This is a genomic window from Alteromonas sp. ABV4_515 (assembly GCF_056160345.1).
In genome coordinates this window covers 1-56,418 of the sequence record NZ_JBSWWZ010000010.1, presented here as the reverse complement: position 1 = coordinate 56,418, position 56,418 = coordinate 1, and the positions used below count along the sequence as shown (strand labels likewise).

The following is a 56,418-nucleotide window of genomic DNA, read 5'->3' as shown; positions in this document are numbered from 1 at the left end:
GCACAGCACGTTGTTTACCTGGTTCGGGTAATCTGAACGACCGGTGGCCATGATGAGGTCAGAACGCACTTCGTGGGCCAGTTCAGGTTTAATTTCCGGATCTGGGTTTGAACAGGCGAAGACGACCGGGTTTGGTGCCATCAGTTTTAAGGTTTCTGGTGGCAGAACATCCGGGCCAGAAACACCAACGAAAATATCGGCACCGTTCATCACATCATCAAGGGTACGTTTATCGGTGTTGTTGGCGAACAGCATTTTGTGTTCAGTCAGATCGTCGCGACGGGTGTGAATAACCCCTTTGCGGTCGAGCATATAAATGCGTTCACGCTGGGCACCACATTTAATAAGCAGTTCCATACAGGCTACGGCGGCAGCGCCGGCACCCATACACACAATCTTTGCATCTTCGATATTCTTACCCTGAATCTCCAGCGCATTCAGCATACCGGCGGCAGTTACGATAGCAGTACCGTGCTGGTCGTCGTGGAATACCGGGATTTTGCAGCGCTTGATCAGCTCCTGCTCAATCTCAAAACATTCTGGTGCTTTAATATCTTCCAGGTTAATACCACCGAAGGTATCGGCGATATTAGCTACCGTATTGATAAACTCTTCGGTGGTGCGGTGTTTTACTTCAATATCGATAGCGTCAAGGCCCGCGAACCGTTTGAACAGCAGCGCTTTACCTTCCATAACCGGCTTTGAAGCGAGTGGACCTAAATTGCCCAATCCCAGAATGGCAGTACCGTTACTAATAACAGCTACCATGTTGCCTTTCGCGGTATAGCGATAAGCGGCATCAGGATCTTCTGCAATTTCGCGGACTGGCTCGGCAACACCGGGGCTGTAAGCGAGAGCGAGATCATCAACACTGTCTGCCGGGGTAGACAGCTCTACTTTAATTTTACCTGGTGTAGGGTACTCGTGGTAATCCAGGGCGCGTTGTCTGAAATCTGACATGCTTTTATGTGTCCTTCTCAGGGTTATTCGTTACAAAGATACACCTGTCGTTCTGGCTAATTTGTTGTTTTTGTTATAACAGCCATATAAGACCAATGTAGCATATCGCCTTTCACAGTACATATCTGATCAGGACTAATCTCATGATTACTCTAGTGGTCAAACCGCCACGACACAAAACGGTATTATCAATGGTGACCATTTATCAAATTAATAAACAGTCCTTAACTTATATTTAAAAGCATATAAACAGCGTAGAAGCTGGTGTTTGTTTTTTGAACGTTAGTGAAGTGGGGGGCTAGAAGACAGCCTTAAAGGGATGAATATCGAAATGGAAATTATTGCAGGCACAAAAAAAGCGCCATAAAGGCGCTTTTTTCGCAATTCACTGCAGGGCTTATTTTTTGCCCAGTGCACCGAAACGCTTCTTGAAGCGGTCAACACGACCACCGGTGTCAACGTTACGTTGCTTACCAGTGTAGAACGGGTGACAGTTAGAACATACGTCCAGGTTCAGATCTTTACCTGCAGTAGAACGAACTTTGATAACATTACCGCAAGAACAAGTAGCAGTAATTTCTTCGTATGTAGGATGGATATCTTGTTTCATGGGTTACCTCAAATCTAAGGCCGTATCGCTATCCAGCCCGAAGCTGAACACCATACGCAACTATATTCAAATGCAAGGCACAACTGGCCTTGCCGTAAAGAGCGGCGCATATTAATGTATGGCGCCCGTTTGATCAAGAACGATAAGTGAAAAATGCGGAAAAAATAGGCGGATTATGCATTTTGTCGAGGTGGCGGTACCGGTACCGCTACGCCAAACTTTTACCTACAGCTGTGACACCCTGCCGGAACCCGGTTGCCGGGTGAGTATCTCCTTCGGGCCGAGAAATCTGGTGGGGGTGGTGACCGGCGAACTCACCGCGCCTGAAAATCCGGATAAAATAAAAGCCATTGATAAAGTTCTGGATGAAACGCCGGTACTCGACCGGGTGTTGCTTAAGCTTTGCCATTGGTTGTCGCAATATTATCTGCATCCCATCGGTGAAGTCATTCACACAGTGCTACCCGTGTTGCTACGAAAAGGCGAGTCGGCCAGTCCGGTAGACGAAATCTGGTGGCACGCCGCAGACAACGTGGATGAAAATCTGGCTGAACTTAAACGGGCGAAGCGACAGTATGCCTGTCTGGAAGCGCTGGTGGATGAACCCGTTCGTGAAGGCGACCTCAAGAATACTTTTCCCACCACTATTATTAATGCGCTGGAAGAAAAAGGCTTTATCAGCCAGGAGAGTAAGCCCCCGCCGCTGTGCCCGAAAATGTGGCTCGACTATTTTGAGGTGGCGAAGAAACCGCTACCTGATAAAGAGCAGGCGGTGGCTATTTCTGCCATTGTGCAGAGTCGTTCCCGGTTTGCACCTTATCTGCTGGAAGGCGTTACCGGCAGCGGTAAAACGGAAGTATACCTGCAGGCCATTGAAGACATTCTTGCCGAAGGGCGGCAGGTATTGATTCTGGTGCCCGAGATTGGCCTGACACCCCAAACGGTGTCCCGGTTTGCAAACCGCTTTGGTATCGACATTGGTATTTTGCATTCACAGCTTAATGATAAAGACCGGCTATCGGTGTGGCAGCGTGCCCGGGCTGGTGAGCTGGGTGTGATCATTGGCACTCGTTCAGCTATTTTCACGCCGATGAAATTTCCCGGCATGATCATCGTGGATGAAGAGCATGATGATTCTTACAAGCAACAGGATGGCCTGCGTTATCACGCCCGTGATCTGGCGGTGATGCGGGCACATTCGGAAAACATTCCGCTGGTATTAGGCACCGCCACGCCGTCACTGGAAACGCTGAATAACGCGCTATCGAAACGTTACGGCCATCTGCAGCTGACAAAGCGCGCGGGCGGCGCATCGAAAACCCATCAGCAGGTGCTGGATGTACGTGATCAGCGGCTGCAATTTGGAATTGCCGATGGGATGCTCAGCATTATGCGCCAGCATTTATCCATGGGTAATCAGGTGTTAGTGTTTGTGAACCGCCGTGGCTACGCGCCAGCGCTGATTTGTCATCACTGCGGACATTCTTATGATTGCCGTCGCTGCGAGCGGCCGTATACTGTGCATCGAGCCCATCAGCGCCTGCAGTGCCATCACTGTGATGCGACCCGGCCGATTCCACGCCAGTGTGAACACTGCGGATCAGACGAACTAATTACAGCCGGTGTGGGCACCGAGCAGATTGAAGATGGTCTTGCGAAGATGTTTCCTGACGTGAAGCAAATTCGTATCGACAGTGATTCTGTGCGCGGTAAAGACAAACTGCAGCGCTCGCTGGATGATATCAACGCGCAAAAATACCAACTGCTGATAGGCACTCAGATATTATCGAAAGGCCATCACTTTCCCCATGTAACGCTGGTGGTGATTTTAGATTGTGATGGTGCACTGTTCAGTGCTGACTTCCGTGCCAGCGAGAAACTGGCACAATTGGTAACGCAATTGGCAGGCCGAGCGGGCAGGGCGTCGAAGCCGGGAGAAATGTGGCTGCAAACCCACAACCCGGGGCACCCGCTATTACAGGATTTGGTACACAACGGTTATGCCCACTTTGCCCGTCAGGCGCTGGATGAGCGAAAACTCTCCTGGATGCCACCGTTTCAATCGCAAGCGGTGATTCGCTCAGAAGCCACTAATGGTGAGCTGGCCTGGGAATTTCTTGAGCAGGTTCGAACGCTACTGCAAAGTGAAGTGGTGCGGCTGAATGGTCCGCTTCCATGTTTAATAGAGAAACGGCAGGGACGGTATCGGTTTATGTTGGTTTTGCAATCGGCGCAGCGCAAGGCGATAAATGATTTGCTCAGGCGAGCGCTACCAAACATTACGTCGCTGCCCACGGCCAGCAAAGTGCGCTGGTCGCTAGATGTCGATCCATCAGACTTCAGTTAGCAGATGTTGCTTGAGTCTGACGACGAATTCATTAGACTGAGCGACTTCGGCTAAGATACCGACAGCAAAGTTAAGAAATAAAAGCTACACTGCCTTACCTGAACCATTGCTACGGAATGTACGCTTTCTGAATGAATAAAAGTAGCGATGGTCAGTTGTCTGAAATATAAATTTTTAACGGGATAGATGCCGGTTATGGCTCAACGTGATTATGTATCTCGTGGACGTGCGCCACAGAATAAAAACAAAAATAACAATAAGCGGAAGCCGCCAGCCCCAGAGCAGAACAGAACCAAGATCTGGATGCGCCTGGTAGTGGTGATTATTGCCATTCTTGCACTGATTTATTTTCTGTTTTCAATTAAAGATAACGTAGACGAAACGGCTGATTCGACCATGGAGCCGTTGCCGCAAATCGTGGAAGAAGACGAACTGCCGGAAGTGCCAAAAGAAGAGTGGGATTACATTAAGAGTTTGCCTGGCTACGAAGTGGAAGTAGAAGTTGCGGAACAGCAGAAATCGGACAAACTTTACCTGCTGCAATGTGGCTCTTTCCGTACCCGTTCTCAGGCCGAAGAAATGAAAGCGAAAATTGCCTTCCAGGGCCTGGAAGCGCAGGTTCGTGCAACCACTGGATCAAATGGCGAATGGTTCCGCGTGATCATGGGACCATTGCAGACCAAACGTGATGCAGAACGAGCCAAACACAGCCTCAGAAAAGTCAACATCACTACCTGCATGATCCTCACCTGGAACTTATAAGGAAGAGAACCTGCCGCTAACGGGGTTTCCGAAATTCTGGTACAGAACTCGCGGTAAACCCATCCATGGGCGCTCGGCAGCCGCTTCCCTGCGGCTGACGGTTCTGTACCAGAATTTCTACAACCCCTGCGCTCAAGGTTCTCCGCTTTTTCCGTGAGCCCTTGTGGCCGGGGCAGGCATTGTCGGCGAGAACTCGCCGTGAACCCGTCCCTGGGGGCTCGACAACCGCATCCATGCGGTTGACGGTTCTCGCCGACAACACCTTACCCCGTCCGCGGACTCACAACCGTGCTCGGCAGCAGCATCCCTGCTGCTGACGGTTTGGAATGGCTTTTCTTTCTTTGTCTGCGGGCCTGACTTTCGTTCGTCCGTGGACTCACAACCGTGCTCGGCACTACCTGCCCGGGCCAGAAGAGTTCACAACTCCTCACAGTTTCTCCCTTGAAAAAATAATGTCTTCCCCCACTTATCTCTTCATTGAAATTAATTTGCTGTGCGCGACGGCCAGCGACACCCGAAACATGGGGAAGTGTAGTGACTACTATTGTATCTGTAAGACGCGACAATCAGGTCGTAATTGCCGGAGACGGACAGGTTTCTCTGGGTAACACCGTAATGAAAGGTAACGCTAAAAAAGTGCGTCGCCTCTATCACAACAAAGTGCTGGCGGGATTTGCTGGTGGTACTGCCGATGCGTTTACATTATTCGAGCGTTTTGAATCCAAGCTGGAAATGCATCAGGGGCATCTTACCCGCGCCGCGGTAGAACTGGCCAAAGATTGGCGTACAGACCGGGCGTTGCGCAAACTGGAAGCGCTACTGGCAGTGGCCGATGAAACGGCTTCGTTCATCATTACCGGTAACGGTGATGTGGTGCAGCCAGAGAACGATTTAATTGCCATCGGTTCAGGCGGGAACTACGCGCAGGCAGCGGCCACGGCGCTGCTGGCAAATACCGATTTATCCGCGAAAGACATTGCTGAAAAGAGTCTGACCATCGCCGGCGATATCTGCGTATTTACTAATCACCACCAGACGGTTGAAGTACTGGATTATTAATATTCACAGGTTCGTACGCGACAATGCGCACGGGCCTGATTACCGCCACGGGGCGGCATAAGAAAGAGAAGGTTTATTATGTCTGAAATGACACCCAGAGAAATTGTTCACGAGCTCGACCGTCACATCATCGGTCAGCAGGATGCCAAGCGCGCTGTGTCTATTGCATTGCGTAACCGCTGGCGTCGTATGCAGCTGCCGGAAGAGCTGCGCGTAGAAGTTACGCCAAAAAACATTCTGATGATTGGTCCTACTGGTGTGGGTAAAACTGAAATTGCCCGCCGTTTGGCGAAGCTGGCGAACGCACCTTTTATCAAGGTGGAAGCGACCAAGTTCACCGAAGTCGGTTATGTGGGTAAAGAAGTGGAAACCATTATCCGAGACCTGACAGACATTGCCGTGAAGCTCACCAAAGAGCAGGAAATGACGAAGGTGAAATTCCGCGCCGAAGAAGCGGCGGAAGAGCGTATTCTTGATGCCTTGTTGCCACCACCAGAAGATCCATGGGGCAAGAAAGAACAGGTTGAAGATCGTGGTACCCGTCAGGCGTTCCGTAAAAAGCTGCGTGAGGGGAAACTCGACGATAAAGAAATCGAAATTGATGTGGCCCTGCCGCAAATGGGCGTAGAGATCATGGCGCCTCCTGGCATGGAAGACATGACCAACCAACTGCAGTCGATGTTCCAGAACCTGAACACTGACTCGCAGAAGAAAAAGAAAAAACTGAAAATTAAAGATGCGCTAAAAATGCTGATCGAAGAAGAAGCGGCGCGTCTGGTTAATCAGGAAGATTTGAAAGAAAAAGCGATCAATGCGGTTGAACAGCACGGTATCGTGTTTATCGACGAAATCGATAAGATTTGTAAGCGTGAAGGTAACAACTCTGCGGACGTATCCCGTGAAGGTGTACAGCGCGACCTGCTGCCACTGGTTGAAGGCTCTACCGTTTCTACCAAGCACGGCATGGTGAAAACTGACCATATGCTGTTTATTGCCTCTGGTGCATTCCAGATGAGCAAGCCTTCTGATCTGATTCCTGAATTGCAGGGGCGTTTGCCAATTCGTGTTGAGCTGTCAGCACTTAAAGTGGAAGACTTTAAGCGCATCCTTACCGAGCCAAAATCTGCACTGACTGAACAGTACCGTGCACTGATGGCCACTGAGGGTGTAACCATTGATTTTGTTGAGTCGGGTATTCAGCGTATCGCTGAAGCGGCATGGCAAGTAAACGAGAAGCTGGAAAACATTGGTGCACGCCGTTTGCACACCGTACTTGAGCGCCTGATGGAAGATATTTCTTTCGACGCGTCTGAGAAATCCGGTGAAACATTTGTTATCGATAAGGCCTATGTTGATTCGCATCTGGAATCGCTGGTGGATAACGAAGATCTGAGCCGCTTTATCTTGTAAGGCGTACGTTGTAAGGCATACGCTCATGAAAAAGGCAGCAGTGACTCACGTCCTGCTGCCTTTTTTGTTTTCAACACGCTATTCGCTAACCCGGAAAAAAGACCCTGTCCGCAACGGATAACGGACAGAGCCAACGGAGTTCATCCTCCGGGGGATGCATTCTTTTCACGAACAGTCGAAGAAAGCGGTGCCTGCGTAGCAGCGAGGCTATCAACAAGGTTTTGCCTGACTTCATACACATTCGTCATTTTCTCTCCGCGATGGGCGCGTACTTCTTCTGCGGTAAATGCGGTGTGGTTGTCGACTTTCACAATATCGTTGGCGATATAATTAAGCACATCTGCAAGTTCTCCATCGGTGAGTGGGGAGTTGGCTGCGCCTGGTACACTTATCCAGTAACGTCTTCCCGCTTCGGAATGCATAAATGCATTTCCATGTTCATGAAAATCCGGCGTTTGCGGTGGCATGCCTGAACCACTGGCTTTGTGGCATCCCTGACATTGCAGCATGTAATTGGTCTGCGCCCGGGTAAGGCCTTTGGCGCTGACCAATTGCAATGCGCCTGTAAGCAGGAGCAGGCCCAGCATCGAAAGTTTGGTTACATTCCCCATTGCTCATCCCTTTAATACTGTGGTTCAGTCGTCTAACTGCTGGCGAAGTGCATGGCTTGAAGGCAGTGATTTGTCTGCTATTTTCTTGCGCACTGCCGCCACGTCTTCAGCGCTAACTGGTGTTGCTTCTGCAAGTGGCGATTTTGCAATGCCCGTGAGAACGTAACTCAGAACGCCGGCAACTTCATCGTCACTCAGAGTAGGAGCAAACGCCTGCATAAATCCGGCGTAAGTCTGCCCCTGCGATTTAATTGGCCCGTTAAGCCCTTGTAGTACCACGCTGATGAGATATTCCTTTCCGCCTTCTTTTTCGAAAGTTGCGGGTACGTTAACCAGTGGCGGAAATGCGCCGGGTAGCCCTTCTCCAGTGGCAAGATGACAGGCAGCGCAGGTAGTAAATACGGTTTTGCCGTCTCTTCCTTCAGCAAGGCTGGCGGTAGTGTTTAATCCCATGGCTGCGCAGAGCGCAACCATGGCAATAGAGCGTAACTTACGCATCAACGGCCACCCCCAGTACCACGCCGGTAGAGCAGGTGTACACATTACTGCTGGTACCCAAGCACCAGTTTATGTCGTTGTTAGATTGCGGGCGGTAAACCGGTTTGTCGTTTTCGTTGCGGTTACACAAGCAGCGACCACAGCTGGTTTTACCGCAACAGTCGTTGTACGAAATAATGTAATCCTTACCGTCTGCAGGGTTGCGACAAGTGCCAATCCAGGTGATGGGCGACATTTCCGTGCCCGGCGGACAGCTCGATGCCGTGCCACCACAACAGGAACATAAAAATCCGTCGATGGCACAGTAACGCCAGTAATCACAACTGGTAGGATCGCCCGGGTCACCCTCCAGGCCAGATACCTGAGAACCTACACCCGGATAAGCGCCGGTCGATTCCGAAGCTCGGGCAACGGGCAATAAAGGAATGGCTGCAGCGCCCACCATCAGCTTGGAAAGGTTGGTGAGCAAGTGCCGACGAGACGTATTCTGCGCGACCTTGCGGGAGCCACGCTCCATGAGTTTATCGAGAAATTTCATTTGTGTGCTCCTTACGCGTAATTCTTCTGCATGTATTCCTGAAGACTCGCATAGCCAGTCTCTTTCACGTTAAACAGGCTTTCGATGTGCTCGCGAGAGTTCACGATGCCCATGGCCTGTAGCGTGCCTTTTTCATCAATCAGTACGGCATAGGGCAGTTTCGCCACGCCGAAACTTTTACCGACAATTTCAGAGTTAACGAAGTTGGATTGCTCTAATTTTTGCGCGGCAATGAAGGTGTCTATTTCTGATGATGCGCCGTCGGAAGCAAAGACCAGATCCACCCAGTTCTGTTCTTCTTTGGCGATTGATTTCGCAACACCAATGAGTGACTTACACATAGGGCAGGTAGGCGATACGAAAAACAGCAGCTGACATTTTTCTACTTGCGATTTTCCGCCTATGTGCAGTATTTGCTGGTTTTTCATATTGATGACGTCAAGCTCTGGGGCATTCTGTCCTACCTTGAGCTGTTTGTTGATAGACAGTGCCCCCGCGGGTGCAACACGCTCGTAAAGCACGCCAATCTGGCGAACCAGTGCAAACACCATTGTTGCCAGCACGATAACGGCAATCCATAAAATAACGTTTGAAGCGATGAGTAAATTAGTCATGACGTAACCTCAGGTTTTTCAGTAAAGCGTGGTTTTCCAGCAAGCCATCAATGCTGCTGTATGAAATAAAAAGTAACAGTGAAAAGGTGATGCCCATCAGCCATTCCGACAGTGTGCCGGTGCTGACTTGTTGGGTAAGGTGGAATACCGCCACCAGTGCCAGCAAAGCCAGATTGCGTATGACTAACACGGCGGGTTTTACGTTGGCTTCGCTGCCATTTAGCGAGCAGCCGCAGTCGGCAAGGGAGCGGCCGGTGAGCATGGCAAAGCTCAGGAACGTGGCGTAGGTAAGTAGCAGGCCGCTTAACATGAGCGTGGTTACTGCTGTTGCCTGCAAAGCGAAGGCAAGCACCGCCATGGCAATAACACTGAATTCAATGAAGGGTACGATGCCGGCGAGAGTCAACGCTAGGTTTCCCGGCAACAGCTCGTAACCCACCAGTGCCTGACGAAATTGTCCAGGAGCACGAAGTTTATGGTGAGCACTGGCAAGTACTAGAGAGAGCAGAAACCCCAGTACGCCAATGTGCAAAACCTGCAGAAGAGAACTCAGCATGGTTATCTCCCCTTGTGCAGCACGATGGGCATGGTGGAATCGCCCACCGAGATAAAGCGCTGGTATTTACCGTTGGTGTCGTAAACATCCAAACCCATTTCGGTGTTAGTCACCACCAGTAAAGGGTTATCGCCGCGGGTCAGCTCTATGGAGAACGCGTTTTTCTTCAGCTCGATGCGCTTTGTTCGTTTTTGTATGGTGGTGTCGTAAACCCAAATTTCCTCACCGCCGAATTTGTGACTGCCGTTGTAGCCGTTCTTGTGCATCACCACGTAGAGCAATTTACTGTCGTCTGAAGTGGCAAATTGCCAACCGCCAGGTCGCCAGTTTTCATGCGCTTCCTCTTCACTCACCAGCGACCAAACGGGCAGTAGCTTGGCATCAGGGGTGGTTAAATCCACCGGCTGCACTTTGCTTTGGTAAGAGAAGAAGTAGGCGGTATCACCGATGTACACGGGCTTATCGAACAGCGGGTCGTCATCCACGCTAAAAAACGGTGGAATGTCGGTGCGCTTGGTTTCTTTGCCGCTGTCGTCAAAGGCGATAGTTTTCATGCCGCCGTTGCCACACAGTGAAGCAAAGCCGTGATCGCCAGCCGGGTAAATCAGGTTACACCCTGCAACGCTAATCTCGTTCAACAGTTCACTGCTTTCGGTGTCCATAATGATGACCGATGCCGCCGGCGTGAACGCAAGAATCAACAGGTACTTGTCATCATTCACCAGTTTCAGCATGTATTTGCTGGCCACAATTTGCGCCCGGTTTTTATTGGGCAAAATCACCTCTTTTGTTTTCTTCAGCGTGGCCTTGTCGTAAATGGAAATAACATCTGTGCGGTCGCCGTTGGTACCTCTGGAATAGAAAGATTCAGCCACGTACAACAGCGGCTTCGCTTTCGATTCCACAAAGTTTGCCATCATCGACGCATCTACAAAGCCTTTGTATTCGCGGGTGTCGGCCGCCGCATCAATAATGACGACCTTGCCGGAAATCATGGCATTGAAATTTACGTCGTGAGCAAAAATCCATGAATCGGGATAGACCGACGGTAACGTTACTACCGAAGGGATTGGCTCTGGTTCAAGTTCTGCTATGGCGGGCAAACCAACGCATGCCATCAGTAACGCGGGTAATGCCTTTAGCATTTTTCTTTGCATGTTCTGTGCTCCCTGTTTTAAAGAGTGTATTAAGTGAAGTCGCGGGTTTATCAGAACCACGAGTATTTGAATGACACGCCCCACCATCTCGGCTTGCCGTAGTACTGTTCGGTGAGTCCGAACACATCCATACCGGAGAGATCGAAGGCTTGAACGATGTATTCCTCATCCCCCAGGTTGTCTACAAATGCACTTAGCTGCCAGGTATCGTCGGCTGAGGTATAGGTCACCGAGGCGTTGTATAAGGTGTAAGCGTCTTGCTGCACGGTTTCGGCATCAGACAAGGCAAACTTCACGTCGTCGCGAAACACGAAATCGGTTTGAAAGGCAAGGTATCCTGCATCCAATTCCATGGTGTAGCGAAGCAGACCGTTATAGTTCCATTCCGGTGATTGCACTGGTCGGGATGTAGAGCCATCGGCGAGTTTGGCTTCGGCGTCGTTGTAGGCCGCGCCTAACATGACGTCCCAGTTTTCAGCTAACTGCCCCTGATATTCCACTTCGAAGCCATTGGCTGAAGCATCGGGTGAGTTGATGGTGATGGTATCCAGACCAATGATGTTGAATACCTGGTAGTTGTTGTAATCGTAGTAATAGGCTGCCGCATTCAGTCGTCCGTAATCACCAAGCCGAGTTTTTACACCTATTTCGTAGGCATCGAGGTGTTCAGGATCGAAAGACAGGGTGGCATCGTTATAATCGTTCGGTGGTGCCAGCGGGAAGATTGGCGCATTGTAGCCCCCCCCTTTCACGCCGCGGTTGTAGCTGATGTAGGTCAGCACATCTTTGGTGGGCGTCCAGTTTAGCTGTAAGCGGCCAGCCACTTCGGTATCTTCCCTGCTCGCGGTGTACTCACCTAACGTGGCCTGTAACACCATATTGTCGGCATCGGCGAAGCCAGGTTCTGAAGATGGGTTGAGGAACTCCATCGCCATCACAGAAAAATCAAAGTCTTTCTCATCGCGTATCACCCGTAAACCCGCAATCAGGGTAAGGTCGTCAGCCAACGGATATTCTATTTGTGCAAATACCGACGTTGATGTGAGATCAGATTGATAAGGGTTGTAAAGGCCGCCTTCACTGCCGACAGCACTGGTGCCGCCGCCACCGATAAGAGGGTCGGAAATGGCACCGTTAGAATCGCTAATATCAAGATCAAGATAATAGGCACCGGCTACCCAAAGCAGGTCGCCTACATTACCCTCTAGGCGAAATTCCTGAGAAAATTGTTCGGCATCCGTAGTTAAAAAGAAGTTGAAAAACGAGACTGGCGACGCATCACTATCTTCAATGTAGGTGCGCTCTACCGTGGAGAAGTCGGTAATTGAGACAAATTTCAGGTCTTCATCGATTTGCCAATTCAGGGTCGCCGTTGCGCCTTTGGTTTCTAATTCATTGAAACCCGGATCATCATAATCACCCGCGTAGACATCGCCGTCGTTGTCGATGTATTCCAAAATCGGGTTCATTTCCGTTGGGGTGAGTTCGCCGGCACGAATGGAACTGACGTTTTCAAAAAAGCCGGTATCGATATCTTGCTTGCTGTAACGCACATTTAAAAGTGCATCGAAGTTCTCGTTGGGGGTGAATAAAAACTGTGCGCGTACCGTTTTATCATCAGCGTTATTCAGATCGTTACCGGTATAGCGGTTTTCTACGTAGCCATCGGCTTTATTAATATTGACCGATACCCGCGCGGCGAGTTCGTCGGTAAGTCCGCCACCAACAGCGCCTTCAAACTTTTTCTGTGAATAGTCACCCAGGGTAAGTTTAGCGTAGGCGTCAAAATCCTGGGTTGGCTTGCGGGTAATGAAATGCACCAGACCGCCGGTGGCGTTACGCCCGAACAGCGTGCCTTGCGGGCCGCGCAATATTTCTACCCGCTCTACATCAAACAAACTGAATCCGGCTCCGGACATCTGGCTTATGTATACTTCATCAACGTACAGCGCTACCGGGCTTTCTACATTGGTGGTGAAATCGGAATTGGTGACGCCACGAATACCAACTGAATAGTTTGCTTCGCCGTTAGGCTGCACAGTTTGTACTCCCGGTGCCATTGCCGTTACCTGCTGGGCATTATCAAAACCTAACGCTTCAAGCTGATCACCGGTTAAGGCGGTAATTGCAATACCAACATCCTGGACACTTTGTTCACGCTTTTGTGCTACAACACTAATTTCTTCAAACACTTGTTGCGCATATGATGCTGATTGGCCGCAGGCCATCAGTGCCATAGCAAAAGCGATTTTGCTCTTTCTCATGTGGTTTCCCTCAGTCGCAAAAAATTGAATTGTTTTTTTGTGTGTCCTGAGAGGGCAAGAGCAACATCTACGCCAAAAATGGTACGGGTGAACTAATTTGGGTTTAATCCCGGTATGTTCAAGGCGGTTATTAACGTATACTTAGTTAGGTATTTTTCAGGAATTTCAGGAGCACGGCTTGTCACCAAACAGACTCAATGAGCAGAGTGAAACAGGCGTAAAACGCGGACCTTACAAAGCCGGTTTGGAACGCCAGAAACAGATTCTGGTTGAAGCAAGAAATTTGCTGATTGAAGAGGGCTACCACAACTTTTCTATTCGCAAAGTGGCGAAGCGGGTAGGTATCTCTGCAGGTAATTTACAACACCATTTTGCTACCCGTGATGACCTGGTGGCTGCCATGCTAGATCATGTAATTAGTGTTTACTTACTTCGTCTTGAAGAGCTAAAAGAAGAAGCATCATCGCCGAAAGAATGCCTGCAAAACGTAATTGAATTTGTGACGCGGGATCTGCAAACCCGAGAGACCACTATTTTCTTCCCTGAGATTTGGTCGTTGTCGAATCATGATGAAACCATCAATAAACTCATGGAGCACATGTACGAAGTTTATCGTAAGGTTTACCAAGACATTGCGCTGCAAATGAATCCAGATTTAACCCTTGAGCAGAGACGGCTAATCGCGTTATTTATTTCCGCTACTATTGAAGGGCATACCATGTTTATCGGGTATCAGAAATCTGATGCTTATGCCTGTGAATCGGTGATTAAAATGATTGTAAATATGGCGGTGCAAACTATCGAAAGTGGCAACGTGCCTAAGGTGTCGGACTAAATAAAAAGCACTAAAATGGTACGCCTGTACTATTTATGCACCAAAAATGTTCATATATTAAACGCTAAGCCCACGCATTCTCTTTTAAGCACGACCTTTTTATCAGCCTGTTGCGTTAGTGAGAGCGTGCACCAACGCTTCGGTGACAGGCAATCCGGTTTCTGCTTCAAATTTGTAAAACATGGGGGCGGGGTTTGCTTCCAGAAATACATACTTTCCATCTGCCTCGCGACGCCAGTCGATGGCACACCATTTCATGCCAAATTGCAGACAAATCACCACGCTCAATGCCTCTATGTCCTTCGGTAACGATATTGCTTCAGCTTGGGTGTGGCTGTCGACGCGGTAGTCTGGTTGGTCGGAATATATCGCGGCGGCAAAAACACGATGACCTATAACAAAAGTTCTTACTTCGTCACCCTCAATGTATTTCTGTAATGTCACAGGTTGATGATGTTGCCATTCATCGCGCACCATTAGCGCATTGTCCTGGCCAATCAGTTGGGTATGAGCGCCGCCGAATACCGGTTTAATGATCACCTTGTCATAGCGCTGACTGAAATGTTGAAGGCGGCGTTGGTCGTTGCTGATCAAGGTCGCCGGTATATTCGCACCAAGCTTTTGCGCTTCTTGCAATTGCACAGGCTTCGCTTGATGAAAGCGAACGGCTGAAAGCGAATTAAACCAACGCTCGGGGCGGTAGTAAAAAAGTGGCGATAATGCACTTAAGGCATTTTTGCTATCGTGGAGATGTTGGGTAATTGGTGGGTAATACCGTTGCCAGTAGAAGCTATCGAACTGGTCGACTTCATAAACTTCGTTATCCATGACCAGGGCAAAGCTGTCTGATTTTGGTTCGCAGACCACAGAGAATGATGCTGGATAGTGCGCGGTGTTGACTATTAGCGGGCAGGCTCCTGCATCGCGAAGTGCGGAAGCCAGGTGTTGCAGTTGTCCATCGCTTTCACTGCCCAGGCAGAGAATGTTCGTCATAGTGGGTTTACCGGTTTAATTAATAGTCCGGCTAGGTGGCGACTTCTGGATATGACTCCCGCCACAAAGCCTACGAGATGGTTTACCAGATAGATTCTTCTGGCAAGTCACCACCGTGTTCACCTAGTGCAGTGGTAAAGTTGCGAGGCGGGATAAGTTTTGGTTTGTCCTCAAACTCTACGGGCAGCTTTATGAAGCCTGCGCCGGCCACAGATTTAGCGGCGTTTTCGGTAAGTAATTGCGGGGTCTTGTTTGTTGATTTCATCGTGTTCTCCTTGAACATTGGTCATTCCATTTGGTTTGCTGTTATTCATACAGCAGGGTTTAGTTTACGGGTTCTTCTTCTGCCGTCTGCTGGCCGTAAGTGCGGTTGTTACCCATTTTCGGTTTCAGGTAAGGTGAATCCTGTATTGAGTCCGACACCCCTTGAAGATAGCTACTGAGAATGGTTTCTCTGAGGCTCAGCACCCAGCAGAGGTTAAAGGTAAAGCCCACTACCCACATGTTTGGCTGCAGGCCAGTAATTGCAAAATAAATTAGGCAGCACAGCGAGGCTGTAGCCATAGGTACTAAGCTGTTTACCACCATCATCTCGGCTTCAAAGGTAACGGTATTTCTGATCCGAAAGCTCATTGTTTTCCCTTATTCAGGTTGCTGAGAGGGTTGATGAAACTGGCGGTAATATGAAGCCATCAAACTGGTGCGGTTGCGGATTTCAAGCTTGCGATAAATATTCGCACAGTGAAACTTTACCGTTCGCTCACTGATAAAAAGCTGAGACGCAATACGTTTGTTGGGCAGGCCTTCCATAATCTTATAAGCAACCTGCAGTTCACGACGTGACAATTGGTCCAGGCGCTCATTAATCGTATGGTCATTATTCATGGTGGTTCTCCTTGCTGGTGGATAGATTAGGTGTCGCGAGCCCCGCGACGGGATGTAATTTGCCTTGCTGTAATTCGAAAACCCGGTCGGCCAGCGCAATTGTTTGTGGTCGGTGGGCAATGATGATTCGGGTGATCCGAAGCTGCTTGAGGTTGTTATTGATCTGCGCTTCGTTGCCCATATCCAGATGACTGCTGGCTTCATCGAGAAACAAAATGTCAGGTTGTTGATAAAGGGCGCGAGCCAGCATGATTCGTTGTACTTGTCCGCCACTGAGCGTGCTACCCATGTCGCCCACTAGCGTCTGATATTGCATGGGCATGGCGATGATTTCCTGATGAATACAAGCGAGTTGGGCGGCCGCAGTGGCGAGTTTAATATCTGGGGTATCGGTGTAACCGGATATGTTCTCAAGTATCGAACCACTTAATAGGGCGTCATCCTGATAAACGGCGGCTGAACGTCCTTTCAGTGCACCTTTGCTTACCAGGTTTCCGCCAAACGTAACTGCGCCATGAGTGGGGGCATTAATGCCAGTAATGCACTTCAGTAACGTAGATTTACCACTGCCACTCTTGCCGGTAATTGCGATAGCTTCCCCGGCTGCTACTTCTAGCGAAACCTCGTCGAGAACCGGTGAAGACTGATTATCGTAGCGGAATGTCACTTCATTAAGCGTGAGTGTTGGCAGCTGAGATGACGCGGTGTTGATGTGTTGAGGCAGTGAAGGAAGCGGCTCTGACTGCACAATATCAGACAGACGCTCAAGGTGGAGTGACAACATGCGCCATTCTAGAGCTGTAGAGATCAAACTCTCGAACGCAGTGACAAAGCGGTTTTTATAGCTAATGAACGCGTAGAGCATGCCTACGGTCAACGCATTTTCCATCGCCATTGCTGCACCAAAGTAAATGACCAGCAAATTTTCTGCGCCACTGACAAATTGTTTAGCCAGCGAATTACGCATCTGCCACTTACCAATTCGAATATCCGCATTGAGTGATGCCGTGAGTTTGTTGAGCCAGCTACCGTGGCGATGTACTTCCTGATCAAACTGCTTCACGGTTTGAATAGCGCGTACCGATTCAATAAAGTGACTTTGTTCCTTAGCTCCCTGAACCAGTCTTTCCGCATGATGAGGCCGCTCGCACTGGTAGGCGATAATGCGGTAGATCGCATATAGCAGGGTTGCACAGATAACAATACAGGCGAGTGTGGGGGCGTAGATGAACATGACCACAAGGGTGATGGTGGCCATAAGTCCATCCATGATGACGGTGATGAAGCGAGCGCTGACAAAGTCGCGCAACGCTGCTAGAGAACCGAATTTTGAGATAATGTCGCCAGTGTGACGGCTATGAAACCAGTGGAGCGGCAGTCGTAACAGGTGAGCGAAAACCCGTGCACTCATAAGCAATTGTAGGCGACTGGTAAAATGCAGTAACACATGCTGGCGAAGCAAAGAAGCCACACATTCGATACACAGAAATAGACCGAAGCCGAGGGTTAAGGCGAGTAGGTAATCATCAGCGCCAGCGGGTAGGGCTTCATCAACCACAATCTGCATATAGTAAGGCGATAATAGTGCAAAACATTGGATCACCAGCGTAATCGTAAACGTGATGAGCAGCGTGCGGCGTAATCCGGTAATTTGCTGGAACAGGGTGGTAAGTCTTAACGAGGGTGCGCCTTTTACCGGCTCGAAATCGGGCTCTGGCCAGGCTTCGAGGGCGATACCGGTGAAATGTTTCGATGCCTCTTCAAAACTTAGCGTGCGTTTGCCTTGGGCTGGGTCGTGAATCACAATGCCATGGCGGGTTACTTTCGACAGCACCACGAAATGTTTCATGTCCCAGTGCAGAATACACGGAGTTTGCAGCTCTCCCAGCGATGACAATTCTAGCCGAAGTGGCCGGGTAGACAATGAAACCTCTCTGGCCAGCGACATCAAGTCGCCTAGCGTGGCTCCCTTCATCGATAATCCGTACTGCTGCCGTAACTCCCTTAGCGACCGCTTGTCACCATGTGCCTGTAAAATCATGCACAGGCAGGCAAGGCCACATTCCGCGGCTTCAGCTTGATAGACAACGGTTGGTTTGGGTTGGCTGGAAAAACCGTTAAATGGGTTTGAAGATACAAGAGAAATGTTCATCACCAGGCTCCTTTTACGGCATGAAGTGGCGACATGAGCCAGTCAATAAAGCTGGATTCGCGGGTTGTCACATCGGCGCTAAACGTCATACCGCTGCGTAACGCTGCCAGCTCACCAAAAGTGCCGATGCTTTGCGCCGATAATTGCACTTCAATAAGATAGGCAGGCTCATTCAGCACAATGGGTTGGCGCTGGCGGGTTTCAGCTGACATTACGTCATCGGCAACACGGGTAACCGTGCCTTCAAGTACACCAAATTGTTGATACGGAAAGGCATCGAGCTTGATACGCACGGGTTGGCCTGGCTCAACCTGACCGGCAGTTTGTGCAGGAAGCAGGAGCTTGCCGTGGAGCTGACCGTTTTCGGGAATAATGGAAAGTAGCGGGCGGGCAGATGAAATATATTCGCCAACCTGGGTGTCAAGATCGGTGACCTGGCCGCTTATCGATGCGGTAATTACCCGCTTATGCTGACTGTCCCATTGCAGAATTTGGTTTTTAAGGTTGCTGAGCTGGTGCTCAATGTCGAGCCGTTCTTGGCGATGCTGTGCCGGTAATCGGGCGAACTCGTTCTCAGCCTCATTGAGTTGAGCAGTTTTGGCGGCATACTCACGTTGATACTCTAATCGCTCTTGTTCGAGAGTGAGCACGGTGCTTGCGGCGTTACGGTGATCGCTTTGAGAAAGGAGCTGGGCATCTGATAATTTTTTTACAGACTGTTCAGAAGCCCGGGCGAGGCTGACGCGTTTTGCCACCACGTCTGTGAGCCGGGAAAGCCGGGTAATATCGTTTTTGAGCTCGGCAATGCGCTGGCGCAAGTTTCGCTGACTAAAAAGCTGCGTGGTCGTGAGATCTTCAAGTTGCTGCTGCAAACGCGATTGCTGAGATAGGTACTCATTAAGAATAGCTGAGTGAACAGCCTCGCCGTTATCAAGGGTTTGGCCACTGTCGATTTGTAACAGAGGGTCGCCAACGTTAACAATATCGCCGTTTTCTATCATCAGTTTGCTGATGCGGCCGCTCAGGTTGTCAGGGTAAACCAGCACACTGCCCGCGGTGGTTTCCAACCAACCACTGACTCGGGTGAAGGTTTTGTATTGCTGAGTATTCAGGTACCAGCCGAGCGCAATTACCCAGACAAAAATGATCATTATCAACAGCCTGGTCGATAATGATGGAAGTACAAATGTTTCTCCCTGATTAGCCGCGAACTGAAATTCTACGGCCTCCTGTCTGAATAAATGTTGCTGCATAAATACTCCCTGAAGTTCAAAAGTACCGACAGATTGTCCTGCTCACTTCCTTACTGATTTTTGAATCCCTGGCATCACAATCCTTGACGCCTCCCTTTCAAACCATCAGGCCAATCTGTCGGTAAACACCAGCGTCCTGCTGACGGTTCAAAATTTAAGCGGTTCAGCATAAATCAGCTTTCCTGCCGGGGACCGGGGCGCTAAGGGCACTGTTTTTGGGGGATTTTGGCCGGATTTGTCAAAGCATGTCCGTTTTCGACAAGTGGTTTCGATGTGCGAAAGGTCAAAGAATGCAAACGCGATACTCGATATAAAGTGAAAAACTTGTGAACTAACGTTATGGTGCAGAGGTAAAAAGCGTCTGCAGAAGAAAAGGCAATAAGGAAAACCAAAAGATAAGGAAGGTGCCGTAATGTTTATTCCCAGCATGTTACTGAAGCAGTTGTATACCCATGGCAGTTTGCAGAAAACCGAAGATGGGTTGTGCTTTATGCTGAAGAATCGTCTGAAAGATGCGCACCTTGAAGAAATCCTGCAGATATCACTAGATGGAAAGCACATCGCCAACGAAAAAATCACCCTTAAAGTGGGGCCTGATACCCTGTTGAGTGCTGAAGAAGTGAACGCCAGTGGCAACGTGCCATTCCCGCTACGAGAAGTGATAACGGTTTTTCTCGACGTAAAAGCCAAGGCGGGGCCTGAGAAACTCAAATTAGGGATCGAGTTTAAAGCGGCGCCTTTCGGCAAGCTCAAATTTACCGTTGAAGACAATATCTCTCCGATTGCGGAAAAGCCTGCGGGTATTCCCCGCGACCCTCACGATGATTATCGCCCGGAAATTATTGAGCAGCGACAGCAGTATTTTGCTTCAGCCACTGGCGCGCCTGTGGACCACATTGGTAAATATTCTATTGACCCAGGCACGCTTCGCGGCAACATTGAGCACTTTATTGGTGTGGCGCAGGTGCCTATCGGCGTAGCGGGTCCGCTCAAAATTAACGGCGAATATGCGCAGGGCGAGTTCGTTGTACCCTTGGCTACTACTGAAGGCACGCTGGTGGCATCTTATAATCGCGGCATGAAGTTGTTGAACATGTCGGGCGGGGTAAAAGCCACAGTTGTTGATGATGCGATGCAGCGGGCTCCGGTCTTTATTTTCAGTGATGCCCGAGGTGCTCGTGATTTTGTGAAATGGGTTAACGAGAACATCGACCAAATTCGTGATGAAGCGGAAGCCACATCTTCTGTAGCTAAACTCACTTATATCGATCATTTCCTGTCGAACAAGTTTGCCTTCCTGCGTTTTAATTATCTAACCGGCGATGCGGCGGGGCAAAATATGGTAGGGCGCGCGACCTTCGCGGCCTGCGGCTGGATTTTGGATAACTATGAAGGAATTGAAAACTTCTATCTGGAATCGAACTTCGCTACCGACAAGAAAGCATCGCAGATAAACATCATGCGTACCCGAGGGAAACGGGTTACGGCAGAAGCGACGATTAAGCGCGAGCACTTGTTGAGCGTAATGCGAGTAGACCCAAAACAGATTGATTATCACGGCAGAGTCGCGGGCGTAGGGTCGTTCCTTTCAGGGGTGAACAATACGGGCCTGCATTCGCCAAACGGTATCACGGCGATGTTTATTGCCACCGGGCAGGACGTGGCAAACGTATCTGAATCCTCTGCGGGCATCATGTATTCCGAACTCACAGAAGACGGCGATCTCTACGTGTCGCTGACAATCCCCTCGCTGATTGTGGCCACCTATGGCGGCGGTACGGGCATTGGTACGCAGAAAGAATGCTTGGAGCTGATGGACTGTTACGGCAAAAACAAAGTTTATAAGTTCGCCGAAATCGTTGGTGCGGTAGCGCTTGCCGGCGAAATTTCATTAGCCAGTGCCATCTCATCCTCCGACTGGGTATCGTCCCACGAACAGTACGGGCGCAACCGATAGGGGCCGACCCCGGCCTTTACGCGGGAACGGGTTCTGACTCAGAAACACGCCGTAAATCCTTCCATGGAGGCTCGGCAACCGCATCCCTGCGGTTGACGGTTTCCGAGCCAGAATCCCTTTTCCAGCTGCGGCCGGGACTGGCAACTGCAATATTCTGATACGGTTGTGGTTTTGCTAATCTCTTTGGGTTTCCTATAAACTGGCTACTTCACGGAAGAAAGTTCAAGGATGTTTGCTGTGCAGAAGCCGGTTCGTTATCGTTTTGTTTATCTTATCTGTATGGTCGCTGTTTATTTGTGCGGCTATAAGTTGCTGCCTGAATCTATCTCCTCTTCTGCCGATGAATGGCTAACTATTGTCTTTGCTGCACTCTATTTTGTTGCGTTGCCCGCACTGTATTTTTATTGCATGATTGTGGTGGGTAAACAGAAACTGTGGAAAATGCTGATTAGTTTCAGCTTGAGTGCATTGGTGGCGCGGTATACGTTTCCTACCGAGATTGATGCCTACTTCGAGTTTATTGCGTGGATTCGTTATCCATTAGCTGCGGTGTTGATTATGCTCGAGCTAGCCATTGTTTATATGGTGGTAAAGAGTCTTTGGAAAGCCCGCCATTTACCGGGCGACCCTCGGCTTCATGCGCAGAATCAATTTCCTGATGATGACCGTAAGCGCACGGCTGCGCTGCTCTGGTCTCACGAACCGGCATCGTGGTATTACGCTATTCCGCGGTTTTCACGCAATCATGTGCCTGTCATCGGTAAGCTTATGACTCGGTTGAGTAATCCAGTATTGGGAATGATGGCCATTCTTTCCGTACCAGCATCTGCAGTTATTGCCTATTGGTTACTGGAAAGTTGGAGTTTGACGGCGGCGATAATTGTGTCGAGTCTCATTATGTGGGGAACGGTTTCAGCGGTCGCAGCGGTACGTTTGCGAAGACACTTTTCTATTTACATACAGGGTGATGATCTGGTCATTAATCCGGGCTTCTATCGCACGCTTTTCGGCAAGGTGTCGGCTATTGAAAGTGTTGAGGCTGGGAGATGGAACAAAAGTGACATAGATGAAAGTCTGCAGCTGGGACGGGGTGACACAGCCAATGCGCGCATTCGTTTCAGTGAGCCAGCGGTGCAATATTCCATGATGGCGAGTATCGAAGACAAGCAGAAAGAGGTGTATCTGGTGTGCGAAAATCCTGAGGAGGTTGTTCAGGCGCTACAGCCGCCACAGGTATTGCAAACTGCGTCTTAGAACCTGTTCCGGAGTGTTGAACAAAAAATGATCGTTCAGTTTTTTGCTGACCAGACTATAATAAGACCATATTTAGTCTGATTGGGGTTTTAATGAAAACGCAAACTGTGTCTTATATGAAAGAACACGCGAACCACTTAGAGTTGGATAACCCTATTTTAGTCACGCAGAATGGTAAACCTAAGTTTGTGATTCAGGATGCTAGAGACTATGAAGAACAGCAGCAAACATTAGCGTTGTTGAAGCTCATTAATTTATCGGAAAGAAGCGCAAAGCAGTCAGGCTTGCTCGATCTCGACGATGTTTTCGATGACAACTAAGTACAGTATAAAAGCGACATCCGTTTTTAAACTAAGTTTAACTAAGCTCGATTCATTTTTGACCAGAAAGTTTAGTGAAACCGTTGCACGTAAAGCAAAACGGGCGATTAGCACTGAAGTTCAATCTCAGCTTTCCAACAATCCACATTCCGCGCCTCAAAGTGACAGGCTACTTGCATTAGGGCTGGCCGAGTACCGACAGCTACTCGTCGATGACCATAACATTGTTTTTTCAGAGTGGACGAGTCAACTAAGACTGTCATTCTGCTATTGGTTATTGATTCAAGGCAGGACCTTGAAAAACTGTTGTTTGAAGTAAACCTGCTTCTTTAAACCCCATACAAAAATAAACCGACATGACGTCGGTTTATTTTTAGCACTCGTTAAACTGGTTTCAGTTTAATCATGCTTCCAATGGTACATATGCGCTTTGGCTTCGGTTTCCGCTGCGGTATCTTCCGGCATAAACAGCTTGTTGTTGTCTTCGAAGAAGAATCGTTTGCGGGTTTTACGACTGCCTACTTCGTTCATCGTAGCGGCTTCATACACACGACCGTTTAGTACAGTGTATTCCACAAACTCACTGCGGCGCAGGTCGCTCAGCACATCGCCATCAATCACCACGAGATCGGCCAGCTTGCCTTTCTCGATACTGCCGATGTCTTTACCCATACCCAGGTGAGTTGCACCGTCGATGGTGGCACCACGCAGCGCTTCCCATGGGGTGAATCCGCCCTGTTCCATGCTCCACAGTTCCCAGTGTGCGCCTAAACCTTCACGCTGACCGTGAGCACCAATGTGCACGCTCACACCTTTGTCGCGCAGTTCTTTGGCGTACTTGGCAACTTGTGGATGGGTGTACTGATTGTCCGGCGCGGTGGGGCGGCGGATAGAACGGCTGTCGAGCATGGTGGATGGTACGTAGCGCAGCAGGCGCTCGTTTTTCCAAACTTCGGTACGATCGTACCAGTATTCTTCACCCATCAGGCCGCCGTACGACACGATAAAGGTTGGGGTGTAGCCGAATTCGGTGGCCGACCATAATTGTGTTACGTCGTCATAGCCACGGGTAACCGGGAAGCTGTGCTCCAGACCGGTGTGACCATCTACCAGCATGGTCAGGTTCTGCTGCATCTTACCGCCACCTTCCGGCACCACCATCATCTGCTGCTCGTGAGACGCCCACAGAATCTGCTGACGCTGGTCGCGGCGCGGCTGGTTATAGCTTTTCACCGAAATGGCACCGGCTTCTTTTAAGCGCTGAACGTGGAAGTAAGCATCGTCATAGTTGTTGATGATGGCTTTGTAGCCCAGCGATTCTGCACCGTACAGGATGGCGCCGGTGGAGTAGATACGGGGCGCAACGATGTCGCCGTGACGCTGCAGTTCAGAAGCGGAGAAAATCTCGGTAGTGTCGTTGGATGGATCGTGAATGGTGGTCACACCAAACGACACGTTGGAGTACTGGTTCCAGTTCTGCTGCGGGATGATTTCGTTGCGGCCCTGGGAGCCGTGAGCATGGGCATCCACCAAACCAGGAATGATGGTTTTACCACGGGCATCGATGCGCATGGCTTCATCAGGAATGGAAACCTCATCCATGGTGCCAACGGCTTCAATGCGGTTGTCGCGAATGAGCACCACACCGTTTTCAATCACTTCCTGCTGATTGTCTGCATCGCGCATGGTCACAATTTTACCGCCAACTAGCGCTTTGTAACCAGTGGGTTTATCCGCTTTGGCTTTAAACGACAGACTCATGCCTTCGGCCAGTGGATCTGGCAGCGCTTCTTTTTCTTTGCCGCCAACAAAGGTGAAAGCATCGTCTAGGCTGCGTTCGTAGTAATTGGGGCCATGGAACCAACCAACGGTTTTGTTATCCGGGCTCCAGGACAGGTATTCACCGGCACGGGCAGAAAGCTGGGTTACCGGCAGAGACGTCATGTTCGGGCCGATAGTGACCTTTTTGCCATTCTCAACAAACGGCGTGACGTAGGTTTTAAACTGATAGGTGAAAGCCACCCATTTCTTATCATGCGACAAACGGTATTCACTGACCTGATCGGCCCCGTACAGATGCGTACGCTTGTCTTCGCCGTTCATGTCTACACTGCTGAACTGGGTTTCAGGATAGGCAGAACCACCTGCATATTCAGTGAAGTACACACGGCCATCGTTTCCGGCAAAGTGCGGCTCGGAACCACGATCACTCACTTTTATTTCGGTATCATTTTTCAGGTCGGCTACGTAAATGCCCGGCTCAACAGAGTATTTCGGATCCAGCAGATAGCCGCCGTTGAATTTGCGGAATGCCACGTAGCGACCATCCGGTGAAAAGCTTGGCTCGATATAGTGGCCCGGCTTCTTGCTGATCACCTTACCTTTGCCGCCTTTGGCGGAAACCACGCGCACATCACCTAAATCCTGATCGTTCCAGGTGGTGTAAACGATAAATTTTCCGTCGTTGGTGTAGCGTGGGAAGTATTCATCGTGATCGTTCTGCGACGTAAGGCGTTTCATTTTACCTGATTTCAGATCTTTCACGTACAGCTTACCCAGCGCCTGGAACAGGATGCTGGAGCCGTCCGGGGATTTCTGCGACCAGCGAATCATCTTCACGTCGAATTCATCCGGCGCGACATCCACGTCGAAACGCAGTGCATCGGCATACTGCAGCGTGGCTTTCACGTTCACATCGATATCGCTGATGTTGCCATCTTTAACGGCAATCTTGTGGAACTTACCACCGGTCCAGTACACCAGTGCAGAGCTGTCTGGCAGCCAGTCGTAGTAGGCGTAATAACCTTCTGTACCAAAGCCTTCTTGTAAGTCTTTTTCCAGTGTCAGGGTAAGCGGTTTTTCCAGACCGGTTTCCAGATCTTTCAGGAACAGGCCAGATTTGTTTTTCACCCGGCGGATGAACGCCACGTATTTACCATCTGGAGAAGGTGTAGGCACAATGGCACCGCCCACACCACCGATGAAGCTTTCTTCTTCACCGGTTTTACGGTCGTAGCGGGTAATATCGAAGATGCCTTTCAGCGGGTCGCGGTTGTATTCGAAGCCAGCGCCCGGCACGGTATTGTGAGTGTAGTAAAGGTAATTACCATCTGGCGAAAATACCGCGTCGGTAATGTTTTGCTGATCGCCATTGCCGTGCTCGCGAGCTTTAATTTGCAGGCCATCGCCACCGGCAATGTGATACATCCAGATTTCACCGGCAGGAATACTGCGGCTCGACATAATGCCTTTGGTGGCAACAATGTATTGTCCATCCGGGCTCCACTTAGGTGAATGGATCAGGTTTTTCTTTTCTTTGGTCACCTGACGAAGGTTATCGCCGTTGATGTCCATCACCCAAACGTTAGATAAACCGCCACGGTCAGAAATAAACGCGATTTGTGTGCCGTCTGGAGAAATGGTCGGATGCAGGTTCCAGGCAAAATCCTGAGTCAGTGGTGTCGCCTGACCGCCTTTTAAATCTACCTTGTAGATGTCACCTAGCATGTCGAACACCATGTATTTACCGTCCGGCGCAACATCCAGGCTCGACCATGAGGTTTCATTGGTGTTGATTTCAACGCTGTTCAGTTTGAACGGCGGGTTTAGCACGTCCCAACTTTCTTTGTCTGATTTCTCTGTTTCAGCCAGTGCTGCGGTGCTGCCCAGCAGCAAACTCATGGCCACAGCCAGAGCATGTCGTGAGGTTTTTAACATTGTGTTCCCCTGAGGATCTTATCATTTGTTTTAGTTATTACCGCCACCGCCAATAAACTGCGAAGGGCGCCGCGGCCGAAGCCTTCCATGACAAGCAACCGAAACACGGCGTGAACCCATCCCTGGGGCCTTGACTGCCGCATCCCTGCGGCAGACAGTTTCGGTTGCATGTCACTCCAGCCCTCGCGCCGCGGCACCCTGCAGTGCCCAGCACGAGCGAATAGCGCGAACAGGCGAAGTGTGAAGTGCTGTGGCGAGGAAACCGTCAACCGCAGGGATGCGGTTGCCGAGCCTACATGGATGTATTCACGGCGTGTTTCCGAGTCACAACACGTAACACTTCACTGCCGGTTCGCGTTATTCGCCATTTCGCCTTTTTCACGGCACTAGTTAGCTCACTGCGGTAAATTCAAGAATACGTCAGGGGGCAACGTTTTGGCAAAGGTAGTGGTTTGTTGGGGGAGGGCGTTCATCGTATTTGTTCGTGAACGCCGGAAAGAAAACGAGACTTACCAGGAAGTAAAAGACTCAGAAATATCGGCAATTACCCAGTTCATCGCAAGCTGAAAACCCACCAGTAATGCGCCTGCAAACAGGCTGATAGCCACATTGGCAGTAAGTGCGAATGTGACAGCCAGTGCCAATGTAAAAAGCAGGGCTAATACGATATTGTCGATTTTCATGTGTCTTCTCTTGAGTGCTTAACGATGCAGTGAAGTATGAATAGTATCGCCCAATAAAGATAACAGGGTTAATCGATATCAATAATCTTGAAAATCAATCAGAGAAAATAATCGAGACGGCTCAACACAGTGCGAGCTAGTCTAATGCACCCTGTAATACTCTGGAGAAGAAGTGCGGTTTCTGCGGTTGCTTATGCGTATAAAGCTTTGCTCTGCTGCGTTTTACAATTTTACTTTCGCCGGTTTCTTCTACTGAATCGCTTTCCTCGATGCGGTCTCGGAAGTTCTTTTTATGCAATGGTTTACCCAGCACAATTTCATACACCGTTTGTAATTCCGAAAGGGTAAACGGTTCGCGAAAAAAATAGTTCGGTTCGGTGCTGTACTTGGCGCGGTGATACAACCGGTGAAATGCTTTCTGAATCAGTTGCTGGTGGTCGAAGGGCAGATTAACCGACGGTGATTCGCCAAGAAAATCAGTCACTGGCATCCAGCAAACCTGTTCGCTACATGAAGCCGATTCGTCTATAAGACAAAGATAGGGGCAGGTGATGCTCCAGCCTTCCGGATCGCGGCTCATATTGCCCTCGAATTCCAGCTTGGCGATATAAGCTGGCGATAGCGCGACCTTCTCTTTAAGGTTTCTGAGCAATGTATCGTTAAGGTTCTGATCGGTATCTGTGTGCACGAAGCCTCCGGGTAAAGCGAGCACATTGGCATATACCCGGGCGTCGGCGGGACGGCGGATAAGCCCGACCTGCAGCATTTCGTTATAAATTCGAAACAACACCGCATCGATGGTGCACACGGGTGTGGGATAGCTGCGCTTAGTCATAGAGCTTTTGCTCCCGCAAATAGGCGGCCACAGAAGGCGTCACTAAGTGGTCTATCGGTTGGCTTGTGCTCAGTGCGTCTCTCACCAATGTAGAGCGGATAGCCTTGCGCTCTGGAACCACAAAAACGCCCCAGCGCTGTTCGATTTCTTCGGCCTTGTAAAACTTCGACCAGTTGGCCTGATTATCCGGGCCCATCACGAAACTAAGCTGATTGTCGCCAAATTCCGTATTTTCCAAATGAGAAAGCACATCAAAGGTGTACACCGGCTTGCCATCACTAGCAATCAGGTGCTCCACCGGGTAGGCCCTTACCCGCTTATCAGCAATATCATCGACAAACACCTGTAGCAGTGCCACCCGATGGTTGTAATCAATCATCGATTTAGCAAACGCATGCTGGTAAGACGGAATTAACAGCACCTGTTCAAAATTATTATCGTGGTCCAGCACATACTCAATGGCATCGAGGTGCCCTCGGGTAGGTGGATTGAACGCGGAACCAAATACGGCGGTTTTCATATAAAGCCCTTTCTAATGAGTATTTAAAAGATACTTGTTTAATCGCAGACAGGCAACCGCGAATTTCAGAGATTGCTTGCGACGCAATAATTAATATATGGGATAAAGCGGTGAGCCGAATTAATGTTCAAAAATTAATTGACTTTAAAGGGTATTGATAGAATACTCGTTTTGTCGAAAGGAGACTGTTTATGAAGATCGCATCGATTAACGTAGATCCGCAAAAAGGATTTACCCCGCTATGCCCCGATGAACTCCCGGTACCGGGTGGTGACGAAATTGTGCCGGCACTGTTGGCGCAGAATGCGTTGGCAGACTATTTGATAGGCTCCAGCGATTCCCACTGCGACGCCGCGCTGTTTAAAGTGGATGCCGATGAAGACCAGTTCAAACCGCTGGATTACGCCAATACCGACACCACGTTTAAGATGCACTGCAAGCCGGGCACCAAGGGTTTTGAATTACTCGATGGTTTGCCTGCACCCACTGAGTATGATTTTTTCGTATGGAAAGGTGTGGCCCCCGATCTTCATCCCTATGGCGCGTGTTATCACGATTTGGCCGAAAAACTGTCTACCGGCGTAATAGAATTTCTTCGCTGTAACGACGTGACCATTATTATTGTGGGTGGCCTGGCAACCGACTTCTGTGTCGCCACTACCGCACGACAGTTACAACAAACAGGGCGTTTTAAGGTTATTCTGCATTTAGATGCCTGTCGCGGCATCGCTCCGGATGGTACCCAAGCGCAAATTCAATCACTTCAGGAATCAGGAGTTGTCATCGCCGACACCATCGACGATGTCAAAAAAGCCATTGTTGCATAATCCCTTAAGGAACAAACCCATGTCCCGCAATTCATTATTCAAGGAACATTTGAATTTTTCTGCGTTGGATAACGACTTTTATAAAATGAACATGTGGCAGTGCTTCATGCACCAGTATCCCTACGTTGAAGACGTTGAATACCGGTTCGTTGTACGAAGTGATATTGATTTGCGGCCCTATCGTGGTGAAATCCAGCAAGAGTTAGAAAAGCTTGATGGCTTGCGCTTCACCCCAGATCAAATTAGCTGGCTGGAAAGCATTCCGTGGTACACCAAAGACTTCATTGAATGGGTGAGAATGTGGTCTTATCAATCTCGGTTTCTGCAGATTGGCGAAGAAGACGGTCAATTGTCTATTCGCGCAAAAGGGCCATTGATGCATGTGCATAATTTCGAAATGCCCGTGCTGTCCACGGTGGCCGAGGTCTTTAACCGCCGTAACTATCCCGATAAAACTTACGAAGACGTGCGCCAGCCTTTGTTTGATAAGCTAAAATGGCTGAAGGAACAGCATGAAAAGCACGATCTTACCGGACTACAAATTGCCGAATTTGGCACTCGCAGACGTTTCAGTTATGAAGCGCAACTTACTGTAGTAGATATGCTGAAAAGCATGATCCCTGAGGTGTTCGTGGGTACCTCAAATATGCACCTCGCCAAGGAGTTCGACATATCGCCCATCGGCACTATGGCCCATGAAATCTTTATGCTGTCACAGCAGGTGGGCGTGCAATTGGTGAATTCCCAAAAGCACACGCTGGAAACCTGGGTAAAAGAGTTTCGCGGTCAGCTAGGATATGCCCTTACTGACACAATTGGTATGGATGCCTTTGTGCGTGATTTCGACCTCTACTTCGCAAAACTGTTCGATGGCCTGAGACATGACTCCGGTGATCCGATAGAATTCGGTGAAAAGGCGATTCGCATGTATGAAAACCTTAACATTGATCCGAAAACCAAAACCATCATTTTCAGTGACGGGCTGGATTTCGAAACCATGGTGTCGTTGTTCTTGCGTTTCCGCGGTCGCATAAAGACATCCTTCGGTATTGGCACCTTCTTGTCTAACGACGTGCGTGGTGTAAACCCACTGAATATTGTGATGAAACTGGTGCGGGTGAACGGTAAGCCGGTGGCGAAAATCTCTGACGCGCCGGGCAAGAACCTTTGCGAAGATCCTGAATTTGTTAGCTACCTGAAAAAGGTATTTGAAGTGAACTGGGCATAAGAGTTTTATGGCAAATTACACCCGAATTGGTACAGCGGCGCTGCGCCAGATCCCTTTTGATTTTAAGGGCAATGTTTCCCGAATCCTTACCGCCATCGAGCGTGGACTGGATGCGCACATCAACATTCTGCTAATGCCAGAGTTGGCGCTCACCGGTTACGGGTGTGAAGACAACTTCAGCTACCAGGAATTTAATCAGGCAGCCGAAGCCGCACTGAACGATGTATTGGCTGGCTATCAGGCACTGGCCCACGAGCGCGAGCACGCCGACAACATGCTTATTGCTATGGGCATGCCGGTTATGTTTCCCGGCGGTCAGGTGTATAACACCACGGCGTTTATCAGTGCCGACGGCCTGCATGGCTTTGCCTGCAAACAATATCTGGCCCGAAACGGCCTGCACTATGAACCGCGCTGGTTCGAAGCTTGGCCGCGGGGCAGGGTAGTAAACCATCCAACGTTTAATGTGCCATTTGGTGATGTGGTAGTGAATGCCGGTGGCCTGCGAATTGGCGTAGAAACCTGTGAGGATGCCTGGGTGGCAAATCGCCCCGGCCGTGATCTCTATCATCGTAATGTAGATGTGCTTTTAAATCCCAGCGCCTCTCATTTTGCCGTGGGCAAAAACTTCATCCGTGAACAGTTTATTAAAGAAGGCTCACGTGCCTTTGGTGTGGTGTATGCCTACGCGAATTTAGCCGGTACCGAAAACGGCACCAGCATTTTCGATGGCGGCTCCCTGATTGCGTCGGAAGGAAAAATCGTTTCCCGCGGCGACCGCTTCAATGTGCGCGATGTGGTGATGAACCAAACCCTGGTGAACGTGAGCGCCAACCGTGTATCCCGCGTGATAAGCTCTGAAACCATCGATATCGACGACACCAATGTGGTGGATATCGAACTGTCACTTACCCTGCCTAACGATGCCGTGCTGGCTGCTCGCAGTAACGACCGCGTAGATTCCGCCAAAGACGAATTGCCGGTGTTCTGGGATACCCTCAGCGGCGACGACTACGCTTTTACCGAAATTTGCTATGCGCTTGGCAACGGCCTGTGGGACTGGACTACGCGCACCCATACCGACGGTTACGTGGTGAGTTTGTCCGGCGGTGCGGATTCTGCGCTGGTGGCAGCCTCGGTGTATGTGTCGCATTTTGTGGCGCTGGAGCAACTCGGCGTACACGATTACCTGGCGACTTTGCCGAAAGGGTTAGCTGCGAAAATCGACGCTATCGCGCCGGGCGAAGACAAAATTGCCTGGCTGAAAGAAAAGGCCATGCCGAAGGTGTTACTGTGTTTGTATCAAGGCACGGATAACTCATCGGAAACTACGTTCAATGCGGCGAAGTATCTGGCAGAGGAAATCGGTGCCACTTTCCACAGCTGGAACATTGAACCGGTAGTACAGCAGTATCATTCACTGGTGAACGGCCTGTATCCTGATCGTCCGCTGAGCTGGAAAACCGATGACATTGCCATGCAGAACATTCAGGCCCGCAGTCGTAGTCCGGGTGTGTGGATGCTGGCGAACCGTGAGAACAAATTGCTGATTGCGACTTCTAACTTGTCTGAATCAGCACTGGGTTACGCGACAATGGATGGTGATACCTCTGGTGTGATCTCTGTGATTGCCGGTATCAACAAAACCACTATCCGCAAGGTCAACCGCTGGCTTGAAGAAGTAGGTTTGCCATTGTCTGTTGATGGTAAAAGCGCCCGCCATCAGCTGAAAGAAATGCACCGCGTGAACGTACAGCAACCCACGGCGGAACTGCGCCCGGAAGAGCAGACTGATGAAGCGGATCTGATGCCTTACGTGGTATGCGACTTCATTATGGATTGCTATTTGGCCCGCCAGATGTGGCCAAAGAGCATTCTGGTAGAACTGATGCTCAACGGCTTCGATAAAGAGCACGACATGCGCCAGTTGGCTGCTTATGTGGAACGCTGGTTCAGACTGTTCTGCCGTAATCCGTGGAAACGCTACGGCACCCGTGCCGGATTCCACATTGAACAGGTCTCGCTAGACCCGAAAACCTTCCACCGCTTCCCACTGCTGAACAATGGCTTCAGCGAACAATTACAGCAAATGTGGGATTATGTTGAGGAAGTGGAGGGGTGACGCCGCTCATCTAAACAAAAAAGCCGGTTTATATCTAAACCGGCTTTGCGCGTTAAAACGTTCCGCGAATCAAGTCATCGTAACAAACTCTTCGGCGCTGGTGGGGTGAATGGCAATGCAGCTGTCGAAGTCCGCCTTGGTTGCACCCATCTTCATCGCCACGGCAAAGCCCTGCAGAATTTCATCCATACCCATTCCGATGCCATGCAGGCCAACCACGCGTTCATCTTCACCGGCACAAATAAGCTTCATCTTTGTAGCCTGACGGTGCTTGGTCACAGCCGTATACATAGCGGCAAACGATGAGGTGTATACCTTCAGGTTTTCTTTACCGTAGGCTTCTTCTGCTTCCGGTTCGGTCATGCCCACGGTACCGATAGGTGGGTGACTGAATACCACGGTGGGGATAAGATTGTAATCCAGATGAGCATCGTTCTGGCCATTGAACAGCCGCTCACTCAGCAAACGCCCCGCTTTAATCGCAACGGGCGTAAGCTCTGCATGGCCGGTAACGTCGCCCACACAGTACACGCCATCTACGGTAGTACTCTGGAATTTGTCGACTTTGATAAAGCCCTTTTCGTCGGTGTCGATGCCGGTGTTTTCCAGTGCCAGCTTGTCGCTGGAAGGTACTCGGCCGATGGCCCAAATAAGCACATCGGTTTCAATGACTTCACCGGTAGAAAGGGTCACTTTAAGCGAGTCGTCATCCTGTTTTTCCACCTTTTCAATTTCTGAAAATTTGTGCAGGGCAGGGCCTTCGCTGTCGATAATTTCAGTGAGTGTTTCAGCAATCATGGGGTCGAAATGACGAAGCGGCTGACCGTGACGGATCACCAAATCGGTTTTTGTGCCCAGTGAATGCAGTACGCCCGCCAGTTCCACGCCGATGTAGCCAGCACCTACGACCACCGCCCGTTTGGGCTGGGTTTGCAAAGCAAAGAAACCGTCAGAGTCGATTCCTAGTTCTGCCCCGGGAATATCCGGGAAGCGAGGACGACCACCAACGGCAATGGTGATATGTTCTGCGGTGTACTGTTTGCCATCAACTTCAATGGTATGGTCATCAACAAAGCGGGCAAAGCCTTTGATAACGGTAATATCGTTGGCGCCAAGTACGCGATCATAGGAAGCATGGATGCGCTCAATGTACGCTTGGCGGTTGGCCACCATCACTTCCCAACTGTAGTTATTAACGGTGACATCAAAGCCATAGTCAGGGCCGTACTTGTGAATGGCTTCCGCCACATTCGCACCGAACCACATGGCTTTTTTCGGAACGCAGCCTACGTTCACGCAGGTACCGCCAATGTCAGCCCCTTCTATAAGTGCGACTTTCTTGCCGTGTTTAGCTGCCCGGTTTGCCGAAGCGATTCCGCCGCTACCGCCACCGATACAGATATAATCAAAGGTTTCCATAATTATTTTGCCTGATTTGGGTTTATGGTTATTCTTGCATGAAACTTTTCTTCGCTCAAAACGCGGCGACTGTCTACACTACGAAGTAACAACAAATAAAGCCTATTTGGATTTTAGCCGTAACGCCCAGGACAGCATATGAACGATAATTTGCAGACCCATCTACTCAGACAGCAGATAGGAGACACTATTTGCGCAGCGCCCTCGCTGCACGAGTTACTCGATAGCTACGTAGAACATCTGCTAAATTATTTTCAGGCCGGTTGCGGCTTTTACACGCCATTCTGGTATGAAGAGTTGTCTCTGGTGTCATCGCTCCGTGTTTATCGTGATGATAACTGGCAAGCTAGTGAAGAACGGGTAGACAAATTATGCGTGCAGGCTAATCAAGCATACGAAGCCGATCCTTCCCGTTATTTTCTGTATTCCAGCAATGAAGAGCCGTTTGTTTGTATTCGTTTGCAGGATCAGGGGCACCCTGAAACCTGGCTGATTTTTGGATTAGATGCGCCACTTGATGAAACCACACTTAAAGATGTCAGTAGCATCGTGCCTTGGTTGCAAAATGGGGTAACCCAATGTCGGCAGGGCGTGTTACTCAATAGCGCGCAAACCCGCATTGAAGAAATGACCCGCGGCATGGCAGAAACCATGTCGCAGCTTGTTCAGGCTGAGAAGATGTCTGAATTAGGTAAGCTTACGGCTGGTATTGCCCATGAAGTGAATAATCCTATTGGTTTCATCCGTTCGAATCTTGAAACCCTGGTAGATTACGTCGATACCTTTGACAGTTTGTTCAAGGAACTGAAATCCTCTGCGAAAACTAACGAAGAATGGGGCAACCTGATAACGGAGATCGTGGAAAAATTCGACCTCGATTTTCTCATCGAAGATGCTCATGAGATTGTGAACAGCAATGTATCGGGCATCGATCGTATTCGCGATATCGTTTCCGATTTATATGCCTTCTCACGCAAAGGTAATGGTACGTTGCTGCCGATTACCCTTACCGACGTGGTGGAGCGTTGTGTAAAACTCACTAAAACCCGCTTCGATAACAATCACCAGGTGGTGGTGAATTGCCGAACCGACAGACCCTTTTGCGTGGGGGATGCTTCTCAGCTTGAGCAGGTGGTGATGAACATGATGATCAATGCGGCTCATGCGATGCCCACCGGCGGCACACTCACCATCGATATCAGTAGTACTGCAAACCGGCTGTTACTGAAATTTAAAGACACTGGGTTGGGAATGGATAAGGTAACGCAGCAGAAAATCTTTTTGCCGTTCTTTACCACTAAGCCAACCGGTGAAGGCACAGGACTAGGTTTATCGATTTCTGCGGGCATTTTGCAAACCCATAATGCAACGGTTACCGTGGAAAGCGAAATTAATCAGGGCACAGAGTTTGTTATTAGTTTCCCGCTTTACGTTGAATAAGTTGTCAGCACGCTAAAACTACAACGTTTCTTCTTCCGCTTCAGACGACTCGCTTTCTTCAGGTTGAGACTCTGGTTGTTGAGGCTTCACTGTGATCTCAAAATGCTTGCCATGATCTTCTTCATACGAACGCATTTTGGCGATAGTTGAATCGGTAAATACGTGGCCTTCTGGCAGTATTAAAATATGGCTATCGTTATACAGGTTTGCCGCCAGTACCATGCCAGGTTCAAGATCGTTAGCACTTAGCATGTTGTCGATATGCTTCGGCATTCCAATTTCCGGCGATTCCAGCAATACATCCAGAAACGTGGCATCGTAGCGGGTATTGCGGTGCTTCTTCAGTTCTTGTTTCGCTTCGTTTGGCGTCATATGCTTTTCAGTGAGTCTGCCGGTAACACAACGCCAATAGTCACGACTAATCGCCAAAATGCGCGCGCCCACGGGAATTTCCTTCGCCACTTTGTTATAAAGGCCTGAGCCGTTGTAATGCTCAAACTGAAACTCAAGAATGTCCGAAATTGGCTGCATGTGCTGAGCCGGGGCGAGTATGGTTGCTGCCTGCCGGGTTTGCGTGAGAAAGTTCTTCTGTTGCTCGTAATTCATTTTACTGAACGGCGTGGCATAGTCGGCGGGTTTCAACCCTAAACAACCCAGTTCACCTATCAGGCACGCATAGCGTACAAGTTTGATTTCTTCTGGTGGTAATCCTGAACGCTTGGCCAGAAGCGTGGCCAATTCACTAACCTCAATGGCAAACTTACCGTCGATATCCGGGTTAATACTGATAACGTTAAACAGCACCTGTTCAATTGCCAGGTTGTGTTTCTCGATGCGCTGTAAAGCCAGCTTTATTTGCTTGGTCCGTTTAACCACCGTTTGCTCAAGATGACTATTAATGTCTTTCAGTTTCTTGTTTTGTAGGCGCGTTAATTTTTGCAAACGGGCATTTTCGTCTTTCAACTTAACCCGCTCGAGACCTTCCTCGAGGGTGTTCATGAGCTCCTGGTTATCCCAGGGTTTTTGCAGATAACGATGGATCTTGCCCTGGTTCACCGCTTTTATGGTCGAATCGATATCAGCGAAGCCCGTTAACACGACACGGAATGTATCGGGGTAGAGTTTGGCGACTTGTTCCAGCAGTTCAGCGCCAGACATGTGAGGCATCTTCATGTCAGAAACCACAACATGCACCGTATTGCTTTCTAGCAGTTCGAGGGCTTTCTTGCCGCTGTCTGCCAGCAGCATATTAATATTCATTTTGAACAGAGCACGCTTCAGCGCACGAAGAATATTCGGCTCATCATCGACGAACAATATCGTATATTTCTTTTCTTCCTGCTTAGGTGCTGGCTCGCTCATAAATTCTCCTGATACCTCGTTCCGATTCGTTGGCGTTCGCCTTCACAACGAAGTAGGTTATCCCTGATCTGACGCACTGGTTTCATCACCGTCGTCCTCTGGGCCGGTGGTTGGCAGCACCAGCGTAAAGGTACTCCCTACGCCTTCTTTACTGATCACCTTAAGGCTACCGCCGTGTTCTTCCGCAATACCGAACGAAATTGAAAGCCCTAAACCCGTACCCTGACCCTCTGGCTTGGTCGTAAAAAACGGGTGGAACAGTTTGTCCAGGTGTTCCTGTTTAATGCCACAACCTGAGTCCGTTACACTGATGTGCACGAATTCGTCTTCCAGCCAGGATTTAACAATTATCTGGCCTTGTTTTCCTGTTGCTTCGATGGCCTGGCCCGCGTTAATCAGAAGGTTGGTAAAAATCTGCGTGATTTTTCCAACATTAATATAAACCCGAGGCACCTCGCCGAAACGCATATCTTGCTGACAAATATATTTCAGCTTGTTGTTCACCATACTCAAGGTGGTTTGCATGCATTGGTTAATATCAAACCACTGTCTGTCGTCAGAATCAATGCGGGAAAAAAGTCGCAGACCTTTCACAATTTCACTAACCCGAATCAATCCCTCCGCCGACTCTTCTACCAGCGATAAAATATCTTCGTTAATAAATTCTATGTCGTGTTCTTCAATGGCGGCTTTGAGTTTTACTTTCTTTGCTTCCAAATCAGATTTGTCATCGCACTGGGTGCATTCCAACATTTGACCCATAACCATTTGATAGGTGCTGATGTAGTCGGCGAGTGTTGCCATGTTGCTGGAAACAAATCCAACCGGATTATTAATTTCATGCGCAACGCCAGCAGCAAGTTGACCCACTGAAGCCATTTTCTCAGCCTGCAGAAGCTGGCGCTGGGTGTCTTGAAGATCTTTCTTCAGGCTGTCGACAAGCCTGTTCTTCTTTTCAAGCTCAAGCTGCAACGCGTCAATGTTATGGTTTACATCTCGTTCAGTCATGTTAGCCCGTACTACACAAATTGTTCAGATACATAGCATGCAGACCTGTGGCGTCTGGCTGTCGCTCCCGATGTACCGGAATATTGGATGAAAAGAAGGCTGCTAGCTGCCCAAAGGCCAGCATTGAGTCATTATTGAAATTGCTAACTACAGCCATACCGTTCCCGGAATTCCGCCAACAATCATAAAAATAGACGCTATTACCTAATTTATGTAGTTTTGGAATGCAAACCGTCGTTAAATTATTCTCAGCAAGAGGTTCATCGGCCAGAACGGCGCACGTCATCAACACAAAAACAACGGCACCGACCACCGGTGAATGCCAGAAAAATATGCGTCTAACCATTTTCTGTCTCCTGCGGGTAGGGACTACTCAGGGCGTCATGAATTTATCAAACAATTCGGTAAGATCATGGTTTGAAAATGGTTTTGATAAAACCGCATCTGCACCGAGATCCAATGCGCGTTCAAGACTGGTGTCATCAAGCGCCGAAATAACGACAATCTTCATACGCTTGTACCGTGCTTGTTCGCGGGTGAACTGAATAACACTGTAACCGTCCATGCCGGGCATACTCAGATCCAATGTCATCAAGCGAGGATTGTGCTGACTCAGCATAACACCGGCCTGGAAACCACCCGTTGCTATCATAGTGTCGTAACCTGCGCGTCTGGCCACCCGTTGAATGGATTTTGCTACCGGCAACTCATCGTCCACAATCAAAATGCCCGGTGTTGCTTCACCTTGAAGCTGCGCTGGAATAGGCATGTTGTGCTGTTCGAGAAATTCAATGAAATCGTCTATCAGCACCCGGTTGTTGCCTCTGCCTGGCAATTTGAAGCCCTTTAATTTTCCACTCTCGATCCATCTGATGACAGTTCGGAGGTTAACGTCGCAGTAGGATGCGATCTCCCCAGACGTGAGGGTTTTCATGTTTAGTGCTCCATAGCGGTGCTTATAAAATGTACGACTGAGTTATAGCACTGAAAATACAAGGTGACAATAAAGACTAAAGTATATGATGTGACAAATGTGACATTTTGATTTGTGCGTAATATTTTTAAATCACTAATATTTATCAGTTTTTTATTTTTTAAATATAAGCTTTAAGACATGAGTAGGGAAAATTATATCAATTTATAACTGAGTACTAATCCCCATTCAGCCAAAACCTCACCGGAAACTATAATCAAGCAAAGGGGTAATTATGTTGAAAAAACCAACAATATTGCCTGCATTGCGCATTTAGTTTTATCAGTGTCTAACATTCTGGCTCCGGGCTGTGAGGAAAATCATGTCAGCAACAAATACGGCAGTAACGCAATTACACAAACTTGAGCTTCTTATTGTAGACGATGAACCGTCGGTCGTCAGATCATTGAAGCGGGCTATCAGGCCCTCAGGTTACGTGATTCATACCGCTGGGAGCGGCCAGGAAGCCATGAAAGTACTGGCCAATAATAATGTGGCGGTGGTGCTAACCGATCACAGAATGCCGGGCATGTCTGGTGCCGAACTGCTGAAATACATCAATCAGTTTTATCCGCAAACCATTACGCTCATGCTTAGTGGTGAGAGCGATTTTAATATGGCGGTGGGCTTGTTGAATAACGGCCTAGCGAATAAGTATTTCACTAAGCCCTGGAACACAGGTCAGCTTGTGAATGAAATCGACCAAGCTTTTGCATTTTATAAAGGGCGAAGGGAGCTAGGTTGGCAGCGCCGGATAGAAGAGTTGTCGAGCCAGGTTGAAGAGTCTAGTGAGTTACCCGACGCTTCTAACGTGGTGAATATCGATGCCAGTGCTGCGGTCATCGCGGTGAAACTCGTGAATATGGACGATGTTTCGTATAGCCATGGGGAGTCCACTATGGCCGCGCTCATCGATGAGGTTGATAAGATCATTTTCGAGACTGCAGAAAACGCGTTCAATATGAAAAGTGATGAGTTTGGTTTGTTTACTTTTCAATTGCGTCAAACCGACGAAGCCGAACTGCAAAGTTGGTGTGCCATGTTACGCCGCAAATTACAGCGTACGTATTCGATCAATAAGCGGGCAGTCTATTGTCAGGTGGGTGTTGGCTTCCGCGTGCTTGGTAAGTCGCCCGTTGACTTCAATACATTAGTGAAAAACCTGGAATTAACGATTCTGCGAGAAATGCATTCCAGCAACGTGTCTAACCTCGATGATGATGCCATTGAGCGCTATCAACGACAGCAACATATTCGTGCCGACGTACAAAGAGCGTTAGATGACAACCAGTTTAAGCTGGCGTTCCAGCCGAAAGTGACCTTGAAAACGGGCATGGTAGAAGGGGCTGAAGTATTGCTTCGCTGGCAGCATCATCAGTTAGGCTGGGTGCCGCCTGCTGAGTTTGTACGTTTAGCTGAACTCGATGGTCAGATTGAAGCGATTGGCGAATGGGTGCTGCGTCAGGGCGTGCGTAACGCTTCTGAACTTATCCGTTTAAATCCTGACATTAAGCGGATCTCGATGAATGTGTCTGCAAAGCAATTGCAGAATCACCACATTGTGCAAATTCTAAAAGATGAGATTGAGCTGTACGCACTCGATCCTGCCTGCCTGGAACTTGAAATTACTGAAACTGCCATCGCCACCAATAGCGAGTATGTGCACGGACTATTGTGGCAACTGAAATTACTGGGAGTAAAAATCGCCATTGATGATTTTGGTGCAGGTTTTACGTCAATGTCATATCTGGCCAAGCTGCCTGTAGATGTATTGAAGCTGGATAAATCGCTGGTCGACAATATCGACTTCGAAGTGAATAAGCGTGAATTGGTGAAAAGTCTGATTGATGCCTGTAAGCGCCTGAACATTGAAACCATCGCTGAAGGCGTGGAAACCGAAGAAGTGTTACAGGTGCTCCAGCACATCGGTTGCGAACAGGTGCAGGGGTTCTATTTCAGCAAAGCGGTACCGCGCATTGAACTGGAAAAGATTGTCATCAAGCAACCATTTATCTCAATGATATAAAAACGCTTGTTTTTGTGTTCTGTGATCCCAACATCTGAGTTAATGTTATTAAGTGATGCGGGCTGTGTGACAACGGCCCGTAGTGACACTTAGCTACAATAATCAAGTCACATGACATCAAATTACGAGCGAGATCATTATGACTACCCCTGCTATCGAGCAAGTCGACGGATTGCCACTGTTCTCCGGCATCAAACCTGAAGAAATTAAACCTGCTATTGAAAAGGCGATTGCCCATTGTAAAACCACCATTGATGAGGTGGTGGCGAGCCAAGACTACAGCTACGCCAATGTAGTCGCAAAAATTGAAGAAGCCGACGACCGTTTAGGCAAAATGTGGTCGCCGGTATCCCACATGAATTCCGTGGTAAGCAGTGATGAACTGCGCGACGCTCATGACGGTTGTTTGCCGCTGTTGTCTGAATACGGCACCTGGGTTGGCCAACACGAAGGTCTGTATAATGCGTACATTGCGCTGAAAGACAGCGAAGAGTTTGCCAAACTCGACGAGCAGCGTCAGAAACTCATTACCAATACCATCCGCGATTTCACTTTGTCTGGTGTAGCACTGCCTACTGATCAGAAAAAACGTTTTGCTGAAATTCAGGCTCGTCTAAGCGAGCTGTCTTCAACCTTCAGTAACAACGTGATGGACGCCACTATGGGGTGGAGCAAGCATGTTACTGACGAAGGTGAACTGTCAGGCTTACCAGAATCCGCATTGGCGGCAGCGGCGCAGGCTGCCCATCAAAAAGATCTACAGGGCTGGCTGTTTACCCTAGATATTCCGTCTTATCTGCCGATCATGATGTATGCGGATAACGCTGCGCTGCGTGAGGAAATGTATCGCGCCTACACCACGCGCGCCTCTGAACAGGGGCCAAACGCTGGCAAGTGGGATAACACGGGTATCATTCAGGAAACCCTGGCATTGCGCACCGAGATTGCCAAAATGCTGGACTTCTCTAGCTACGCAGAACGCTCTATTGCCACTAAAATGGCGCAGTCGACGGATCAGGTTGTGGGCTTCTTAGAAGATCTCGCCGCTAAATCCCGTCCGCAAGCCCAGCAAGAATTGGAAGAGGTTAAAGCGTTTGCCGAAGCGCGCTTTAACGTAACCGAACTGAACGCCTGGGATTTACCTTACTACAGCGAAAAGCTGAAGCAGGAAAAGTACACCATTTCAGATGAAATGCTGCGCCCTTATTTCCCAGAAGACAAAGTACTGCATGGTCTGTTCCGCGTTGTGCACCAGCTGTACGGCTTAAAAATTGTCGAGCAGCCTGGCGTGGACGTATGGCATGACGATGTCCGTTACTTCACCATTACCGATGATGCCGATGCCTTGCGTGGTAGCTTCTATCTCGACCTGTACGCCCGTTCGAAAAAGCGTGGCGGTGCCTGGATGGATGAATGTCGTGTACGCCGTATCAAAGAAGATGGCGAACTCCAATTACCGGTGGCGTACCTGACCTGTAACTTCAATGGGCCGGTAGGTGACAAACCTGCGTTGTTTACCCACGATGAAGTCGTAACTATGTTCCATGAGTTTGGTCACGGAATTCACCACATGCTGACAAAAATGTCGGTGGCGGGTGTGTCTGGTATCAACGGCGTACCTTGGGATGCGGTTGAGCTGCCTAGCCAGTTCCTGGAAAACTGGTGCTGGGAAGAAGAAGCGCTGAATTTTATCTCTGGACACTACGAAACCGGTGAACCGTTACCAAACGATCTGCTGGATAAAATGCTGGCTGCCCGAGACTATCATTCTGCCATGCAGATGGTGCGTCAGCTGGAATTTAGTTTGTTCGATTTCCAAATGCACCAACAAGACGGTGCCACTGTTGATGTACAGGCCGTATTAAATGGCGTGCGTGAGCAGGTAGCGGTAGTTATCCCGCCAGAGTTTAACCGCTTCCAGCACAGCTTCGGCCATATCTTTGCTGGTGGCTACGCCGCCGGTTACTACAGCTACAAATGGGCTGAAGTGCTGTCTGCGGATGCGTTCAGTAAGTTCGAGGAAGACGGTATTTTCAACCGGGATACCGGTAAGTCGTTCCTTGAAAATATTCTGGAAATGGGCGGTAGCCGCGAGCCAATGGAACTGTTTGTCGCGTTCCGGGGCCGCGAACCGAAAGTGGATGCGCTGCTGCGTCACTCGGGGATCCGCACCTAATGAACATCGAACCGTTTGCAGATATTCTCAAACGGGCTGAACAACGAAAGGGTGGCGCTGCCGCCCTTTCTTATTATGTGTCTCAGCCTTTACCGCGAAAGCAAATTGCTGCCATTGATGATGCTCGCTTTCTGGCCGAAATGACCAAGAAAGTGTTCCAGTCGGGTTTTGTCTGGCGGGTGATTGAAGCCAAATGGCCAGATTTCGAAACCGTGTTTTTTGGTTTCGATATTGAAAAAATCCTGCTGATGCCAGACGAAATGTTCGAGCAAAAAGCCACGGATAAACGCATTGTCAGAAACTTTAAAAAAGTGATGACGGTACGGGATAACGCCCTGATGATTCAGGATATCCGGCATCATCATGGAAGTTTCGGTGAATTCGTTGCCAGCTTTGAGCCTGAGCGCATTACCGAACTTTGGCTGTATCTGAAAAAACATGGTGCGCGTCTGGGCGGCAATACCGGGCCATACACGTTGCGGGCATTGGGTGTAGACACGTTTTTGTTCTCTCGCGACGTAGAGGATTACCTGCGTAAACACGAAATCATTGATGGTACACTTACCAGCCAGAAAACCCTGAAAGCCGCGAATGCTTGTTTTGTGCAGTGGCAGCAAGAGAGCGGGTTATCGTTGCAGGAAATCAGCCAGATAGTGTCGTTAAGCTGGGGTACCAATAACCGCTGAAGTAACGTGTCTCGGCATACTGATACTCGTCGTCTGGCCGGACAATATTATTGATTTAAATCCTAAACCCGATGGCAAAGCGCTGTAGATTGTCATCGGTTTTGGGTACACTTCTCATCACTTAATTTTAATGACAGGACTGCCATGAGCGATAATACGGCAAGCACAAATACACCTACCTCCGAACCCACTACGACGCACTTCGGCTACAAGCAGGTTGATAAGTCGCAGAAGGCATCAATGGTCGCCAGTGTGTTTGATTCTGTAGCAGCGAAATACGATGTCATGAACGACCTAATGTCGCTGGGTATTCATCGTTTATGGAAGCGTCATGCCATCGACTGCTCTGGCGTTCGTGCGGGACACAAAGTGCTGGATATTGCGGGTGGTACCGGCGATTTAACCGCGAAGTTTTCTCGTCTGGTTGGCCCTACCGGTTCTGTCACACTGGCAGACATTAACCTTTCTATGTTGAAAGTGGGGCGCGATAAACTGCGCGATCGTGGTCTGGTAAACAATATCGATTACGTGCAGGCCGATGCCGAAGCACTGCCGTTCCCGGACAACACCTTTGATGTGGTTACCATGGCATTCGGCTTACGTAATGTCACCGAAAAACAAAACGCACTGAATTCTATTTTCCGCGTGCTTAAGCCTGGCGGTCGTCTGTTGGTACTGGAATTCTCTAAACCGACTACCGAACAACTCAGCAAATTATACGACGTCTACTCGTTCCATATTTTGCCGAAGATGGGCCAGATAGTGGCTAACGATGCCGAAAGCTATCAGTACTTAGCTGAGAGTATTCGTATGCACCCTGATCAGGAAACACTGAAAGGCATGTTTGAGCAGGCTGGTTTTGAGCAGTGTGATTATCAGAACCTCACTGGTGGTATTGTTGCCTTGCACCGGGGATATAAATTTTAATGCCTGCTGTTGCACTGTTCACCGCATCCATTGAGACAGCGATAAATAAAGCATTGTCACTGGATAGTGGCAGTGCAGCCCGCCTCAAGCCTCTCAATGGTAAGCGGCTCACTGTATTTCTCGCTGGTACGCCAATTGCGCTCACACTGGTATTTTCACACAAAGTCGACGTGCTGGCAGAGAACCAAAGCTTTGAAGACGTGGTTGCCGAACTCGACGGTGCTACGTGCTGTATTAAAACCCGTCCCGATGTGCTGCCCGAGCTGCGTCAGAGCAGTAAAATTACCAGTCTGATTCAGCAAAACCGTTTATCGGTTGAAGGCGAGTTAAGCATTGCGCAGCAGGTGAGTAGCGTGTTCCAGAACTTGCATATCGACTGGGAAGAGCACGCATCGGCATATATCGGCGACGTGGCAGCGCATACGCTATTTTCTTCAATCCAAAACGTGAAACAGCGAGCAGAGCGGTTTTTCGGTAACGCAAAAACCGGTTTGGGCAATGCACTTACTGAAGAAAAAGACGTGGCAGTGCCAAGTATCGCCGTAGCGCATTTCGCCGACCAGGTAACTGACTTACGAGACGACGTAGAACGTTTCGAAGCCCGACTTGCCCAATTGGAACAAAAAACAACGTCTGCGGACCATCTCTGATTCGGATCTTTCATGCGTATTGGTCGTTTATATTTCATCAATAAAATCTTCCTGCAGCACGGGCTCGATGAGCTTATTCCATCACGCTGGCAGCCTTGGTACGTGCGCCTCGCTCGCAAGCTGATATTCTGGATCCCCAACGAACATAAAGACAAAACGCCCGGCGAACGTATTACCTTGGCGTTGCAGGAGCTTGGGCCAGTATTCATCAAATTTGGCCAGATGATGTCGACCCGACGCGATTTGCTGCCTCCGGCTATCGCCAATGAATTGGCTCGCTTGCAAGACAAAGTTGCGCCCTTCCCATCAGAAGAGGCAACCGCCCGGGTGCTGAGTAGTCTAAACATTCCTAAGCTAGATCTGATTTTTAGCTCTTTTGATGAACAGCCGTTGGCGTCGGCATCCATCGCGCAGGTACATGCTGCGGTGTTGAAAGAAAACGGTAAGGACGTGGTGGTAAAAGTGCTGCGTCCAGGCATTCGTAAAACCATCGACGCCGACATGGAACTCATGTTCACCCTGGCCGGTGTGCTGCAAAAATGGCTGCCTGACGGTAAGCGTTTGCGCCCTGTTGAGGTTGTAACTGAATATCAGAAAACCCTGGTGGACGAACTTGATCTCATGCGTGAGTCGGCCAACGGTATTCAACTGCGTCGTAATTTTGAAGGCTCTGAGAGCCTGTATGTGCCGGAAATTTTCAGCGATTATTGTCGCCACGATGTACTGGTGATGGAACGTATTTACGGCATTCCAATCTCTAACATCAACACGCTGCTTGAACAAAATACCAATATGAAAAAGCTGGCAGAGCGGGGCGTAGAGGTATTTTTCACTCAGGTTTTCCGTGACAGCTTTTTCCATGCCGATATGCACCCTGGCAATATCTTCGTATCGCGAGAACATCCTGATAATCCGCAATACATCGCCATCGATTTTGGCATTGTGGGTACGCTGAACCGTGAAGATAAGCGCTATCTGGCAGAAAACTTCATCGCGTTTTTCAATCGGGATTATCGTAAAGTCGCTCAGCTGCACGCCGATTCTGGCTGGGTGCCAGCTGACACCAATATTGATGAATTCGAAATGGCTATCCGCACGGTGTGCGAGCCTATCTTCCAGAAGCCGCTGGCAGAGATCTCCTTTGGCAATGTATTGCTGCAACTGTTTAACACCGCGCGCCGTTTTAACATGGTTGTGCAGCCGCAACTCGTGCTGTTACAGAAAACCTTATTGTATGTTGAAGGGTTGGGACGTCAGTTGTATCCGCAATTGGATTTGTGGCAAACCGCTAAGCCATTCCTAGAGAACTGGATGAAGCAACAGATTGGCGTGAAGGCCATGTTCTCGAAGGTGAAAGATAACTTGCCGTTCTGGTCGGAAAAGCTGCCAGAAATGCCCGATTTGCTGTACGACAGCTTAAAGCAAGTCAAAGCCATGCCGCTGCAAATATCGCGCAATCATCAGGAACTCACAAGGCTTCAGTTGGAAGCGGCTAAAGCCAATCACTGGGTTATTGCTGGGGCGACATTTATTGTTGTTGCGGCAATTCTGCCTATTTACGTTCCTCAATGGTGGGTACCAGTTATAAGCGGTGCTGTGGGGGTGGGGTGTTGGATTCAAGGCTGGCGACATAGCCATCCTGCGTCTTCGTAAACGGCATTTTTTCTGACATTCCCGTTACGAAATTATTATAATTTTCTGATACCGGTGAATTTTTGTATCATTTTTCTAACCAACTGTTATAGTGGTTTCTGGCTTAATTGCCTTAGGTCTTTTTAAGACGAGATTATTTTTGTTTCTACCATGATGTTTTGAACGCTCTGGTTACACCTGTAATTGTAGTAAGTTGTTTTTCCATCCAATGTAAGACCCAAATATTTCGTTCAAAGAGGCCGAGAGTAAAGCGCTTCGGCGCAGTTTTATTGAAAGTTTTGAGGTCTACATGTCTAAAGTTACAGGCACCGTTAAATGGTTTAACGCAGATAAAGGTTATGGATTCCTGACTCAGGATAGCGGCGACAAAGATGTATTCGTACATTTCCGTGCTATCGTTTCTGAAGGGTACAAAACCCTGAATGAAGGTCAGCGAGTTGAGTTCGAAGTCGAGCAAGGTCAAAAAGGTCTGCAGGCTGCTAACGTAAGCGCTATCTGATTTCCAAAAAAACGGTGACATCTGTCACCGTTTTTTTATTTCTCCCCCCCTTTTAACAGCAACGATGGTCATCGTGTCTTATGGCTGTTGATTTCTATTTCTTTGCACTATTTACTTAAAACTGCGCATTCTTGGCACAACGTTTTGTGTCAGTTACATTATGTAACGGTTTATTTCACTGCAATTTGCTCTTGTTCCATATACTCATACGTATACGCTAAATATAGTGCGCGTACAGACATCTTAAAGGAGCTTTCATGTCGCTAGTTTCTCGCCAATTTTTTCTGGTCTTTCTGTGTTATATTCTTAGCTCGTCCTACGCGTTTGCTCAGTCGGCAGATGAAATTGTGGCAGTGGTGTTAGGTAAATCAATAACAATCGATGAAGTGTCGCCTACGGGGGAAGAGTTGAATGCGGTTGCCAAAGCGACCGGTGTTTCTCGGGACCTGGCGATGTCTCAATTTCAGCATGCCCAACTCACCGAGCTGATCATCAAGGCTGTTTTGGATGACTATGCATTGCAGAAGGGCATCGAAGCAGATCCTGCTATGGTGAAGCGCTTCCTCGAGGTTTTCGGCGAAAGTTTAGCTGCCCAAGATGATGTTCCAAAGGAAGTGGGTGAAGATGAAGAGCTGGCGAAAGCCTTTGCCGAGAAAAAGCGAGCACCAAAGGAAGTGGCTGAAGAGCAGGTTAAACACTGGCTAACTGAGAAAGCCATGTACGAAGAATTTGGCGGTCCAGTGGTATTCCGCTCAACCGCTCCGCAATATCCTGTTGGCGCTTATCAGAAGCTCTTAGCGCAATATGCAAAACAAGAGAAGCTCATCATTCGTGCTCCCGCCTTTGCAGGTATATTCTGGCGCGGGTTTGAGCCCCCTTATAACGCAGAAATTGAGCCTCAGAATGTCGATTTCAGCAAGCCTTGGTGGTACTGAATCTCGATAATGCCTACGGGTTTAGAGGCTTCTTTTTGTTCTTTTTAAACAGACCCATCCAAAAAACGCTCTCTACAGCCAAGGCTAATACAACCAGAGCAAAGGTACCGGTAGAAATACCTAGTGAGTAGAGGTGAATAGCCAAAAACAGAATGCAGGCTAGCAGTAGGTAACGCAAAAAGGTTTTCATGAAAACGCTCGCATAAAATCTTGTGAATGAAGATTAAACAGGCGGCGCGACACAATTACAAACATGGAAATGTAACGAGTTAATTCATGGCCTGCGCCGCTGCAGATTACGGCTTTTGCTTAATATGTTTACGGATGCAGTCGGTAACTCCCTTATAGCACTCGAGATATAAATCAAAGCCGCCCACATCAAATTTATCTGCAATGGTAGCCTGAATGGCTGCGTCTTCAGCTTGAGTATGCCAGGCAAATAAAAGACTCAAAGGAATTAATATTGCCTTGATTAACGCTATGAACCGCATAACTCGCTCTCCCTGAGCTGTCCATTTCTTATACGACAACCTTACGACACTATGGCGTCAGTTGCACGCCAAACTGCGCTGCCAGAATCCTACATCCAGCCATTGGTCAAATTTATAGCCGATGTTCGGAAAGTGTCCGACCTTTTTCATCTGCATTTTTTCATGGAGTGCCACGCTGCCGGGATTAGGAAGGGTAATACAACCGATGACATTGATTATGCCCAGTGCCTGTAGCTCATTTATCAGCGTTTCGTACAGCTTCGTGCCATAGCCGTTACCGTGATGCTCAGGGGAAAGATAAACAGTAGATTCGACTGAGAAGCGGTAAGCACTGCGTGCTTTAAATGGCGTGGCGTATGCGTAGCCAATAATTTCATCGCTTTCTGTTAGCACAAGCCAAGGTAAATTTGATGCCAGAACGGCCTCAATCCGGCTAGCCATTTCCGAGGTTGTTACCGGCGTTTCCTCAAAAGTAATAACCGTATTGCTAACATAGTGGTTATAGATACTCGCAATCGCCTCGGCATCGCTGGTGAGTGCATTTCTTATCATGATGTGGGTATTCCAATAATGTGTCGACTTGTTCTGTTAGGCCGGTGAATTGGTGAGCTCAGGTAGTGCGGTGCTTTATTCGTCACCGCACTACAAGGCTGATCTGGAATCAATTATCCGTGCGGCTGATAACTTTGTAGCCTTGCGCTTCATACTCATTAATGCATTTTTGGTAGTTATTCTGCAATTTAATTTCGTCGAAATAGCCCAATCCGTAGGTATCACATTTCACTTTCATTTTGTCGCTGTTTTCCAGTACCGCGACCATTTTTAATTCGGCAAACCCGAGTTTATAGGCGAGTTCAGTAAACTGGGTATAAAGTAATACACCGATGATGATGACGAGTGTTGCGGTAAGTGCTTTTTTCATTGTTTAGTCCTTTAAAAAATTAGGTTCATCCCTGTACAGCAACCGCCGTGCCATTAAACAAAGCCATGAAAACTGTGGGCTGAAGCGGCTATTAGAAAAATAGAAGAACGAAAGTTAACCACAATTTAGTGAATAGTCTTATTTTTTGGTCATCACTGACGTATTCCGAATGAAAACCAATTTCGGTGCAAAATGCCTGTGATACAGCGTAATCCCTAGCTGGCACAAATGCTTTAATATCTGTGACTTTCATTGATGCCCCACGTTATTTAATTAAGTTCAGAATGTGTTTAAACGCGGGTGACCGGCAATCTTTGACCAACTCATAGAGACACATTTCTAAGCCAGTAATTTCAACCCCGGCGGCGTTAAGCTTATCCATCGCTAACTGCTTGTTGGCATCCACCCGGGACGACACACAATCGCTAACCAGTTGAATGTCATAGTCTAACGCTTTGAGACCCATAGCCGTTTGATAAACACAAATATGTGCTTCAATACCACAAATAAGCCACGAGGTTTTTTCTGAGCTTTCGATTTCTTCAACAAAACGCGGTTCCTCACAGCCATTAAACGTGAATTTGGTAATAGGCTTATAAGCCGTGAGGTGAGATGCTATCTGCTCTGATGTTTTGCCCAATTTATCGGGGTTTTGTTCTAACCACACAATGGGTAAGTCCAAAGCTTGGGCGCCTTCGATCAGTTTTGCGCAGTTCGAAAGAAATGCATCACTGTTTGCAACTATTTGCGCGAGTTTGCCTTGTATATCAACAACCACCAAACCAGTGTTATTTTTATTCAGCATAGAAGCTACTCACTTTAGTTATGATCGCAGTTTTAATCGTCGTTGGGTTTCAACGGTGCGAGGAGTAAATATAATAATAAACACGCCCAACTTATAAACAAAGTCGCGATGATCCAAGCGAGTTTTTCGCTTCGGCCTACTTTCTTTGAACTGGAAATCACGAGGATCGGAATTCCCCAAAAAATGAAAATGAGCAGAAGCAAGGGAAACCAAGAAATGAAGATTGATGTTGCGGTATCCATGATGAAGTCCTTTTATGCTATTTGAGCCCTGCAATAAGGCGGGTACTCAAAAGCCAGGTTAGGTATTTTTGAGAATATTTCGGCTTGATGAATTCTCGCCAGGCAAAGTGCGTGGCGTTTCCAAAGTGCGTGGCGTTTCCAAAGTGCGTGGCGTTTCCAAAGTGGGTAGCACTACCAAAGCAGGTAGTTAATTGCTCTCAAGGCTGCTCACAAACGTTTGATATGGCTGTTCAGATTTATCTAAAAATTTGTAATCTAATAAGTGGCTAAGTGCTGGATAGTTAACGTGTTCACAAGTAGATAACTTGTTGCGCTTCATCCTTTCACAGACTTTTTCTGCCATTAAATTCGATGGCCAAATTTCATCTTTACCACCGGAATACAGAACAACATTACCCTGTATATTTTCTGTTTTTATTGTTGCTTTACCGTCATCTTGACGATTAGCGAGAGACTGGGAATAAAGGTCGAGTAAACCGTTTACGGCACCACTTGGATTAAATTGCACGAAAGGCAATGCTTGTTGTTCACGAGTCCAACTTGAACCTGGCGTTTTCTGCCAGTCTTTTAAAATGCCAGCCCAAACCACCGAGCTCGGCGCAATTGCGATAACTCTGTTGAACGCTGTGTCTTGTGAAGCAAGAAGCAACGATAATTCAGCGCCTTTCGACCAGCCCACTAGTGTCAGGTTGTTGTATTCTGGGTGTTTGTGGCGCAACCAATTTTTCGCTTTTTCAAAATACTCTAGAGGTATCTTTTCTAATTCGACAGGTAGTGATTCTTCTTTAAAATAGGCGACTGCGAGGGTAGGGAAGCCATTATCGGCAATTACTTGAGCAAGACGAGTCGGGATGCCGCCCTCTGAGCCACCAAGCACAATAATGGGTTGTTTCAGAGACTCTGGCGATTGCGCATAATAATGCGCGACAAAACCATCGTCTTCAAAATCAATCTTCTGAACTGTAGAGCCTATTGCGAGAGTAGGGGCAAGAAAAGCACCGGAAAATAAAAGGGTAAAGAACATTACGACAACTTTTTTCATCAAAACTCCATTTCTGATATTCAGATTAAGCATTGTTACGTTTTAGGATTTAAATACAGCGCTTTGCTCATCCCAATCACTTGGTTCGTATTGCTTGTTTTTTTCTGATGAATTGCTATGTGGTACTCAAGAGGAAGAGACATTTTTTTGAGAGCCTCTTTCGAGTAGCCAGCATCCTTAGATAACGGCGTATCCCACTTTATCGATATAGAGCCGTTCTGCTGGTTAATCTCACAAGGGTTTCTCTCTTGTGATGTGGTTACCATTTGAGTTTGCGAACTTACGAACAAGACCGAGCAGGAGTAGAGATCAGAAATTTCATGATAATCATCGATGCTGTAATCGAACTTAACATCCAGTTGATATTTATCCGTACCAACTTTTCCGATTTCAGCGACTTCTAGATTAGTGATATTGGCCTGACTATTTTCAATTTTTGTGTAATTCATTGACGAACAGCCCGCCAATAGGGCGATAGAACTAATACATAAAATTTTCTTCATATTTTCCTCCATAAAAATATAAGTGCAGTAAATTTCAAAACGACTTACCGCAGTAGCTACACATCAAATCCTTTTCGATGCAGATAGTCAACCTTATTAACAAATTCAGATTATCGCTGCTTCATAAACGCTACTGCTAACCCAGAAGACAGAAATGTGATGCCAGCACTAGAAGATATACCTGACATTACCGCCGCCAGTCGACCTTGGCTTAATCCTCTACCTATAGCGAGCAAGTTATCCGGACCAGGCGAGATCACCAAAAGTAAACAAGCTAATGTATAAGTAACGATTATCTCTAACGGAAACATAAAACCTCCTTGTTATATGATTCTAAGTGTTATTTATTGCCGCCGTGTCTTTGTACCTGCGAGCCTGCGGGTGACTACAGCAGATTATTGTGCGATTTTTTTTATGTAACTTTGAATTACCTGCTGGTGTTGTTCAAGGTTAAATTCATCTGGGCAGCAACAATATAGCGGTTCATGGTATTTCAGGCCAAGGTATCCAGAGATTAGCTCGAATTGACTTGTGAAACAAAAAGGCAGTTCCGGCTCTGTACCTGTAGCAATTACCGATATTGGCATGCCGCGCAGTTTTCGTCCAAGTTCTTTATTTGTTGTAAGTAAATCAGTAAACCGGTCAAAGAACGTTTTCATTTGTGCTGACATGGAATACCAGTATACAGGCGTAGCGAATACAACAAAGTCTGATGACACGATGCGTTCAATTAACGGTATGAAGTCATCAGATTGATTACGAGATTCGTAGTCAAAATATGAAATTGATAAATTTTGAAGATCGACCGTGTGGGCTTGAAGGCTATCAGCAATCACACTGGATAACTTTGCTGTATTACCGTCAGATCTTGAGCTTGCTAAAACTACCAGAAAATTCAAATCGATATCCTTATCGCATAACACCCCGCTTAGGGGCTATAACACGTGGGCTAAAATCCGAGCGAAGCGACAGAGCCCATGTGTTAGCGTCCCAGCGAGCTTGCGAGCGATTTAATCGTCGTTTGTTAGTTGCCGTAAACTCAAATTCCGTGCTAACGTTTGTGCGCACACCTAGACGGAGTTGAAAATGGATACCCGCATACAATTCAGAGTAGACGAAGAAACGAAACGCCTTGCTCAATTAATGGCTGAAAGCCAAGGGCGTACTTTAAGTGATGCCTGTAGAGAGCTTACTGAAGAACTAGCCGAGCAGCAACGCAAAGTTATGACGCATGACCAATGGCTTACCGAACAGGTTAACGCCGCGTTTAGCAAATTGGATAGTGGGAAAAGTGAGTTTGTTACTCATGAAGAAGCTTCCTTGGACATGGAAGCGCGAAAGATGAAAATTAGGAATAGAGCAAAAAAATGATCGTTTGGGAAAAAGACTCATTGGACGATCGAGAAGTGATTTTCGAATTTTTATACGAATTTAACCCACTTGCTGCTGAAAAAACTGACACCATTATTGAGACTAAAGTTGAAAACTTGATACAGCAACCGTTGATGGGCGTTGAAAGAGAAGGAATACCTGGACGGCTTTTAATTATTCCAGAGGTGTCAATGATTGTTTCGTACTTCATAAAAGAAGACGTAATTCATATTCTAAGGGTTTTACACCAGAAGCAAAAATTTCCTGTAGGCAACTAACGCCAAATTAAGGGGTGAAGCACGCGACCACGACACTTAATTTGACCACCGTAAACACTAAACTAGACCCAAACAAAAAATGCCAAGCGTGCTGAATCACTCTTAAATTGTTTGTTATGCTTTAAATCCACCGGCGTACTTTTCTACAGTATTCTTCGTATTCTATACCAAATTTTGTGTACATCATTTGTTCCTCATACGATATATACCACCTATCAGTTATTAAAAAGAAAGCAACTGTCAGTAAAAAAGATGAAAGAGAACCACCCATTAATATAGAAAAACCGAACATTGCTATAGTGAGCCCGAGATACATAGGGTTTCTAGTATATTTATAAATCCCACTCGTAACTAACACTGTTGGTTCATCGAACGTCTTAATATTAGTGCTGAACTTCTTGAATAATTGTTTACCTAAAATTGAAAGTATCAGACCAATACCGATAATTGGAATGCCAGTTAGGTTGTATGGAAATTCAAGTGAGTGGGGGAGGCCTACACCCCAACAAATAAAACCCATAACAATGACAAAAATTAAGAACAAAAATGGTGGTAATAGTTTTTTCATCTCGACACTCCGCTATAGTAAAGCTTGAGCATATAAGAATCATTTTACCGTTACCTTAACCTATGTTAAGCCCATCTCGCGACGAATACGAGACAGCGTAACATCCGTAACACCTATATACATAGCGACATGGCGAAAAGGTATACTCTGACTGTCATCACCAAATTCATTTAAAAATTCCAAGTAGCGCTCCTTCGCAGACAACATAAGAAAGCCCGCCTCTCTCTTTTCTTTCTTTAAAACTAAGCGTTCAAACATCTTGCGCACTAAGTCTGCCCAATTACTATTGGATTTTGAAAGTTCCAGCAAATTTGAGTAGCTTACCGAAGCGATAATGCACCTTGTAAGTGTCTGAGCAAAAAACGGGCAAGGACTACCCTCAACAATTGAACTAAGACTCGCAAAAGCCCCGCCTTTTCTTACCAGCGATTTATTCCGCTCGTTACCATTTTTATCAACATAAAAATACCTACCAACACCACTAAGAACAAAATGGACATCTAGGGGGAAATCGCCACTAGAAAAGATATACTCCTTCGAACAGCAACACCTGAAACTAAAAAACGGGAGAGCTTTTTTCATATCAGCTTCGCTTAAAGTGCCGATATATGAGAGCGTCTCAAGCAACAGTTTTTTATCAGTATCTTCCATATCTTCATCTCAAACAAACAAACAAACGAATAAAGAGCATAACGTCGCAAATAACTGGTGCAAATGGAGCGCAGCGGAATTTGCATCCGAGTTAATTTGCCTTGTTATGCGATTTTTTCATTGCCGATTTTGTAGCGAATACGACTATTCCAACACCAAGGACGATCACTGCAACCAGTATCAAAAATGTGGTTCCAGATGAAATCCCGAATGCGTTTTCACCAGTTTTTGGTATGAATAGGTAAATAAATGAGAAAAGTGTTAGCGGTATCGACAGGACAAGCCCAACCAACTCAATACAGAATAATACTCTCGGCATTTTGTCTGGCGAGACAGGAAATATTTTTCCCAAATCCAGCGCATATACAAAAAAATACGAAATTCCACAAAGTGCTGAAGCGATGACTGCAAGCTTGGATCCTACAAACGCAAAATAGACCAATATAAGGCTGCCAATCCCTAATACCGTGAGAAACACATTGAATATCCCCAGTGTCATGGGAGATATATGCGAGAAATTTCTATTTTCAATTGGACCGCCAGGAATAAGAATTCCAAGTAATACTGCTGATAGTCCAAGCAAGCTTGCCACAGCATATCCGAGATAATGTTCCATGTTTTTCCCCGCCTAACACCCGCATAACGGGCAAAAATACGTAGGCTACAATACCAAGCGAAGCGCAGGGAGCCTACGTGTTTTTGACCCTAGCGAGCACAGCGAGCGTTAATGCGCTTGTATGGATAATTCTTCCCTAAATTCCCCACAACGTTTTCAAAGATGGGTAAAGTGAGGCCCAGACTTTGGCTGCAACCAAAGTTGGCTG

57 protein-coding genes (1 of these 57 only partly in view) are annotated in these 56,418 nt (G+C 48.1%); 23 read left to right on the top strand and 34 right to left on the bottom strand.

Annotation, left to right across the window (positions count from 1 at the left end):
• Together ACXAGX_RS19365 and rpmE are read right to left on the bottom strand one after the other, a co-directional pair.
• Positions 1-960: the 5' portion of a malic enzyme-like NAD(P)-binding protein gene (locus ACXAGX_RS19365; RefSeq protein ID WP_474840402.1), read on the bottom strand. 294 nt of this gene lie to the left of the window's left edge; the window shows 960 of its 1,254 coding nt (coding positions 1-960); the start codon lies at positions 958-960; its stop codon lies beyond the left edge, outside the window.
• A gap of 397 nt (positions 961-1,357) precedes the next feature.
• Complete coding sequence (gene rpmE, locus ACXAGX_RS19360) at positions 1,358-1,570, bottom strand: 50S ribosomal protein L31 (protein WP_474825129.1); 213 nt, start codon at positions 1,568-1,570, stop codon at positions 1,358-1,360.
• A gap of 175 nt (positions 1,571-1,745) precedes the next feature.
• On the opposite strand from rpmE, the gene priA reads away from it, so the two are divergent.
• From priA to hslU, 4 genes are all read left to right on the top strand, one after another.
• Positions 1,746-3,917, top strand: a complete 2,172-nt coding sequence (gene priA / locus ACXAGX_RS19355) for a primosomal protein N' (protein WP_474840400.1) — start codon at positions 1,746-1,748, stop codon at positions 3,915-3,917.
• 195 nt (positions 3,918-4,112) lie between these two features.
• A complete protein-coding gene (locus ACXAGX_RS19350) occupies positions 4,113-4,679 on the top strand; it encodes an SPOR domain-containing protein (protein WP_474825131.1) in 567 nt (188 codons plus the stop codon).
• Positions 4,680-5,213: 534 nt separating this feature from the next.
• The gene (hslV, locus tag ACXAGX_RS19345) at positions 5,214-5,738 is read left to right on the top strand and encodes an ATP-dependent protease subunit HslV (protein ID WP_070126231.1); all 525 of its coding nucleotides are present in this window, start codon (positions 5,214-5,216) and stop codon (positions 5,736-5,738) included.
• 78 nt (positions 5,739-5,816) lie between these two features.
• Entirely contained in the window at positions 5,817-7,148 is a 1,332-nt protein-coding gene (gene hslU, locus ACXAGX_RS19340; protein ID WP_474840398.1) for an HslU--HslV peptidase ATPase subunit, read from the top strand.
• Positions 7,149-7,288: 140 nt separating this feature from the next.
• Here the strand turns inward: hslU and ACXAGX_RS19335 are convergent, their stop codons facing one another.
• The 7 genes from ACXAGX_RS19335 to ACXAGX_RS19305 are packed head-to-tail and all read right to left on the bottom strand — an operon-like array spanning position 7,289 to position 13,386.
• Positions 7,289-7,759 (bottom strand): c-type cytochrome, encoded by a 471-nt coding sequence (locus tag ACXAGX_RS19335; protein ID WP_474840396.1) that lies wholly within the window; start codon positions 7,757-7,759, stop codon positions 7,289-7,291.
• Between the two features lie 24 nt (positions 7,760-7,783).
• The gene (locus ACXAGX_RS19330; RefSeq protein ID WP_474840394.1) at positions 7,784-8,257 is read right to left on the bottom strand and encodes a c-type cytochrome; all 474 of its coding nucleotides are present in this window, start codon (positions 8,255-8,257) and stop codon (positions 7,784-7,786) included.
• Entirely contained in the window at positions 8,250-8,795 is a 546-nt protein-coding gene (locus ACXAGX_RS19325; RefSeq protein WP_070126234.1) for a methylamine dehydrogenase light chain, read from the bottom strand. Before ACXAGX_RS19325 ends, ACXAGX_RS19330 begins: the two co-directional genes overlap by 8 nt.
• 11 nt (positions 8,796-8,806) lie before the next feature.
• Positions 8,807-9,409, bottom strand: coding sequence for a thioredoxin domain-containing protein (locus tag ACXAGX_RS19320; RefSeq protein ID WP_474840392.1), 603 nt, complete (start codon positions 9,407-9,409; stop codon positions 8,807-8,809).
• A complete protein-coding gene (locus ACXAGX_RS19315) occupies positions 9,402-9,965 on the bottom strand; it encodes a MauE/DoxX family redox-associated membrane protein (protein ID WP_474840390.1) in 564 nt (187 codons plus the stop codon). Before ACXAGX_RS19315 ends, ACXAGX_RS19320 begins: the two co-directional genes overlap by 8 nt.
• Before the next feature lie 2 nt (positions 9,966-9,967).
• Positions 9,968-11,122 (bottom strand): amine dehydrogenase large subunit, encoded by a 1,155-nt coding sequence (locus ACXAGX_RS19310; RefSeq protein ID WP_474840388.1) that lies wholly within the window; start codon positions 11,120-11,122, stop codon positions 9,968-9,970.
• 50 nt (positions 11,123-11,172) lie between these two features.
• On the bottom strand, positions 11,173-13,386 hold the full coding sequence (locus tag ACXAGX_RS19305; RefSeq protein ID WP_474840386.1) for a TonB-dependent receptor: 2,214 nt from the start codon (positions 13,384-13,386) through the stop codon (positions 11,173-11,175).
• A gap of 178 nt (positions 13,387-13,564) precedes the next feature.
• Here ACXAGX_RS19305 and ACXAGX_RS19300 point away from each other — a divergent pair, with 178 nt between their 5' ends.
• Complete coding sequence (locus ACXAGX_RS19300) at positions 13,565-14,221, top strand: TetR/AcrR family transcriptional regulator (protein WP_474825136.1); 657 nt, start codon at positions 13,565-13,567, stop codon at positions 14,219-14,221.
• A gap of 102 nt (positions 14,222-14,323) precedes the next feature.
• On the opposite strand, the gene ACXAGX_RS19295 is transcribed toward ACXAGX_RS19300, so the two are convergent.
• The 6 genes from ACXAGX_RS19295 to ACXAGX_RS19270 all read right to left on the bottom strand — a co-directional run bounded on the left by ACXAGX_RS19295 (position 14,324) and on the right by ACXAGX_RS19270 (position 19,504).
• A complete protein-coding gene (locus ACXAGX_RS19295) occupies positions 14,324-15,214 on the bottom strand; it encodes an ATP-grasp domain-containing protein (RefSeq protein WP_474840384.1) in 891 nt (296 codons plus the stop codon).
• An 82-nt stretch (positions 15,215-15,296) separates the two neighbouring features.
• A complete protein-coding gene (locus ACXAGX_RS19290; protein WP_474840383.1) occupies positions 15,297-15,479 on the bottom strand; it encodes a hypothetical protein in 183 nt (60 codons plus the stop codon).
• A gap of 59 nt (positions 15,480-15,538) precedes the next feature.
• Positions 15,539-15,847 carry a hypothetical protein gene (locus ACXAGX_RS19285; RefSeq protein WP_070126242.1) on the bottom strand — a complete coding sequence of 103 codons (309 nt, stop codon included), beginning with the start codon at positions 15,845-15,847 and terminating at the stop codon, positions 15,539-15,541.
• Positions 15,848-15,856: 9 nt separating this feature from the next.
• Entirely contained in the window at positions 15,857-16,099 is a 243-nt protein-coding gene (locus ACXAGX_RS19280) for a helix-turn-helix domain-containing protein (protein WP_070126243.1), read from the bottom strand.
• Positions 16,092-18,251, bottom strand: coding sequence for a peptidase domain-containing ABC transporter (locus ACXAGX_RS19275; RefSeq protein ID WP_474840381.1), 2,160 nt, complete (start codon positions 18,249-18,251; stop codon positions 16,092-16,094). Before ACXAGX_RS19275 ends, ACXAGX_RS19280 begins: the two co-directional genes overlap by 8 nt.
• Complete coding sequence (locus ACXAGX_RS19270; protein WP_474840379.1) at positions 18,251-19,504, bottom strand: HlyD family secretion protein; 1,254 nt, start codon at positions 19,502-19,504, stop codon at positions 18,251-18,253. The genes ACXAGX_RS19275 and ACXAGX_RS19270 overlap by 1 nt, the downstream gene beginning before the upstream one ends.
• 412 nt (positions 19,505-19,916) lie before the next feature.
• On the opposite strand from ACXAGX_RS19270, the gene ACXAGX_RS19265 reads away from it, so the two are divergent.
• The 3 genes from ACXAGX_RS19265 (at position 19,917) to ACXAGX_RS19255 (ending at position 23,035) form a co-directional block, all read left to right on the top strand.
• Positions 19,917-21,461, top strand: coding sequence for a hydroxymethylglutaryl-CoA reductase (locus ACXAGX_RS19265; RefSeq protein ID WP_474840377.1), 1,545 nt, complete (start codon positions 19,917-19,919; stop codon positions 21,459-21,461).
• 237 nt (positions 21,462-21,698) lie between these two features.
• On the top strand, positions 21,699-22,715 hold the full coding sequence (locus ACXAGX_RS19260; protein ID WP_474840375.1) for a hypothetical protein: 1,017 nt from the start codon (positions 21,699-21,701) through the stop codon (positions 22,713-22,715).
• 92 nt (positions 22,716-22,807) lie between these two features.
• Positions 22,808-23,035 (top strand): type II toxin-antitoxin system prevent-host-death family antitoxin, encoded by a 228-nt coding sequence (locus ACXAGX_RS19255; RefSeq protein ID WP_474825144.1) that lies wholly within the window; start codon positions 22,808-22,810, stop codon positions 23,033-23,035.
• A gap of 399 nt (positions 23,036-23,434) precedes the next feature.
• Here the strand turns inward: ACXAGX_RS19255 and ACXAGX_RS19250 are convergent, their stop codons facing one another.
• The 4 genes from ACXAGX_RS19250 to ACXAGX_RS19235 form a co-directional block, all read right to left on the bottom strand.
• Entirely contained in the window at positions 23,435-26,752 is a 3,318-nt protein-coding gene (locus ACXAGX_RS19250; RefSeq protein ID WP_474840373.1) for an amidohydrolase family protein, read from the bottom strand.
• Positions 26,753-27,261: 509 nt separating this feature from the next.
• Positions 27,262-27,435: a hypothetical protein gene (locus tag ACXAGX_RS19245; protein WP_170826609.1), complete on the bottom strand. Its 174-nt coding sequence runs from the start codon at positions 27,433-27,435 to the stop codon at positions 27,262-27,264.
• Between the two features lie 136 nt (positions 27,436-27,571).
• Positions 27,572-28,270: an NUDIX hydrolase gene (locus ACXAGX_RS19240; protein WP_474840371.1), complete on the bottom strand. Its 699-nt coding sequence runs from the start codon at positions 28,268-28,270 to the stop codon at positions 27,572-27,574.
• Positions 28,263-28,790, bottom strand: a complete 528-nt coding sequence (locus ACXAGX_RS19235; protein WP_474840369.1) for a nicotinate-nicotinamide nucleotide adenylyltransferase — start codon at positions 28,788-28,790, stop codon at positions 28,263-28,265. The genes ACXAGX_RS19240 and ACXAGX_RS19235 overlap by 8 nt, the downstream gene beginning before the upstream one ends.
• Before the next feature lie 191 nt (positions 28,791-28,981).
• On the opposite strand from ACXAGX_RS19235, the gene ACXAGX_RS19230 reads away from it, so the two are divergent.
• Genes ACXAGX_RS19230 through nadE form a run of 3 tightly spaced genes read left to right on the top strand, consistent with a single transcriptional unit; the run spans position 28,982 to position 32,967 of the window.
• Entirely contained in the window at positions 28,982-29,617 is a 636-nt protein-coding gene (locus tag ACXAGX_RS19230; RefSeq protein ID WP_474840367.1) for an isochorismatase family protein, read from the top strand.
• Between the two features lie 19 nt (positions 29,618-29,636).
• The gene (gene pncB, locus ACXAGX_RS19225) at positions 29,637-30,845 is read left to right on the top strand and encodes a nicotinate phosphoribosyltransferase (protein WP_474840365.1); all 1,209 of its coding nucleotides are present in this window, start codon (positions 29,637-29,639) and stop codon (positions 30,843-30,845) included.
• A 7-nt stretch (positions 30,846-30,852) separates the two neighbouring features.
• The gene (gene nadE, locus ACXAGX_RS19220; protein ID WP_474840363.1) at positions 30,853-32,967 is read left to right on the top strand and encodes an NAD(+) synthase; all 2,115 of its coding nucleotides are present in this window, start codon (positions 30,853-30,855) and stop codon (positions 32,965-32,967) included.
• A gap of 69 nt (positions 32,968-33,036) precedes the next feature.
• Here the strand turns inward: nadE and gorA are convergent, their stop codons facing one another.
• Complete coding sequence (gene gorA, locus ACXAGX_RS19215; RefSeq protein ID WP_474840361.1) at positions 33,037-34,386, bottom strand: glutathione-disulfide reductase; 1,350 nt, start codon at positions 34,384-34,386, stop codon at positions 33,037-33,039.
• A 138-nt stretch (positions 34,387-34,524) separates the two neighbouring features.
• Between gorA and ACXAGX_RS19210 the strand changes: the two genes are divergently transcribed.
• Complete coding sequence (locus ACXAGX_RS19210; protein ID WP_474825153.1) at positions 34,525-35,826, top strand: sensor histidine kinase; 1,302 nt, start codon at positions 34,525-34,527, stop codon at positions 35,824-35,826.
• 18 nt (positions 35,827-35,844) lie between these two features.
• Here ACXAGX_RS19210 and nosR read toward each other — a convergent pair whose 3' ends face one another.
• The 4 genes from nosR to ACXAGX_RS19190 are packed head-to-tail and all read right to left on the bottom strand — an operon-like array spanning position 35,845 to position 39,130.
• Positions 35,845-37,188: a response regulator c-di-GMP phosphodiesterase, NosR family gene (nosR, locus tag ACXAGX_RS19205; protein ID WP_474825154.1), complete on the bottom strand. Its 1,344-nt coding sequence runs from the start codon at positions 37,186-37,188 to the stop codon at positions 35,845-35,847.
• Between the two features lie 57 nt (positions 37,189-37,245).
• Positions 37,246-38,196, bottom strand: coding sequence for a sensor histidine kinase (locus ACXAGX_RS19200; RefSeq protein WP_474825155.1), 951 nt, complete (start codon positions 38,194-38,196; stop codon positions 37,246-37,248).
• 1 nt (position 38,197) lies between these two features.
• Positions 38,198-38,542, bottom strand: a complete 345-nt coding sequence (locus ACXAGX_RS19195) for a hypothetical protein (protein WP_474825156.1) — start codon at positions 38,540-38,542, stop codon at positions 38,198-38,200.
• A gap of 27 nt (positions 38,543-38,569) precedes the next feature.
• Positions 38,570-39,130 (bottom strand): response regulator, encoded by a 561-nt coding sequence (locus tag ACXAGX_RS19190; RefSeq protein WP_070126263.1) that lies wholly within the window; start codon positions 39,128-39,130, stop codon positions 38,570-38,572.
• A 361-nt stretch (positions 39,131-39,491) separates the two neighbouring features.
• Between ACXAGX_RS19190 and ACXAGX_RS19185 the strand changes: the two genes are divergently transcribed.
• From ACXAGX_RS19185 to ACXAGX_RS19150, 8 genes are all read left to right on the top strand, one after another.
• The gene (locus tag ACXAGX_RS19185; protein WP_474840359.1) at positions 39,492-41,195 is read left to right on the top strand and encodes an EAL domain-containing response regulator; all 1,704 of its coding nucleotides are present in this window, start codon (positions 39,492-39,494) and stop codon (positions 41,193-41,195) included.
• A gap of 139 nt (positions 41,196-41,334) precedes the next feature.
• Entirely contained in the window at positions 41,335-43,371 is a 2,037-nt protein-coding gene (prlC, locus tag ACXAGX_RS19180) for an oligopeptidase A (RefSeq protein WP_474840357.1), read from the top strand.
• Positions 43,371-44,057, top strand: coding sequence for a DNA-3-methyladenine glycosylase I (locus tag ACXAGX_RS19175; RefSeq protein ID WP_474840355.1), 687 nt, complete (start codon positions 43,371-43,373; stop codon positions 44,055-44,057). The genes prlC and ACXAGX_RS19175 overlap by 1 nt, the downstream gene beginning before the upstream one ends.
• 144 nt (positions 44,058-44,201) lie before the next feature.
• Positions 44,202-44,984, top strand: a complete 783-nt coding sequence (gene ubiE, locus ACXAGX_RS19170; protein ID WP_474825160.1) for a bifunctional demethylmenaquinone methyltransferase/2-methoxy-6-polyprenyl-1,4-benzoquinol methylase UbiE — start codon at positions 44,202-44,204, stop codon at positions 44,982-44,984.
• Positions 44,984-45,634: a ubiquinone biosynthesis accessory factor UbiJ gene (locus ACXAGX_RS19165; RefSeq protein WP_474840353.1), complete on the top strand. Its 651-nt coding sequence runs from the start codon at positions 44,984-44,986 to the stop codon at positions 45,632-45,634. Before ubiE ends, ACXAGX_RS19165 begins: the two co-directional genes overlap by 1 nt.
• A gap of 12 nt (positions 45,635-45,646) precedes the next feature.
• Entirely contained in the window at positions 45,647-47,287 is a 1,641-nt protein-coding gene (gene ubiB / locus ACXAGX_RS19160) for a ubiquinone biosynthesis regulatory protein kinase UbiB (RefSeq protein ID WP_070126269.1), read from the top strand.
• A gap of 289 nt (positions 47,288-47,576) precedes the next feature.
• A complete protein-coding gene (cspE, locus tag ACXAGX_RS19155) occupies positions 47,577-47,786 on the top strand; it encodes a transcription antiterminator/RNA stability regulator CspE (protein ID WP_070126270.1) in 210 nt (69 codons plus the stop codon).
• Positions 47,787-48,043: 257 nt separating this feature from the next.
• Positions 48,044-48,721 (top strand): hypothetical protein, encoded by a 678-nt coding sequence (locus tag ACXAGX_RS19150; RefSeq protein ID WP_474840351.1) that lies wholly within the window; start codon positions 48,044-48,046, stop codon positions 48,719-48,721.
• A gap of 296 nt (positions 48,722-49,017) precedes the next feature.
• On the opposite strand, the gene ACXAGX_RS19145 is transcribed toward ACXAGX_RS19150, so the two are convergent.
• The 4 genes from ACXAGX_RS19145 to ACXAGX_RS19130 form a co-directional block, all read right to left on the bottom strand.
• Complete coding sequence (locus ACXAGX_RS19145; RefSeq protein ID WP_474840350.1) at positions 49,018-49,173, bottom strand: hypothetical protein; 156 nt, start codon at positions 49,171-49,173, stop codon at positions 49,018-49,020.
• Between the two features lie 96 nt (positions 49,174-49,269).
• Positions 49,270-49,764: an arsinothricin resistance N-acetyltransferase ArsN1 family B gene (locus ACXAGX_RS19140; protein ID WP_474840349.1), complete on the bottom strand. Its 495-nt coding sequence runs from the start codon at positions 49,762-49,764 to the stop codon at positions 49,270-49,272.
• Between the two features lie 109 nt (positions 49,765-49,873).
• Positions 49,874-50,134, bottom strand: coding sequence for a hypothetical protein (locus tag ACXAGX_RS19135; RefSeq protein WP_474840348.1), 261 nt, complete (start codon positions 50,132-50,134; stop codon positions 49,874-49,876).
• A gap of 265 nt (positions 50,135-50,399) precedes the next feature.
• A complete protein-coding gene (locus ACXAGX_RS19130) occupies positions 50,400-50,939 on the bottom strand; it encodes an isochorismatase family protein (protein ID WP_474840346.1) in 540 nt (179 codons plus the stop codon).
• A 310-nt stretch (positions 50,940-51,249) separates the two neighbouring features.
• On the opposite strand from ACXAGX_RS19130, the gene ACXAGX_RS19125 reads away from it, so the two are divergent.
• Positions 51,250-51,372, top strand: coding sequence for a hypothetical protein (locus ACXAGX_RS19125; protein ID WP_474840344.1), 123 nt, complete (start codon positions 51,250-51,252; stop codon positions 51,370-51,372).
• Here the strand turns inward: ACXAGX_RS19125 and ACXAGX_RS19120 are convergent.
• The 3 genes from ACXAGX_RS19120 to ACXAGX_RS19110 all read right to left on the bottom strand — a co-directional run bounded on the left by ACXAGX_RS19120 (position 51,369) and on the right by ACXAGX_RS19110 (position 53,625).
• Positions 51,369-52,223 (bottom strand): acyl-CoA thioester hydrolase/BAAT C-terminal domain-containing protein, encoded by an 855-nt coding sequence (locus tag ACXAGX_RS19120; RefSeq protein ID WP_474840342.1) that lies wholly within the window; start codon positions 52,221-52,223, stop codon positions 51,369-51,371. The two genes, ACXAGX_RS19125 and ACXAGX_RS19120, sit on opposite strands and share 4 nt — an antisense overlap.
• 35 nt (positions 52,224-52,258) lie before the next feature.
• Complete coding sequence (locus ACXAGX_RS19115) at positions 52,259-52,726, bottom strand: hypothetical protein (protein ID WP_474840340.1); 468 nt, start codon at positions 52,724-52,726, stop codon at positions 52,259-52,261.
• Positions 52,727-53,121: 395 nt separating this feature from the next.
• Entirely contained in the window at positions 53,122-53,625 is a 504-nt protein-coding gene (locus ACXAGX_RS19110; protein WP_474840338.1) for a flavodoxin family protein, read from the bottom strand.
• A gap of 187 nt (positions 53,626-53,812) precedes the next feature.
• Between ACXAGX_RS19110 and ACXAGX_RS19105 the strand changes: the two genes are divergently transcribed.
• Both ACXAGX_RS19105 and ACXAGX_RS19100 read left to right on the top strand, forming a co-directional pair.
• Positions 53,813-54,097, top strand: coding sequence for a type II toxin-antitoxin system TacA family antitoxin (locus tag ACXAGX_RS19105; RefSeq protein ID WP_474824576.1), 285 nt, complete (start codon positions 53,813-53,815; stop codon positions 54,095-54,097).
• Positions 54,094-54,375: a type II toxin-antitoxin system RelE/ParE family toxin gene (locus tag ACXAGX_RS19100; protein ID WP_474840336.1), complete on the top strand. Its 282-nt coding sequence runs from the start codon at positions 54,094-54,096 to the stop codon at positions 54,373-54,375. Before ACXAGX_RS19105 ends, ACXAGX_RS19100 begins: the two co-directional genes overlap by 4 nt.
• Positions 54,376-54,496: 121 nt before the next feature.
• On the opposite strand, the gene ACXAGX_RS19095 is transcribed toward ACXAGX_RS19100, so the two are convergent.
• The 3 genes from ACXAGX_RS19095 to ACXAGX_RS19085 form a co-directional block, all read right to left on the bottom strand.
• A complete protein-coding gene (locus ACXAGX_RS19095; protein ID WP_474840334.1) occupies positions 54,497-54,943 on the bottom strand; it encodes a methyltransferase family protein in 447 nt (148 codons plus the stop codon).
• Positions 54,944-55,003: 60 nt separating this feature from the next.
• Positions 55,004-55,594 (bottom strand): Crp/Fnr family transcriptional regulator, encoded by a 591-nt coding sequence (locus ACXAGX_RS19090; protein ID WP_474840333.1) that lies wholly within the window; start codon positions 55,592-55,594, stop codon positions 55,004-55,006.
• Between the two features lie 91 nt (positions 55,595-55,685).
• Positions 55,686-56,210, bottom strand: a complete 525-nt coding sequence (locus tag ACXAGX_RS19085) for a DUF8051 family protein (protein WP_474840331.1) — start codon at positions 56,208-56,210, stop codon at positions 55,686-55,688.
• Positions 56,211-56,418 lie beyond the last annotated feature (208 nt).

Excerpts from the sequence above, each read along its gene's own strand:
- rpmE (WP_474825129.1), bottom strand. The coding sequence starts at position 1,570 with ATGAAACAAGATATCCATCCTACATACGAAGAAATTACTGCTACTTGT.
- priA (WP_474840400.1), top strand. The coding sequence starts at position 1,746 with ATGCATTTTGTCGAGGTGGCGGTACCGGTACCGCTACGCCAAACTTTT.
- ACXAGX_RS19350 (WP_474825131.1), top strand. The coding sequence starts at position 4,113 with ATGGCTCAACGTGATTATGTATCTCGTGGACGTGCGCCACAGAATAAA.
- hslU (WP_474840398.1), top strand. The coding sequence starts at position 5,817 with ATGTCTGAAATGACACCCAGAGAAATTGTTCACGAGCTCGACCGTCAC.
- ACXAGX_RS19335 (WP_474840396.1), bottom strand. The coding sequence starts at position 7,759 with ATGGGGAATGTAACCAAACTTTCGATGCTGGGCCTGCTCCTGCTTACA.
- ACXAGX_RS19330 (WP_474840394.1), bottom strand. The coding sequence starts at position 8,257 with ATGCGTAAGTTACGCTCTATTGCCATGGTTGCGCTCTGCGCAGCCATG.
- ACXAGX_RS19325 (WP_070126234.1), bottom strand. The coding sequence starts at position 8,795 with ATGAAATTTCTCGATAAACTCATGGAGCGTGGCTCCCGCAAGGTCGCG.
- ACXAGX_RS19320 (WP_474840392.1), bottom strand. The coding sequence starts at position 9,409 with ATGACTAATTTACTCATCGCTTCAAACGTTATTTTATGGATTGCCGTT.
- ACXAGX_RS19315 (WP_474840390.1), bottom strand. The coding sequence starts at position 9,965 with ATGCTGAGTTCTCTTCTGCAGGTTTTGCACATTGGCGTACTGGGGTTT.
- ACXAGX_RS19310 (WP_474840388.1), bottom strand. The coding sequence starts at position 11,122 with ATGCAAAGAAAAATGCTAAAGGCATTACCCGCGTTACTGATGGCATGC.
- ACXAGX_RS19305 (WP_474840386.1), bottom strand. The coding sequence starts at position 13,386 with ATGAGAAAGAGCAAAATCGCTTTTGCTATGGCACTGATGGCCTGCGGC.
- ACXAGX_RS19295 (WP_474840384.1), bottom strand. The coding sequence starts at position 15,214 with ATGACGAACATTCTCTGCCTGGGCAGTGAAAGCGATGGACAACTGCAA.
- ACXAGX_RS19290 (WP_474840383.1), bottom strand. The coding sequence starts at position 15,479 with ATGAAATCAACAAACAAGACCCCGCAATTACTTACCGAAAACGCCGCT.
- ACXAGX_RS19285 (WP_070126242.1), bottom strand. The coding sequence starts at position 15,847 with ATGAGCTTTCGGATCAGAAATACCGTTACCTTTGAAGCCGAGATGATG.
- ACXAGX_RS19280 (WP_070126243.1), bottom strand. The coding sequence starts at position 16,099 with ATGAATAATGACCATACGATTAATGAGCGCCTGGACCAATTGTCACGT.
- ACXAGX_RS19275 (WP_474840381.1), bottom strand. The coding sequence starts at position 18,251 with ATGAACATTTCTCTTGTATCTTCAAACCCATTTAACGGTTTTTCCAGC.
- ACXAGX_RS19270 (WP_474840379.1), bottom strand. The coding sequence starts at position 19,504 with ATGCAGCAACATTTATTCAGACAGGAGGCCGTAGAATTTCAGTTCGCG.
- ACXAGX_RS19265 (WP_474840377.1), top strand. The coding sequence starts at position 19,917 with ATGTTTATTCCCAGCATGTTACTGAAGCAGTTGTATACCCATGGCAGT.
- ACXAGX_RS19255 (WP_474825144.1), top strand. The coding sequence starts at position 22,808 with ATGAAAACGCAAACTGTGTCTTATATGAAAGAACACGCGAACCACTTA.
- ACXAGX_RS19250 (WP_474840373.1), bottom strand. The coding sequence starts at position 26,752 with ATGTTAAAAACCTCACGACATGCTCTGGCTGTGGCCATGAGTTTGCTG.
- ACXAGX_RS19245 (WP_170826609.1), bottom strand. The coding sequence starts at position 27,435 with ATGAAAATCGACAATATCGTATTAGCCCTGCTTTTTACATTGGCACTG.
- ACXAGX_RS19240 (WP_474840371.1), bottom strand. The coding sequence starts at position 28,270 with ATGACTAAGCGCAGCTATCCCACACCCGTGTGCACCATCGATGCGGTG.
- ACXAGX_RS19235 (WP_474840369.1), bottom strand. The coding sequence starts at position 28,790 with ATGAAAACCGCCGTATTTGGTTCCGCGTTCAATCCACCTACCCGAGGG.
- ACXAGX_RS19230 (WP_474840367.1), top strand. The coding sequence starts at position 28,982 with ATGAAGATCGCATCGATTAACGTAGATCCGCAAAAAGGATTTACCCCG.
- pncB (WP_474840365.1), top strand. The coding sequence starts at position 29,637 with ATGTCCCGCAATTCATTATTCAAGGAACATTTGAATTTTTCTGCGTTG.
- nadE (WP_474840363.1), top strand. The coding sequence starts at position 30,853 with ATGGCAAATTACACCCGAATTGGTACAGCGGCGCTGCGCCAGATCCCT.
- gorA (WP_474840361.1), bottom strand. The coding sequence starts at position 34,386 with ATGGAAACCTTTGATTATATCTGTATCGGTGGCGGTAGCGGCGGAATC.
- ACXAGX_RS19210 (WP_474825153.1), top strand. The coding sequence starts at position 34,525 with ATGAACGATAATTTGCAGACCCATCTACTCAGACAGCAGATAGGAGAC.
- nosR (WP_474825154.1), bottom strand. The coding sequence starts at position 37,188 with ATGAGCGAGCCAGCACCTAAGCAGGAAGAAAAGAAATATACGATATTG.
- ACXAGX_RS19200 (WP_474825155.1), bottom strand. The coding sequence starts at position 38,196 with ATGACTGAACGAGATGTAAACCATAACATTGACGCGTTGCAGCTTGAG.
- ACXAGX_RS19195 (WP_474825156.1), bottom strand. The coding sequence starts at position 38,542 with ATGGTTAGACGCATATTTTTCTGGCATTCACCGGTGGTCGGTGCCGTT.
- ACXAGX_RS19190 (WP_070126263.1), bottom strand. The coding sequence starts at position 39,130 with ATGAAAACCCTCACGTCTGGGGAGATCGCATCCTACTGCGACGTTAAC.
- ACXAGX_RS19185 (WP_474840359.1), top strand. The coding sequence starts at position 39,492 with ATGTCAGCAACAAATACGGCAGTAACGCAATTACACAAACTTGAGCTT.
- prlC (WP_474840357.1), top strand. The coding sequence starts at position 41,335 with ATGACTACCCCTGCTATCGAGCAAGTCGACGGATTGCCACTGTTCTCC.
- ACXAGX_RS19175 (WP_474840355.1), top strand. The coding sequence starts at position 43,371 with ATGAACATCGAACCGTTTGCAGATATTCTCAAACGGGCTGAACAACGA.
- ubiE (WP_474825160.1), top strand. The coding sequence starts at position 44,202 with ATGAGCGATAATACGGCAAGCACAAATACACCTACCTCCGAACCCACT.
- ACXAGX_RS19165 (WP_474840353.1), top strand. The coding sequence starts at position 44,984 with ATGCCTGCTGTTGCACTGTTCACCGCATCCATTGAGACAGCGATAAAT.
- ubiB (WP_070126269.1), top strand. The coding sequence starts at position 45,647 with ATGCGTATTGGTCGTTTATATTTCATCAATAAAATCTTCCTGCAGCAC.
- cspE (WP_070126270.1), top strand. The coding sequence starts at position 47,577 with ATGTCTAAAGTTACAGGCACCGTTAAATGGTTTAACGCAGATAAAGGT.
- ACXAGX_RS19150 (WP_474840351.1), top strand. The coding sequence starts at position 48,044 with ATGTCGCTAGTTTCTCGCCAATTTTTTCTGGTCTTTCTGTGTTATATT.
- ACXAGX_RS19140 (WP_474840349.1), bottom strand. The coding sequence starts at position 49,764 with ATGATAAGAAATGCACTCACCAGCGATGCCGAGGCGATTGCGAGTATC.
- ACXAGX_RS19135 (WP_474840348.1), bottom strand. The coding sequence starts at position 50,134 with ATGAAAAAAGCACTTACCGCAACACTCGTCATCATCATCGGTGTATTA.
- ACXAGX_RS19130 (WP_474840346.1), bottom strand. The coding sequence starts at position 50,939 with ATGCTGAATAAAAATAACACTGGTTTGGTGGTTGTTGATATACAAGGC.
- ACXAGX_RS19120 (WP_474840342.1), bottom strand. The coding sequence starts at position 52,223 with ATGAAAAAAGTTGTCGTAATGTTCTTTACCCTTTTATTTTCCGGTGCT.
- ACXAGX_RS19115 (WP_474840340.1), bottom strand. The coding sequence starts at position 52,726 with ATGAAGAAAATTTTATGTATTAGTTCTATCGCCCTATTGGCGGGCTGT.
- ACXAGX_RS19105 (WP_474824576.1), top strand. The coding sequence starts at position 53,813 with ATGGATACCCGCATACAATTCAGAGTAGACGAAGAAACGAAACGCCTT.
- ACXAGX_RS19100 (WP_474840336.1), top strand. The coding sequence starts at position 54,094 with ATGATCGTTTGGGAAAAAGACTCATTGGACGATCGAGAAGTGATTTTC.
- ACXAGX_RS19095 (WP_474840334.1), bottom strand. The coding sequence starts at position 54,943 with ATGAAAAAACTATTACCACCATTTTTGTTCTTAATTTTTGTCATTGTT.
- ACXAGX_RS19090 (WP_474840333.1), bottom strand. The coding sequence starts at position 55,594 with ATGGAAGATACTGATAAAAAACTGTTGCTTGAGACGCTCTCATATATC.
- ACXAGX_RS19085 (WP_474840331.1), bottom strand. The coding sequence starts at position 56,210 with ATGGAACATTATCTCGGATATGCTGTGGCAAGCTTGCTTGGACTATCA.